At 63.5% G+C, this 55947-nt stretch carries 55 protein-coding genes (1 of these 55 only partly in view); 48 read left to right on the forward strand and 7 right to left on the reverse strand.

The genetic code is table 11. From position 1 onward, the window contains the following. Positions 1-170 carry the end of a universal stress protein gene (locus ACPEE1_RS04175; RefSeq protein WP_021029012.1) on the forward strand. It extends 316 nt beyond the left edge of the window, so 170 of the gene's 486 nt are visible here — the last part of the coding sequence; its start codon lies off the left edge, out of view; its stop codon occupies positions 168-170. Between the two features lie 80 nt (positions 171-250). Here the strand turns inward: ACPEE1_RS04175 and ACPEE1_RS04180 are convergent, their stop codons facing one another. Beyond that, positions 251-784 (reverse strand): MarR family winged helix-turn-helix transcriptional regulator, encoded by a 534-nt coding sequence (locus ACPEE1_RS04180; RefSeq protein WP_423935311.1) that lies wholly within the window; start codon positions 782-784, stop codon positions 251-253. A gap of 116 nt (positions 785-900) precedes the next feature. On the opposite strand from ACPEE1_RS04180, the gene ACPEE1_RS04185 reads away from it, so the two are divergent. The 13 genes from ACPEE1_RS04185 to ACPEE1_RS04245 are packed head-to-tail and all read left to right on the forward strand — an operon-like array spanning position 901 to position 14171. Continuing rightward, entirely contained in the window at positions 901-3228 is a 2328-nt protein-coding gene (locus tag ACPEE1_RS04185) for a bifunctional salicylyl-CoA 5-hydroxylase/oxidoreductase (protein WP_423935313.1), read from the forward strand. Between the two features lie 12 nt (positions 3229-3240). Further along, complete coding sequence (locus ACPEE1_RS04190) at positions 3241-4014, forward strand: SDR family NAD(P)-dependent oxidoreductase (protein ID WP_116926329.1); 774 nt, start codon at positions 3241-3243, stop codon at positions 4012-4014. Between the two features lie 23 nt (positions 4015-4037). Further along, positions 4038-4892, forward strand: coding sequence for an enoyl-CoA hydratase family protein (locus ACPEE1_RS04195; RefSeq protein ID WP_116926401.1), 855 nt, complete (start codon positions 4038-4040; stop codon positions 4890-4892). Between the two features lies 1 nt (position 4893). Continuing rightward, positions 4894-6069: an acyl-CoA dehydrogenase family protein gene (locus tag ACPEE1_RS04200; protein WP_182343722.1), complete on the forward strand. Its 1176-nt coding sequence runs from the start codon at positions 4894-4896 to the stop codon at positions 6067-6069. Between the two features lie 59 nt (positions 6070-6128). Further along, entirely contained in the window at positions 6129-7760 is a 1632-nt protein-coding gene (locus ACPEE1_RS04205) for a benzoate-CoA ligase family protein (RefSeq protein ID WP_423935316.1), read from the forward strand. 44 nt (positions 7761-7804) lie between these two features. Beyond that, positions 7805-8989: an ABC transporter substrate-binding protein gene (locus tag ACPEE1_RS04210; RefSeq protein ID WP_116926332.1), complete on the forward strand. Its 1185-nt coding sequence runs from the start codon at positions 7805-7807 to the stop codon at positions 8987-8989. Positions 8990-8992: 3 nt separating this feature from the next. Continuing rightward, positions 8993-9913, forward strand: a complete 921-nt coding sequence (locus tag ACPEE1_RS04215; RefSeq protein ID WP_182343717.1) for a branched-chain amino acid ABC transporter permease — start codon at positions 8993-8995, stop codon at positions 9911-9913. Next, positions 9906-10916: a branched-chain amino acid ABC transporter permease gene (locus tag ACPEE1_RS04220; protein WP_182343715.1), complete on the forward strand. Its 1011-nt coding sequence runs from the start codon at positions 9906-9908 to the stop codon at positions 10914-10916. Before ACPEE1_RS04215 ends, ACPEE1_RS04220 begins: the two co-directional genes overlap by 8 nt. Positions 10917-10927: 11 nt before the next feature. Next, entirely contained in the window at positions 10928-11692 is a 765-nt protein-coding gene (locus tag ACPEE1_RS04225) for an ABC transporter ATP-binding protein (protein ID WP_116926402.1), read from the forward strand. Continuing rightward, complete coding sequence (locus tag ACPEE1_RS04230) at positions 11692-12402, forward strand: ABC transporter ATP-binding protein (protein WP_182343713.1); 711 nt, start codon at positions 11692-11694, stop codon at positions 12400-12402. Before ACPEE1_RS04225 ends, ACPEE1_RS04230 begins: the two co-directional genes overlap by 1 nt. A 1-nt stretch (position 12403) precedes the next feature. Continuing rightward, positions 12404-12859: an acyl-CoA thioesterase gene (locus ACPEE1_RS04235; RefSeq protein WP_423935320.1), complete on the forward strand. Its 456-nt coding sequence runs from the start codon at positions 12404-12406 to the stop codon at positions 12857-12859. A 27-nt stretch (positions 12860-12886) separates the two neighbouring features. Beyond that, positions 12887-13285: a RidA family protein gene (locus ACPEE1_RS04240; protein ID WP_116926337.1), complete on the forward strand. Its 399-nt coding sequence runs from the start codon at positions 12887-12889 to the stop codon at positions 13283-13285. Between the two features lie 7 nt (positions 13286-13292). Continuing rightward, positions 13293-14171, forward strand: a complete 879-nt coding sequence (locus ACPEE1_RS04245) for an alpha/beta hydrolase (protein ID WP_182345881.1) — start codon at positions 13293-13295, stop codon at positions 14169-14171. 183 nt (positions 14172-14354) lie between these two features. On the opposite strand, the gene ACPEE1_RS04250 is transcribed toward ACPEE1_RS04245, so the two are convergent. From ACPEE1_RS04250 to ACPEE1_RS04260, 3 genes are read right to left on the reverse strand one after another with little or no spacing between them, the layout of a single operon-like run. Continuing rightward, a complete protein-coding gene (locus ACPEE1_RS04250) occupies positions 14355-15545 on the reverse strand; it encodes a phospholipase A (protein ID WP_116926338.1) in 1191 nt (396 codons plus the stop codon). A gap of 59 nt (positions 15546-15604) precedes the next feature. Beyond that, positions 15605-16033 carry a hypothetical protein gene (locus ACPEE1_RS04255; RefSeq protein ID WP_182343709.1) on the reverse strand — a complete coding sequence of 143 codons (429 nt, stop codon included), beginning with the start codon at positions 16031-16033 and terminating at the stop codon, positions 15605-15607. A gap of 6 nt (positions 16034-16039) precedes the next feature. Beyond that, complete coding sequence (locus ACPEE1_RS04260; protein WP_116926340.1) at positions 16040-18118, reverse strand: ATP-dependent helicase; 2079 nt, start codon at positions 18116-18118, stop codon at positions 16040-16042. A 272-nt stretch (positions 18119-18390) separates the two neighbouring features. Between ACPEE1_RS04260 and ACPEE1_RS04265 the strand changes: the two genes are divergently transcribed. The 5 genes from ACPEE1_RS04265 to ACPEE1_RS04285 all read left to right on the forward strand — a co-directional run bounded on the left by ACPEE1_RS04265 (position 18391) and on the right by ACPEE1_RS04285 (position 21634). Continuing rightward, a complete protein-coding gene (locus tag ACPEE1_RS04265) occupies positions 18391-19095 on the forward strand; it encodes a hypothetical protein (RefSeq protein WP_116926341.1) in 705 nt (234 codons plus the stop codon). After that, entirely contained in the window at positions 19092-19658 is a 567-nt protein-coding gene (locus ACPEE1_RS04270) for a GTP-binding protein (protein WP_232539456.1), read from the forward strand. Before ACPEE1_RS04265 ends, ACPEE1_RS04270 begins: the two co-directional genes overlap by 4 nt. Beyond that, the gene (locus tag ACPEE1_RS04275) at positions 19655-20053 is read left to right on the forward strand and encodes a roadblock/LC7 domain-containing protein (RefSeq protein ID WP_021028992.1); all 399 of its coding nucleotides are present in this window, start codon (positions 19655-19657) and stop codon (positions 20051-20053) included. The genes ACPEE1_RS04270 and ACPEE1_RS04275 overlap by 4 nt, the downstream gene beginning before the upstream one ends. A 109-nt stretch (positions 20054-20162) precedes the next feature. Then, positions 20163-20522 carry a hypothetical protein gene (locus ACPEE1_RS04280; protein ID WP_021028991.1) on the forward strand — a complete coding sequence of 120 codons (360 nt, stop codon included), beginning with the start codon at positions 20163-20165 and terminating at the stop codon, positions 20520-20522. Between the two features lie 161 nt (positions 20523-20683). Next, positions 20684-21634: an AEC family transporter gene (locus tag ACPEE1_RS04285; protein WP_116926343.1), complete on the forward strand. Its 951-nt coding sequence runs from the start codon at positions 20684-20686 to the stop codon at positions 21632-21634. Here the strand turns inward: ACPEE1_RS04285 and priA are convergent. Both priA and ACPEE1_RS04295 read right to left on the reverse strand, forming a co-directional pair. After that, positions 21631-23739 carry a replication restart helicase PriA gene (gene priA / locus ACPEE1_RS04290; protein ID WP_182345880.1) on the reverse strand — a complete coding sequence of 703 codons (2109 nt, stop codon included), beginning with the start codon at positions 23737-23739 and terminating at the stop codon, positions 21631-21633. The genes ACPEE1_RS04285 and priA overlap by 4 nt on opposite strands. A 312-nt stretch (positions 23740-24051) precedes the next feature. Continuing rightward, positions 24052-24525, reverse strand: coding sequence for a hypothetical protein (locus ACPEE1_RS04295; protein WP_133248160.1), 474 nt, complete (start codon positions 24523-24525; stop codon positions 24052-24054). Here ACPEE1_RS04295 and ACPEE1_RS04300 point away from each other — a divergent pair. From ACPEE1_RS04300 to ACPEE1_RS04325, 6 genes are all read left to right on the forward strand, one after another. After that, positions 24524-25351: a lysophospholipid acyltransferase family protein gene (locus ACPEE1_RS04300; protein ID WP_116926344.1), complete on the forward strand. Its 828-nt coding sequence runs from the start codon at positions 24524-24526 to the stop codon at positions 25349-25351. The two genes, ACPEE1_RS04295 and ACPEE1_RS04300, sit on opposite strands and share 2 nt — an antisense overlap. A gap of 73 nt (positions 25352-25424) precedes the next feature. After that, the gene (locus ACPEE1_RS04305) at positions 25425-26450 is read left to right on the forward strand and encodes a M48 family metallopeptidase (protein WP_423935326.1); all 1026 of its coding nucleotides are present in this window, start codon (positions 25425-25427) and stop codon (positions 26448-26450) included. Between the two features lie 39 nt (positions 26451-26489). After that, positions 26490-26921, forward strand: coding sequence for a rhodanese-like domain-containing protein (locus ACPEE1_RS04310; RefSeq protein ID WP_182343707.1), 432 nt, complete (start codon positions 26490-26492; stop codon positions 26919-26921). A gap of 100 nt (positions 26922-27021) precedes the next feature. Then, a complete protein-coding gene (locus ACPEE1_RS04315; protein WP_232539454.1) occupies positions 27022-27849 on the forward strand; it encodes an ABC transporter permease in 828 nt (275 codons plus the stop codon). Further along, entirely contained in the window at positions 27839-29224 is a 1386-nt protein-coding gene (locus ACPEE1_RS04320) for an ABC transporter ATP-binding protein (RefSeq protein WP_182343705.1), read from the forward strand. The genes ACPEE1_RS04315 and ACPEE1_RS04320 overlap by 11 nt, the downstream gene beginning before the upstream one ends. Positions 29225-29229: 5 nt before the next feature. Next, positions 29230-32079, forward strand: coding sequence for a class I SAM-dependent methyltransferase (locus tag ACPEE1_RS04325; RefSeq protein ID WP_423935329.1), 2850 nt, complete (start codon positions 29230-29232; stop codon positions 32077-32079). 73 nt (positions 32080-32152) lie between these two features. On the opposite strand, the gene lysM is transcribed toward ACPEE1_RS04325, so the two are convergent. Then, positions 32153-32617 (reverse strand): peptidoglycan-binding protein LysM, encoded by a 465-nt coding sequence (gene lysM / locus ACPEE1_RS04330; protein WP_116926348.1) that lies wholly within the window; start codon positions 32615-32617, stop codon positions 32153-32155. A gap of 176 nt (positions 32618-32793) precedes the next feature. Here lysM and ACPEE1_RS04335 point away from each other — a divergent pair, with 176 nt between their 5' ends. From ACPEE1_RS04335 to ACPEE1_RS04445, 23 genes are all read left to right on the forward strand, one after another. After that, positions 32794-33567 (forward strand): type III pantothenate kinase, encoded by a 774-nt coding sequence (locus ACPEE1_RS04335; RefSeq protein WP_116926407.1) that lies wholly within the window; start codon positions 32794-32796, stop codon positions 33565-33567. A 117-nt stretch (positions 33568-33684) separates the two neighbouring features. Beyond that, positions 33685-34740 carry a dTDP-glucose 4,6-dehydratase gene (rfbB, locus tag ACPEE1_RS04340; protein WP_260718247.1) on the forward strand — a complete coding sequence of 352 codons (1056 nt, stop codon included), beginning with the start codon at positions 33685-33687 and terminating at the stop codon, positions 34738-34740. Between the two features lie 58 nt (positions 34741-34798). Continuing rightward, positions 34799-35692: a dTDP-4-dehydrorhamnose reductase gene (rfbD, locus tag ACPEE1_RS04345; protein ID WP_182343701.1), complete on the forward strand. Its 894-nt coding sequence runs from the start codon at positions 34799-34801 to the stop codon at positions 35690-35692. Positions 35693-35694: 2 nt separating this feature from the next. After that, on the forward strand, positions 35695-36585 hold the full coding sequence (rfbA, locus tag ACPEE1_RS04350) for a glucose-1-phosphate thymidylyltransferase RfbA (protein WP_182343699.1): 891 nt from the start codon (positions 35695-35697) through the stop codon (positions 36583-36585). Positions 36586-36589: 4 nt separating this feature from the next. Beyond that, on the forward strand, positions 36590-37138 hold the full coding sequence (gene rfbC, locus ACPEE1_RS04355) for a dTDP-4-dehydrorhamnose 3,5-epimerase (protein WP_116926352.1): 549 nt from the start codon (positions 36590-36592) through the stop codon (positions 37136-37138). A 109-nt stretch (positions 37139-37247) separates the two neighbouring features. After that, entirely contained in the window at positions 37248-38984 is a 1737-nt protein-coding gene (gspE, locus tag ACPEE1_RS04360) for a type II secretion system ATPase GspE (protein ID WP_182343697.1), read from the forward strand. Beyond that, on the forward strand, positions 38977-40251 hold the full coding sequence (locus ACPEE1_RS04365; protein ID WP_116926354.1) for a type II secretion system F family protein: 1275 nt from the start codon (positions 38977-38979) through the stop codon (positions 40249-40251). The genes gspE and ACPEE1_RS04365 overlap by 8 nt, the downstream gene beginning before the upstream one ends. Before the next feature lie 27 nt (positions 40252-40278). Then, a complete protein-coding gene (gene gspG / locus ACPEE1_RS04370; RefSeq protein ID WP_021028973.1) occupies positions 40279-40710 on the forward strand; it encodes a type II secretion system major pseudopilin GspG in 432 nt (143 codons plus the stop codon). Positions 40711-40792: 82 nt separating this feature from the next. Further along, positions 40793-41248, forward strand: a complete 456-nt coding sequence (locus tag ACPEE1_RS04375; protein WP_116926355.1) for a GspH/FimT family pseudopilin — start codon at positions 40793-40795, stop codon at positions 41246-41248. Further along, positions 41245-41685 carry a type IV pilus modification PilV family protein gene (locus ACPEE1_RS04380; protein WP_021028971.1) on the forward strand — a complete coding sequence of 147 codons (441 nt, stop codon included), beginning with the start codon at positions 41245-41247 and terminating at the stop codon, positions 41683-41685. The genes ACPEE1_RS04375 and ACPEE1_RS04380 overlap by 4 nt, the downstream gene beginning before the upstream one ends. Continuing rightward, complete coding sequence (locus ACPEE1_RS04385) at positions 41682-42404, forward strand: prepilin-type N-terminal cleavage/methylation domain-containing protein (RefSeq protein WP_182343695.1); 723 nt, start codon at positions 41682-41684, stop codon at positions 42402-42404. The genes ACPEE1_RS04380 and ACPEE1_RS04385 overlap by 4 nt, the downstream gene beginning before the upstream one ends. Then, positions 42401-43273 carry a general secretion pathway protein GspK gene (locus ACPEE1_RS04390; RefSeq protein WP_423935334.1) on the forward strand — a complete coding sequence of 291 codons (873 nt, stop codon included), beginning with the start codon at positions 42401-42403 and terminating at the stop codon, positions 43271-43273. The genes ACPEE1_RS04385 and ACPEE1_RS04390 overlap by 4 nt, the downstream gene beginning before the upstream one ends. An 18-nt stretch (positions 43274-43291) precedes the next feature. Then, positions 43292-44653 (forward strand): PilN domain-containing protein, encoded by a 1362-nt coding sequence (locus tag ACPEE1_RS04395; protein ID WP_423935336.1) that lies wholly within the window; start codon positions 43292-43294, stop codon positions 44651-44653. Further along, positions 44650-45216, forward strand: coding sequence for a type II secretion system protein GspM (gspM, locus tag ACPEE1_RS04400; protein ID WP_116926358.1), 567 nt, complete (start codon positions 44650-44652; stop codon positions 45214-45216). Before ACPEE1_RS04395 ends, gspM begins: the two co-directional genes overlap by 4 nt. Next, on the forward strand, positions 45213-45854 hold the full coding sequence (locus ACPEE1_RS04405) for a hypothetical protein (RefSeq protein ID WP_423935338.1): 642 nt from the start codon (positions 45213-45215) through the stop codon (positions 45852-45854). The genes gspM and ACPEE1_RS04405 overlap by 4 nt, the downstream gene beginning before the upstream one ends. Before the next feature lie 43 nt (positions 45855-45897). Next, a complete protein-coding gene (gspD, locus tag ACPEE1_RS04410) occupies positions 45898-48345 on the forward strand; it encodes a type II secretion system secretin GspD (protein ID WP_423935342.1) in 2448 nt (815 codons plus the stop codon). Further along, the gene (locus tag ACPEE1_RS04415; RefSeq protein WP_133248161.1) at positions 48345-48788 is read left to right on the forward strand and encodes a hypothetical protein; all 444 of its coding nucleotides are present in this window, start codon (positions 48345-48347) and stop codon (positions 48786-48788) included. The genes gspD and ACPEE1_RS04415 overlap by 1 nt, the downstream gene beginning before the upstream one ends. Positions 48789-48966: 178 nt before the next feature. After that, a complete protein-coding gene (locus ACPEE1_RS04420; protein ID WP_423935344.1) occupies positions 48967-50481 on the forward strand; it encodes a cell surface protein in 1515 nt (504 codons plus the stop codon). Between the two features lie 178 nt (positions 50482-50659). Next, entirely contained in the window at positions 50660-51541 is an 882-nt protein-coding gene (locus tag ACPEE1_RS04425; RefSeq protein WP_165841201.1) for a peptidylprolyl isomerase, read from the forward strand. Positions 51542-51630: 89 nt separating this feature from the next. Beyond that, the gene (locus ACPEE1_RS04430) at positions 51631-52431 is read left to right on the forward strand and encodes an ABC transporter permease (RefSeq protein ID WP_182343687.1); all 801 of its coding nucleotides are present in this window, start codon (positions 51631-51633) and stop codon (positions 52429-52431) included. An 11-nt stretch (positions 52432-52442) separates the two neighbouring features. After that, positions 52443-53750, forward strand: coding sequence for an ABC transporter ATP-binding protein (locus tag ACPEE1_RS04435; protein WP_423935347.1), 1308 nt, complete (start codon positions 52443-52445; stop codon positions 53748-53750). Between the two features lie 86 nt (positions 53751-53836). After that, a complete protein-coding gene (locus tag ACPEE1_RS04440; RefSeq protein WP_116926364.1) occupies positions 53837-54733 on the forward strand; it encodes a class I SAM-dependent methyltransferase in 897 nt (298 codons plus the stop codon). Between the two features lie 14 nt (positions 54734-54747). After that, positions 54748-55614: a class I SAM-dependent methyltransferase gene (locus ACPEE1_RS04445; protein ID WP_182345874.1), complete on the forward strand. Its 867-nt coding sequence runs from the start codon at positions 54748-54750 to the stop codon at positions 55612-55614. The last annotated feature ends 333 nt before the right edge of the window (positions 55615-55947 follow it).

The following is a 55947-nucleotide window of genomic DNA, read 5'->3' on the forward strand; positions in this document are numbered from 1 at the left end:
TCGTGCTCGGTGCCACCGGCGAGAGCATGCTGGGCAGCATTCTTATCGGCTCGGTCTCGCGCGAGGTGGCGCGCCACAGCAAGGTGCCGACCACCATCGTCAAGATGCCCGAGGTGCTGGAGGCCGATGAGGCAGATGGCGACCTCAGCCAGGCTGATACCGCGATGTAATTCCCCAAGAGGGCCAGAGACTTCTGAGAGCCTGCCGGACCAGCGCGTCCGCAGGCTCTTTGTCATTTTTGGGGCGGTACTCAGTCGGCAACCGGCTCCACCCGCTGGCCCACAATCTGCCGCAGCACGCCCAGCTGCTCATACAGCTCACGCGCGGCATCTGCGCCCAGCGGTGCGAGCAAATGCTCCAGCCACTGCTCATGCGCCTTGGCCATGGCGCTGAACTGCTTTTTGCCGCTGCGCGTCAGGCGCACCGTCATCGACCGCCGGTCCTCGTCATCGGCCACCCGCTCCACCCAGCCTTCTGCCACCAGCTGGTCCGTCAGACCGGTGATATTGCCACCGGTGACCATCAGGTACTCGGACAGCGTCTTCATGCGCAAACCCTTGGGGAAGCGGCTGAGCTGGGCCAGGTAGTCAAAGCGCGGCAAGGTGGTGGCGAACTGGGTGCGCAGCTTGCTGCGAATCACCTGTTCGATCTGCGTGCTGCAGGTCATCAGCCGCAGCCACAGGCGCACGGCCTGGTGTTCGTCATGGGCGAGGCCGGCCTCGCGGCCAGCCATGCCGCCACCGGTATCGGAGGGGGAGTTGCAGAGGGTTTGCATGTCAGCCATGGCGCCCATGGTGCAGTACCGCAGGGGGCTCCAGTGATAGGGTATGTGCGTATTTTAGTGAATTATTTATGCATCAATAATTTAGTTATAAAGTATTTTTCAGGATGGTCCTGGCCATGAAAATTGTCTGCATCGGCGGCGGCCCCGCCGGCTTGTATTTCGCGCTGCTGATGAAGCAGATGGACCCCGCGCATGACGTGACCGTGGTCGAGCGCAACAAGCCCTATGACACCTTTGGCTGGGGCGTGGTGTTCTCTGACGCGACGATGGACAACATGCGCGAATGGGACCCGGCGACGGCTGCGCAGATCGAAGCGGCCTTCAACCACTGGGACGATATCGAGTTGCTGTTCAAGGGGCGCAAGATCCGCTCGGGCGGCCATGGATTTGTCGGCATCGGCCGCAAGCATTTGCTCAACATTCTGCAGGCACGTTGCGAGCAGCTGGGTGTCCAGCTCGTGTTCGAGACCGATGTGCAGTCCGACGAGGACTATGCCGATGCCGACCTCATCATCGCCAGCGATGGCGTGAACTCGCGCATCCGCAGCAAATATGCCGAGGTCTTCAAGCCCGATATCGTCACCCGCCCCAACCGCTTTATCTGGCTGGGTACCAACAAGGTCTACGAGGCCTTTACCTTTGACTTTGTGCGCACCGAGCACGGCTGGTTCCAGGCCCATATCTACCAGTTCGACGACAAGACCTCGACCTTCATCGTCGAGACCACCGAAGAGACCTGGAAGGCCTGCGGCCTGGACACGGCCGACCAGGCGCAGTCGATTGCCTTTTGCGAGGAGCTGTTTGCCGACAACCTGCAAGGCGCGCGGCTGATCACCAATGCGCGCCATCTGCGCGGCTCGGCCTGGATCAATTTTCAGCGCGTGGTCTGCGACCAGTGGTGGCTGCAAAACGCCAAGGGCAGCCATGTGGTGCTGATGGGCGACGCAGTGCACACAGCGCATTTCGCAATTGGCTCGGGCACCAAGCTGGCCATTGAGGATGCGATCGAGCTGGCGCGGCAGTTCCAGCAGCTGGGCGATGGCAAGGCGCAGATCCCGGCGGTGCTGCAGGCCTACCAGGCGCTGCGCCGGGTGGAGACCTTGCGCATCCAGAATGCCGCCTGGAACGCGATGGAGTGGTTCGAGGTCTGCGGCAAGCGCTACTGCGACCAGCTCGAACCCGAGCAGTTCATGTACTCGATGCTGACACGTAGCCAGCGCATCAGCCATGAGAACCTGCGCCTGCGCGATGCCGCCTGGCTGGGCGGCTATGAGGCCTGGCTGGCCGCGCAAAACGGGGTGGAGGTGCAGGGCAAGGCGCCGCCGCCGATGTTCCTGCCCTATACCCTGCGCGGCCTGACCTTGAAGAACCGCATCGTCGTCTCGCCGATGGCGCAGTACTCGGCGGTGGATGGCGTGCCCGGCGACTACCACCTGGTGCACCTGGGCGCGCGGGCCATGGGTGGCGCCGGTCTGGTGTTTGCCGAGATGGCCTGCGTCAGCCCAGAAGGCCGCATCACCCCCGGCTGCCCCGGCACCTACAGCCAGGCACAAAAGCAGGCCTGGCAGCGCATCAGCGACTGGATCCACACCCACAGCGATGCCAAGTTTGCGATGCAGATCGGCCATGCCGGAGCGAAAGCCTCCACCCGCCTGGCCTGGGAGGGCACGGACCTGCCGCTCGCCGAGGGCAACTGGCCCATCATCTCGGCCTCGCCCCAGCAGTACCTGGAAGGCGTGAGCCAGATCTCGCAGGCGATGAGCCTGGCCCAGATGGACGAGGTCAAGCAGCAGTTTGTACACGCCGCCCAGATGGCTGCCGAGGTGGGTGCCGATTGGCTGGAGCTGCACTGCGCCCATGGCTATCTGCTGTCCAGTTTTATTTCGCCGTTGACCAACCAGCGGAGTGATGCCTATGGCGGCAGCCTGGAAAACCGCCTGCGCTACCCGCTGGAGGTGTTCCGGGCCGTGCGCGCCGTCTGGCCGCAGGAGCGGCCGATGTCGGTGCGCATCTCCGCCCATGACTGGGTGCCCGGCGGCATCACGCCGGATGACGCGGTAGAGATTGCCAAGGCCTTCAAGGCCGCAGGCGCGGACCTGATCGACTGCTCGTCCGGTCAGGTCAGCAAGCAGGAGAAGCCGGTCTATGGCCGCATGTTCCAGACCCCGTTTGCCGACCGCATCCGCCAGGAGGCGGGTATTGCGACGATGGCCGTGGGCGCGATCAGCGAGGCCGACCATGCGAACTCCATCATTGCCGCCGGCCGTGCCGATCTCTGTGCTGTCGCCCGCCCCCACCTGGCCAACCCGGCCTGGACCCTGACCGAGGCGGCCAAGATTGGCTACACCGCCATTGCCTGGCCCAAGCCTTACTTTGCCGGCAAGCGCCAGATGGAGAGCCTGTTCGAGCGCGAGAAGGCCCAGCAAGCGGCCGCCGGCCATTGAGGAGCGCTGCCGATGTCAAGCAAGAGCTTTGAAGGACAGCATGCACTGGTAACCGGCGCCGGCCAGGGCATTGGCGAGGCGATTGCGCGCCAGCTGCTGGCGCAGGGCGCCCGGGTGACGGTGCTGGGCCGCCGGCCCGAGCCGCTGCAACAACTGGTGGATGCCCACCCAGGCCAGTGCCAGCGGGTGTTGGCCGATGTGGCGCAAGGGCCTGAAGTGGTCGCAGCCTTTGCGCAGGCTGTCGCCGCCTTTGGCGATATCCAGATCCTGGTGAACAACGCCGGCCAGGCGCAGAGCGCGCCCTTTATGAAGACCGATGCCCAGCTGTGGTCGCAGATGCTGGCGGTGAACCTGACCGGCACGATGCTGTGCATGCAGCAGGTGCTGCCGGCGATGCAGGCGGCAGGCTATGGCCGCATCGTCAATGTGGCCAGCACCGCAGGCCTGACCGGCTACGCCTATGTATCGGCCTATGTGGCGGCCAAGCATGGTGTGGTGGGCCTGACCCGCGCGCTGGCGCTGGAAGTGGCAAGCCGGGGCATCACCGTGAATGCGGTGTGCCCGGGTTACACCGAAACCGACCTGGTCAAGACCAGCATCGACCGGGTGGTGGCCAAGACCGGCCGCAGCCCCGAGCAGGCCATGGCCGAATTTGTGCGCGACAACCCCCAGGGCCGCCTGGTGCAGCCCCAGGAGGTGGCCGATGCCGTCGTCTGGCTCTGCGGCAAGGGCGCTGGCGCGATGACCGGCCAGGCCATTGCGGTGGCTGGCGGCGAAGTGATGTGAACCCCGAATTTGTGGAGACAGGCATGAGCGAATACACCATTGACCCCGCGCTGGTGGCGGGCAACCACCAGCAGCTGGCCGGCTACCAGGCCCGGCATTTTCTGTGGCAGGTCCATGCCGGCGTGGCAACGATTACGCTCAACCGGCCCGAGCGCAAGAATCCGCTGACCTTTGATTCCTATGCCGAGCTGCGCGACCTGTTCCACCGGCTGAAGTGGGCGCAGGATGTCAAGGCCGTGGTGCTGGTGGGCGCGGGCGGCAATTTCTGCTCCGGCGGCGATGTGCATGAAATCATCGGCCCGCTGGTGGCCCTCAAGGCCCCCGAGCTGCTGATGTTCACCCGCATGACCGGCGAGCTGATCAAGGCCATGCGGGCCTGCCCGCAGCCCATCATTGCGGCGGTCGATGGCATCTGTGCCGGCGCCGGCGCCATCATGGCGATGGCCTCGGACATACGCCTGGGCACGGCGCGCAGCAAGACGGCGTTCCTGTTCAACCGCGTGGGCCTGGCCGGCTGCGACATGGGCGCCTGCGCCTTTTTGCCGCGCATCATCGGCCAGGGCCGGGCCAGCGAGCTGCTCTATACCGGCCGCAGCCTGGGCGGCGAAGAGGGCGAGCGCTGGGGCTTTTTCAACCGCCTGGCCGAGCCCGAAGCGCTGCTGGCGCAGGCCCAGCAGATGGCGGCTGACCTGGCCGCCGGCCCGAGCTTTGCCAATGGCATCACCAAGACCCAGCTGCACCAGGAATGGGCGATGACCATCGACCAGGCCATTGAGGCCGAGGCGCAGGCGCAGGCCATCTGCATGCTGACCGAAGACTTCAAGCGCGCCTACGAGGCCTTTGTGGCCAAGCAAAAGCCGCAATTCCAGGGGAACTGACATGGCTGACACCCGTTACCTGCAGTGGCCGTTTTTTGAGCCTCGCCACGCGCAGCTGGCGCAGACGCTCGATGCCTGGGCCGCCGAGCATGTCGCTCATGTGCACAGCAGCGACACCGACGGCGATTGCCGCGCGTTGGTCAAGGCGCTGGGCCAGGCGGGCTGGCTGCGCCATGCGGTGGCGGGCGAGGCGCATGGCGGCGTAGCCGCGCAAATCGACACCCGCGCCATCTGCCTGGTCCGCGAAACCCTGGCACGCCACAACGGCCTGGCCGACTTTGCGTTTGCGATGCAGGGGCTGGGCTCGGGCGCGATCAGCCTGGCGGGCACGGAGGCGCAGAAGGCGCGCTACTTGGGCCGGGTGGCCCGGGGCGAGGCCATTGCGGCCTTTGCGCTGTCCGAGCCCGATGCCGGCTCGGACGTCGCGGCCATGGCCTGCGCGGCCCGCCTGGACGGTGACCACTATGTCATCGACGGCGAAAAAACCTGGATCTCGAACGGTGGCATTGCCGACTTTTATGTGGTGTTTGTGCGCAGCGGCGAGGCGCCGGGGGCGCGCGGTATCTCGGCGCTGATCGTGGATGCGGATACGCCTGGCCTGGAGATTGCCGAGCGCATCGATGTGATCGCGCCGCACCCGCTGGCGCGGCTGCGCTTTAGCGGCTGCCGCGTGCCGGCGAGCCAGCGCATGGGCGCGGCCGGTGAGGGTTTCAAGCTGGCGATGCGCACCCTGGATGTGTTCCGCACCTCGGTGGCCGCCGCCGCGCTGGGCTTTGCGCGCCGCGCGATGGACGAGGCCTTGCAGCGCGCCACCAGCCGCCGCATGTTCCAGGGCGTGCTGGCCGATTTTCAGCTCACCCAGGCCAAGCTCGCGCAGATGGCCACCCAGATCGACAGCGCCGCGCTGCTGACCTACCGCGCCGCCTGGCAGCGTGACCAGGGCCAGAGCGTGACCAGCGAGGCGGCGATGGCCAAGATGACCGCCACCGAGAACGCCCAGCAGGTGATCGATGCAGCGCTGCAGATGTGGGGCGGGCTGGGTGTTGTCAGCGGCCAGCCGGTCGAGCGCCTGTACCGCGAGATCCGCGCGCTGCGCATTTACGAAGGAGCGACCGAGGTGCAGCAGCTCATCATCGCCCGCGAGCTGCTCAAACAAGTGGCGCCCGCTGCGCCTTGAGCTCTGCCTAGCACCTGGATTCCGGTTCCGGTTTCTCCTTTCAGTCTGGAGTTTGCGAGATGTCTGCCACGCCCTATACCGCGCATACCGACCGCTTTGCGGCCACGCATTTGCCGCCGCCCGAGTTGCAGCCCGACTACCTGTTCGAGCTGCCCGAGCTGCAGTTCCCCGAGCGCCTCAACTGCGCCGCCGAGCTGCTGGACCGCCATGTGGCCGAGGGCCGGGGCGAGCGCCTGTGCCTGCAGGCCCAGGGCGTGCGCTGGACCTATGCCGACTTGCAGGCCCAGGCCAACCGCATCGCCAATGTGTTGACCGCGCAGATGGGCCTGGTGCCCGGCAACCGCGTGCTGCTGTGCGCGCCCAACAACCCGATGATGGTGGCGAGCTGGTTTGCGGTGGTCAAGGCCGGCGGCATTGCGGTGGCTGCGATGCCGCTGCTGCGCGCCAAGGAGCTGGGCACCATCATCGAGATTGCCCAGGTCAGCCATGCGCTGTGCGATGCGGCGCAGCTGGCCGAGGTGCAGGCGGCGCAGGCGGCCAACCCGCGCTTGCAGGCGGTGCGGTACTTCAATGGCAGTGGCCTGCCGGCAGCGCAGGCGCTGGAGCCGCTGATGGCCCAGGCCTCGCCGCATTTCGACGCCGTCCAGACCGCCGCCACCGACACCTGCCTGCTGGGCTTTACCTCGGGCACCACGGGCGTGCCCAAGGCCACGATGCATTTCCACCGCGATGTCATGGCGGTCTGTGCCTGCTGGCCGCGCCATGTGCTGCGGGCTGCGCCCGATGATGTGTTTATCGGCAGCCCGCCACTGGCCTTTACCTTTGGCCTGGGTGGGCAGGTGCTGTTCCCGATGGCGATTGGTGCGTCGATGGCGCTGCTGGAAAAAGCAGGGCCCGCACAGCTGGTCGATGGCATCGCGCAGTTTGGCGCGACCGTGGTGTTCACCGCGCCCACCTCGTACCGCGTGATGGCCCAGCAGGGCGAGCGGCTGCGCCAGACGCGGCTGCGCAAATGCGTATCGGCCGGCGAGGCCTTGAATGCCTCGACCCGCGCGCTGTGGAAAGAGGCGACCGGCATCGAGATCATCGACGGCATTGGCTCGACCGAGATGCTGCACATCTTCATCTCGCACCGCGAGGATGAGGCGCGTCCCGGCGCCACCGGACGGGCGGTGCCCGGCTACCACGCCAAGGTGGTTGATGATCAGGGCCAGGAAGTGCCGGCCGGCACGGTGGGCAAGCTGGCGGTGCAGGGCCCTACCGGCTGCCGTTATTTGAACGACAGCCGCCAGACCCAGTATGTGCACGCAGGCTGGAACCTGACGGGTGACGCCTATGTGATGGATGCGGACGGCTATTTTCATTACCAGGCCCGCACCGATGACATGATCATCTCCTCGGGCTACAACATCGCCGCGCCGGAGGTCGAAGACGCCTTGCTCGCGCATGCGGCGGTGGCCGAATGCGCGGTGATCGGGCTGCCCGACAGCGAGCGCGGCCAGATCGTCAAGGCCTTTGTGGTGCTGCGCCCGGGCTTTGCGGCGGACGCGGACATGGCCAAGACCTTGCAGGATTTTGTCAAAAGCACGGTGGCGCCCTACAAATACCCACGGGCCGTGGAGTTTGTCGCGCAGCTGCCGCGCACGGCTACGGGAAAACTACAACGGTTTCGGCTGCACAGCCCGGCATAGTAGCGGCTCGGCGAATTTTTACGTACTTCAACCAGGGAACCAGCATGAAGCCTCATCTCTTGCATCGCAGTCTTGTCAGTCTGTCCATCGCGCTGCTGTGCGCCAGCAGCGCCAGTGCCGCCGACCAGGTCAAGGTGGGGTTGCTCAGCACCTTGTCGGGCCCCGGCGCCGGTTTGGGCACCGATATCCGCGACGGCTTCCAGCTGGCCGTCAAGCACATGAACGGCAAGATCGGCAACCTGCCCGCTGAGGTGGTGGTGGTCGATGACCAGCAAAACCCCGAGGTGGCCAAGCAGACGGCCGAGCGCCTGCTCAAGCGTGACAAGGTGGATTTCATGACCGGCACCGTGTTCTCCAACGTGATGCTGGCCGTGGGCCCGGCCGCGTTCCAGAACAAGACCTTTTTCATCAGCCCCAATGCCGGCCCCTCGCAGTACGCGGGCGCCCAGTGCAACCCGTATTTCTTCAATGTCTCGCAGCAAAACGATGCGCTGCATGAGGCAGCGGGCCAGACCATGCAGGACAAGGGTTTCAAGCGCGTGGCGCTGATCGCGCCCAACTACCCCGCAGGCAAGGACTCGATCGCCGGCTTCAAGCGCTTCTACAAGGGCGAGATCGGCATGGAGACCTATACCTCGCTGAGCCAGCTGGACTATGGCGCCGAGATCTCCAAGATGCGTGCGGCCCAGGTCGATGGCGTCTACATCTTTCTGCCCGGTGGCCTGGGCGTGAACTTCATCAAGCAGTTTGTCGGTGCCGGCCTGTCCAAGGACATCACCTTGTATGCCCCGGGCTTCTCGGCCGATGAGGACGTGATCCGCGCGGTGGGTGACTCGATGCTGGGCACCTTCAACACCTCGCAGTGGGCGCATGACCTGGACAATGCCGCGAACAAGAAATTCGTCGCCGACTTCCAGAAGGAGTTTGGCCGCAACCCCTCGCTCTACGCCTCGCACGGCTATGACGCCGCCCGCCTGATGGACGCGGCGGTGCGCGATGTCAAGGGCAAGCTCGATGACAAGGCGGCCTTGCGCAAGGCCATCGAGGCGGCCAGGTTCGAGTCGGTGCGCGGCAGCTTCAAGTTCAACAGCAACCATTTCCCGGTGCAGGACTATTACCTGCGCGTGGTGAGCAAGGATGCGCAGGGCAAGCTGACCAACCGCACGGTGGGCACGGTGTTCAAGAACCACCAGGATGCCTACGTCAAAGACTGCAAGATGCCCTCCTGATCGATGAACACCATCTTGATTCTTGAGCAGACGCTCAACGGTCTGCAGTTCGGCCTGATGCTGTTCCTGCTGGCCGCCGGCCTCACGCTCGTGTTCGGCATCATGGACATGATCAACCTGGCCCATGGCTCGCTCTACATGATCGGCGCCTACCTGGTGGCCAGCCTCAGCCAGGCGACCGGTTCGTTCTGGCTGGGCCTGGGCCTGGGGGTGCTGGCCACCGTGGTGGTGGGCGTGCTGCTGGAATACACGATCCTGCGCCGCCTCTACCACCGCGACCACCTCTCGCAGGTGATGGGCACCTTTGCCATCTTGCTGATGAGCAACGAGATCGTGCGCATCATCTGGGGCGCGCAGCCGCTGATGCTCAACCCGCCCGCCGCGCTGGCCGGGCCGGTGACCTTGATGGATGGTTTCTCCTACCCGGCCTACCGGCTGCTGATCATCGGTGTGGGCCTGGCCGTGGCGCTACTGCTGTGGCTCCTGGTGACCCGCACGCGCTTTGGCATGCAGGTGCGCGCGGGCGCGGCCAACCGCGAGATGGCGACTGCCATGGGCGCCAATGTGCGCCGGCTGTTTACCCTGGTGTTTGCGCTGGGCGCTGCGCTGTGTGCGGTGGCGGGCGGCATGCTGGGCCCCCTGCTGGCGGTGCAGGTGGGAATGGGCGAGAGCATTCTGATCCTCGCCTTTGTGGTGATCGTCATTGGCGGCATTGGCTCGATCCGGGGCGCGCTGATGGGCGCCTTGCTGGTGGGGCTGGTCGATACCGCCGGCCGCACCCTCGTGCCCTTGTTGTTTGACAAGGCCATGGGGCCCGAGGTAGCAGCCAACGCTGGCCCTGCCGTGGCCTCGGTGCTGATCTATGTGCTGATGGCTGCCGTGCTTTTCACCAAACCCCAAGGTCTGTTCCCCGCCCATGACTGACACATCCGCCCCCCAACCCGCCGCTGCGCAGGCGATACGGGCCACGCAGCCCAGCGTCTTCGACCACCGGCTGCAGCCCCGGCTGGTGCTGCCTTTGCTCGCGCTGCTGATTGCCTTTCCGCTGATCGCCCAGGCGACGGGTGAGGATTTCTACATCGGCGTGGCCAGCCGTGTGCTGGTGTTTGGCCTGGCCGCTGCCAGCCTCAACTTCATCCTCGGTTTTGGCGGCATGGTGAGCTTTGGCCATGCGGCCTTTGTCGGCCTGGGTGCCTACACCGTGGGCCTGCTGATGCAGCAGGGCATTACCTCGGCCTGGCTGGCCTGGCCGCTGGCCATGCTGATGGGCGCGGCCTTCTCGCTGCTGGTGGGCGCGATCAGTCTGCGCACCCAGGGCGTGTACTTCATCATGATCACCTTGGCCTTTGCGCAGATGCTGTACTACCTGATCATGTCGTTCAAATCGCTGGGCGGTGATGACGGGCTGTCGCTGCCCAGCCGCTCGGATATCGGGCTGGGTCTGGATCTGGGCCAGGATGCGACCTTCTACTATGTGGTGCTGGCGCTGGTCAGCACCAGCCTGCTGCTGATGGCGCGCGTGCTCAATGCGCGCTTTGGCCATGTGCTGCAGGCCATCAAGGAGAACGAGACCCGCATGCAGGCCATCGGCTTTCCGGTCTACCGCTACAAGCTCGTGGCCTTCACGTTGGCCGGAGCCTTTGCTGGCCTGGCCGGCGCGATGCTGGCCAACCAGGGCAGCTTTGTCGGCCCCGGCATGCTGCAGTGGACCCAGTCGGGCATCCTGCTGATCATGGTCATCCTCGGCGGTGTCGGCCATCTGTATGGGGGCCTCTTGGGCGCGGCGGTGTTCCTGCTGCTCGAAGAAGTGCTGGCCGCCTATACGGTGCACTGGCAGCTGGGCCTGGGCGCCGTGCTGCTGATCGTGGTGCTGGTGGCACCCAATGGTTTGCTGAGCCTGCGGCGCGGCATGTGGAGCAAGCGATGAGCACGGCCAAGATGCCAACCCCTTTGTTGCAGGTGCAGAACTTGGTCAAGCGCTTTGGTGGCCTCACCGCCACCGACCATGCCAGCTTTGCGGTGCAGGCCGGCCAGATCCATGCCTTGATCGGGCCGAACGGCGCGGGCAAGACGACCTTGATCCACCAGCTGTCGGGCGCGCTGGCATCCGATGCGGGCCAGATCCTGTTTGCCGGTGAGGCCATGGAGCGCAAGCCCATGCCCGCGCGGGTGCAGGCCGGCCTGGTGCGCTCCTACCAGATCACCAGCATCTTCAAGCGCCTGACGGTGCTGGAGAACATTGCACTGGGCGTGCAGGCACGCGATGGATCGAGCTGGCGCTTTTGGCGCCCGGCACGCAGCGAAAGCGCACGCTATGCGCAGGCGGCCGAGGTGGCCGAGCGCGTAGGCCTGGCCGCCCAGTTGCAGCAAACGGCGGGCCTGCTGGCGCACGGTGAGCAGCGCCAGCTGGAGGTGGCACTGGCGCTGGCCACGCGGCCGCGCATGCTGCTGCTCGATGAGCCGATGGCGGGCATGGGCCCGGACGAATCCGAGCGCATGGTGCAGCTGCTGCTGCAGCTGCGCCAGGACACGACGATCCTGCTCGTCGAGCACGACATGGACGCGGTCTTCCGGCTGGCCGACCGCATCTCGACGCTGGTATTTGGCAAGGTGATTGCGACGGGCACGCCCGATGAGATTCGGCGCAACCCGGATGTGCGGCGTGCCTACCTGGGCGATGAAGCTGCAGAGGAGGCCGCCTGATGAGCAATTTGCTGGAAGTGGATGCACTGGAGACCTGCTACGGCAGCAGCCAGGTGCTGTTTGGCATGCATCTGCGCATGGCGGCGGGCGAGGTCGCGACCTTGCTGGGGCGCAATGGCATGGGCAAGACCACGACGGTGCGCAGCCTCCTGGGCATGACACCGGCATCGGCGGGCAGCGTGCGGTTTCGGGGTGAGCGCATCGAGCACCTGCCCGCCGACCGCATTGCGCGCATGGGCATGGCCGTGGTGCCCGAGGGCCGGCAGATCTTTGCCAACCTGACGGTGCAGGAAAACCTGCAGGCCTTTGCGGCCAACCGCAATGCCTCGGAGAACCCCTGGTCGCTCGACCGTGTCTACCAGCTGTTCCCGCGCCTGGCCGAGCGCGCCGGCAACCCCGGCAACCGGCTCTCGGGCGGCGAGCAGCAGATGCTGGCCATTGGCCGGGCGCTGATGACCAACCCGCATCTGCTGATTCTGGACGAGGCCACCGAGGGCCTGGCGCCGCTGATCCGCGAGGAGATCTGGCAATGCCTGGCGGCCTTGCGCGCGCAGGGCCAGGCGATTTTGGTGATCGACAAATACGTCAAGCGGCTGATGGCGCTGGCCGACCAGCACACGCTGATCGAGCGCGGCCAGGTGGTATGGCAGGGCAGCTCGGCGCAGCTGGAGGCGCAGCCCGCGCTGTGGCAGCGCTATATCGGGGTCTGACATGGCAGCCTTGACCTGGCCCGAGACCGGCCCCGTTTTTCGCGTGGCCACCGGCATCCGTTTTGCGCAGTGCGACCCGGCCGGCATTGTGTTTTATCCGCAGTACCTGGTGCTGTTCCAGTCGCTGGTGGAGGACTGGTTCAACCAGGCGCTGCACTACCCCTATGCCCAGATGCTGGGGCCCGAACGCACGGGTCTGCCGATCGTGCACCTGGCCTGCGACTTTCGGGCGATTGCCCGCATGGGCGATGAGGTGCAGCTGGAGCTGGCCGTGCTGCGGCTGGGCAGCCGCTCGCTGCAGCTGGCGCTGCGCTGTGTGGGTGACGACGGCCAGGTGCGAGCACTGGCCCACCAGGCGCTGGTGTTCACCAGCCTGGACAGCCATGAAGCCATTCGCATACCGGCCGCCATCCACCGCCGCATGGCGGCCTGGCTGGCCGGTGAGCGCTTTCAATAATGCTTGGTTTTTAGAAGGAATCGTCTCATGCAAGTACTACTTCCCCAGGGCTGGCCCCGGCCCAAGGGCTATGCCAATGGCGTCATGGTCAGCGGCCGGCAGATTTTTGTCGCCGGCATGATCGGCTGGGATGCGCAAGGGGTGTTCCACACCGATGAACTGGCCGGCCAGGTGCGCCAGGCGCTGCAGAACATTGTGGCGGTGCTCGAAGAGGGCGGCGCCCGGCCCGAGCATATCGTGCGCATGACCTGGTACATCACCGACAAAGAGGCCTATATGGCCCAGCAGGCGGAGATCGGCAAGGCCTACCGCGAGCTGATCGGCAGCTTCAACGCGGCGATGACGGCGGTGCAGGTCGTGGCCTTGATCGAGGACCGCGCCAAGGTGGAGATCGAGGTCACCGCCGTGGTGCCCGATGCCGGCTGACCCGGCCATGGCTGGTCCCCGGCTTTTCAAGCTGTACCGCGATTTTGAATCGCAGTCGCAGATTGATGCGCAGTACGACCCGCTGCGCCCGGTGGCCGACCCGGCCGCCGCGCGCCAGCATTTTGCCGAGCGCAGTGCCCAGGCGCGTAGGGGGCTGCGCTGCGTTCTGGATGTGCCGTTTGGCCCGACTCTGGCCGAGACCCTGGACATCTACCCGGCCGCAGGCGGCGCGGCAGCGCCCGTGTTTGTCTATCTGCATGGCGGCTACTGGCGGGCCAATACCTCCAAGGAGTTCAGCTGCGTCGCCTTCGGCCCGCAGGCGCTGGGCTTTTGCACCGTGGTGGTGAACTATGCCTTGTGCCCGCAGGTGAGCATCGACGAAATCGTGCGCCAGTGCCGCGCCAGCCTGGCCTGGGTACTGCGCCATATCGAGGCCTATGGCGGCGACCCGGCGCGGGTGGTGGTGGGCGGGCATTCTGCCGGTGGCCAACTGGGCGCGATGTGCCTGCAAACGCCCTGGGAGCGCGACTATGGCCTGCCCGATGACCCGCTGCGCGGCGCGCTGCTGATCAGCGGCCTCTACGATATCACGCCGCTGCGCTACAGTTACCTGCAGCCGCTGATCCAGCTCGATGACGGGCTGGTTGCGCGCAACTCACCCGCGTTTGCGGCCAGACGCTGCGCCACCCCCATGCACCTGGTCTGGGGCGGGCGCGAACAAAGCGAGTTTGAGCGCCAGTCGCTGCTGATGCACAGCGCCTGGCAGGCGGCGGGCAATGTGGCCGAGCAGGCGGCGCTGCCCGGCTGCGACCATTTCTCGGTGCTCCATGGGCTGGAGGATCCGCAGTCGGATCTGTGCCAGCGCCTGCTGCGGCTTTCTGCCTGAAGATCCTATTGGGAAACGGGAAACGTCTGCTGAGCAGACGTCCCGTAGAAGCCGCGAGCACGACCCAGCAAACCGAAGGTTTGCGTTTGAGACGAGGCGTCAAGCCGCAGACAGTACGGTAGTACGGCAAGGCTTGGCGCGGCCGGCCAGGCAACGACGTTTCAAGGGTTGTGGTCGTGGCGCTCAAAAGTCCAGCAGGCTGAAGCCCAGCGAGAACACCGTCCGCTTGTAGTTGTAGTCGATCAGGCTGTCACCATAGCCGTGGAAGAGCTGGGCATGCAGGCGCAGGTTGCTCTTGCCGCCCATCCAGCCATCACCCAAGGTGTGCATCCATTCGACGCGGCCCGAGCCCTTGCCATGGCCGTTGAGCGAGCCGCGTGCGGTCACGCCCATCCAGTTGCGCTGGTTGACGTTCCAGCCCAGTTTCAGCTCGCTGCGGCCGATGTAGTTCTGGATATTGGGGTTGTTGTCGTCTTCCGCGCTCTCGTTGATGCGGTGCCAGATCTTGGCCTGCAGCTGCCAGCGGTTGTCCAGCTCAAACCCGGTCATCAGGTAGGTACGGTTCCAGCTGCGCGAGAGCGGGTCGCTCTGGCCGTTGGACTGGTGCTCCAGGCCAATGCCGCTGTAGCGCCAGCGCCAGCCAAAGGGCAGCTGGGCGGTGGTCGGGTAGACATAGAAGATCTCGGGCTGGTGGTCGGTCGTGCGGAAGGGGCGCGAGAGGTCCGAGTTGAACACCTGCCAGTAGGACAGGCCGGTGTAGCCGATCCACAGCGAATCACGCAGCTTGCCATTCGGATCGGTCAGCAGGTTTTGCGCCAGCTTGGTGCGCACCGACAGCTGGATGCGCATTTCCTGCCGCTGGTAGTCGGTCTCGGTCGTTGCTGCATTGACGGGGTTGAGCGAGGTCGGCTGGCGGTTGACCTTGTCGCCAACAGCCACCGACACCGACAGGGGGCGGTAGCCACGGAAACTGAAGGTGCCGCAGTCGGTGCCCGCTTCCAGCTCCCAGAAGCGGGACATCTCGGTGTAGCCGTCATTGCGGCAGCCACCGATGGGGGCCGGTACATCGGCGGCGGCCAGTGCGCCCGCCGGTGGGGTCAGGCCCACCATCGCGTTGGCCGAGGCGGCAGGCGCGGCGGCCACTGGCTGCGCCTGTTGGCTGACCAGGGGCTGCTGCGACTGCTGCTGGGCCCACTGGTCAAAACAGGCCAGGCGGGCGGTGCCGTCGCTGAGCGCTGTGCATTGCTGCCACACCGTGGCCGCCGAGCCGCTGGCAGCGGCGGGCGTTTGCGCGAAGCTGCCCAGCGGCAGACCGGCCATCAGCAGGCTCGCCGCCAGCGGGGCTGGCGAGCGCAGAAATTTCGAAGTTGTCATGGTCGAGAAGGGAGTTAGGGGCGTGGCGGTGACGGCTGCGCCGATGCCCATTATTGCGGCTATTGCGGGGTTTTCGATGGCTTGCGCATGACGAAGGCGTGGCTGTTGTCGTTCGCATCCAACCATTCGCCCCGGATTTCTCGGCCACAGCTGCCGTCGACCACCTCGCCCAGCCAGGTGCCCGAGACTTTTTTGCCATCGGTCGACTCCTCCATCGTCAGCTTGCCCTTGTCCACATCACCGACGACGATGGCGCTGCTGCCGGGCCGCTGGATCTGGCCCTTGACGGTGCCGTTCCATTCGGGGTGGGGGGCCAGCTGCAGGGTGACGGGCCCGGGCAGGCCGGGCAGCTCGGCCTGCCAGTGGCCCAGCAGCTCGGGCTGCTCCATCTGCAGCGCGCTGGGGCAGGCAGGGCGGGGGGCGGGGGTGCTGGTGCAGGCGCTGGCCAGTGCAGCGCACAAGGCGGTCAGGATCAGGGTCTTGGTCATGGATAGTCAGAGGGGATCAGGGCTGGCGGCGGCGGTGCTCTGGGCCTTGCGCGCGAACTCTTCGCGCAGCTGGCGCAGTTTTTCGCGCGGGTCTTCGCGGGCGGTGCTGCTGTCCAGGCCCATCTCGGCAATAAAGCGGCTGGGCAGGGCCGAGACCAGCTCACGGCCCTTCTTGCGCCGCTTGGTCCAGCTGACGGCCAGCGAGCGCTGGGCCCGCGTGATGCCCACGTACATCAGGCGGCGCTCTTCCTGCAGGCGCTGCGCGGTGTCGTCGCTGACCTTTTGCTGGCGCCCGTCATCGTCGTCGAGCTTGAAAGGTAGCAGCCCTTCGTTGACGCCGATCAGCATCACATGCGGCCACTCCAGGCCCTTGCTGGCATGCAAGGTGGACAGGATCACCATGTCCTGCTCCTTTTCGCGCTCGCTGATGGTCGAGAGCAGGGCGATGGTCTGCGAGACTTCGAGCAGGCTCTTGGACTCGCTCACCGTCGTCGTGTCGGCCGCTGTCGTGGTCTGGCCGCCGGCGCGCTGGGCCATCCAGTCGCAGAACTCCAGCACATTGGTCCAGCGGGCGGCGGCGACCTTCTCGCTGTCTTCGGCGTCATACAAATGCTGCTCGTAGCCGATCTCCTTGAGCCAGTCGAGCAGGAAGGCCAGCGATTCTTCGGCACCGCGCGTCTGGCGGGCGCGGTATTCCAGGTCGTTGATATAGCGGCCAAATTCCAGCAGGCTTTCGCGGCCCTTCGCAGGCATCGCGTCTTCGAGCATGGCGTTGAACAGCGCACCAAACATGCTGCAGCGGTGGGCCTTGGAGAATTCACCCAGGCGGCCCAGGGTGGTGTGGCCGATGCCGCGCTTGGGGTTGGTGATGGCGCGCAGAAAGGCCGGGTCGTCATCGTTGTTGATCCACAGCCGGAACCAGGCGCAGAGGTCGCGGATTTCGGCGCGGTCAAAAAAGCTGGTGCCGCCCGATACCTTGTAGGGCACATTGGCCTTGCGCAGCGCCTTCTCGAAAGGCTTGGCCTGGTGGTTGGCGCGGTAGAGGATGGCGAAGTTCTTCCAGTCCGGCGGCGGGTTGGCCGCTGCGCGCAGGCTCAGGATGCGGGCGACGGCGCGCTCGGCTTCGTGCTCTTCGGAGTCGCAATCGACGATGCGCACCGGCTCGCCCTCGCCCAGCTCGGAAAACAAGGTCTTGGGAAACAGCTTGGGGTTGGGCTGGATCACATTGTTGGCCGCGCGCAGGATGGCGCTGGTCGAGCGGTAGTTCTGCTCGAGCTTGATCACCTTGAGCTGGGGGTAGTCGACCGGCAGCTTCTTGAGGTTGTCCAAGGTGGCGCCGCGCCAGCCATAGATGCTTTGGTCGTCATCGCCCACGGCGGTCAAATGGCCGCGCTCGCCCACCAGCAGCTTGAGCAGCTCGTACTGGGTGGCATTGGTGTCCTGGTATTCGTCGACCAGCACATGGCCCAGGTTGGCCTGCCACTTGGCACGGACCTCCGGGTGGTCGCGCAGCAGGCGCAGCGGCATGCCGATCAGGTCGTCAAAGTCCACGCTCTGGTAGGCGGTCAGCCGCTCGTCGTAGCGCTGCATCAGCACGGCAATGGCGCGCTCGTTGTCATCGGCGGCCTGGGCCAGCGCCTCCTTGTAGTCGAGGCCCATGTTTTTCCACTTGCTGATGGTCCACTGCCACTGGCGGGCGGTGGCCACATCGGCAGTGCCGCCAGCCGCATCCCTGAGGATGCCGACCACATCGTCGCTGTCCAGAATGCTGAACTGGGGCTTGAGCCCGAGCACATGGCCATCTTCGCGCACCATCTTCACGCCCAGCGCATGGAAGGTGCAAACCAGCACATCCTTGGCCTGGCGGCCGATGAGGCTCTTGGCGCGCTCGCGCATTTCGGAGGCAGCCTTGTTGGTGAAGGTGATGGCCGCAATCTTGCGCGGCGCCATGCCGGTCTCGATCAGGCGGGCAATCTTGTGGGTGATCACCCGGGTCTTGCCCGATCCGGCACCGGCCAGCACCAGGCAAGGTCCCTGGGTGTAGTGCACAGCTTGTAATTGGGCGAGATTGAGACCAGCGGCCATGGTGGCGAAAGAACCTTTGCAGATCAGGAAGGAGAGCGCAGAAGAATAGCCGCAACGGCAGCCATCTGCAGATTCAGGACTTTGGCTTTTACATGTTTGCTTACACAAAAAACCACAGAATCTTTGAAATTGTCAATGAATGTAGAGCAGATGGTAAAACCCCCGAATAAACACTTGCGTCTGGCAGGCAAGCTTTTAGAATGCCGATAGCATTGCTGCGGCTAAGTGGCAAACCCTATTAATTAAGCCAATAAGAGTGTGAAATTATCGCCATGCAGACCGCCGGTATTTCCGCAGAATTGCTGACCCCCAGCAGCCGCAACCGCTTTGCGCCGCTGTATGGCGTGGCCTCACGCAAATCGGTGCTTCCCTGGAAAGAGGTACCGCGTGACCGCGCTCAGCTGATTGTGCTGGACCAGGGCATGGCTGATGCCATCTCGTCGCTGGGCAAGGCACCCTGCGTGGTCTGCATCGGGCAGGTGAAGACCGCCATGCTCGACGGGGCAAGCTGGGTCGGTCGCCTGGAGGCAGACTACACCTTGAGCGACCTGATCGACATGTTCGACCGCGCAGCGGTCTTTCTGCTCGACTGGGATGCGCGCAACAAGGTCATCCGCCATGAATCGGAGCGGGCTGCTGCACAGCCTGCGCAAGCTGCGCGCCAGGAGTTCCGCTACCAGCTCAAGTCCTGGGTGTCGGTGGGCGCGCCCTTCAATACCGGCCCCTGCATCCGCGCGCTGGCGCTGCTTTCGCGCGAACCGGTCTCCATCGCCCAGCTGTGCCTGCACAGCGGGCTGGACAACACGCTGGCCCGTGGTCTCCTGGTCGAGCTGGGCCGCCGCGGCGTGCTGCGCGGCGTGGCCATGCCTGTCATTTCCGCTGCTTCTTCCCCCTCCCACCATCGCGAGCCGCTACACTCCAAAGGTTTGCTCAGCCGTTTGGGCCGATGGATACGAGGGGGAGGTAAGCCGGGATGAATCAAGAATCAGGCGGAGTCGGGCCGCACAAGATGCCGCGCATTGCGCTGTGCGGGCCCATGGGCATTGGCAAGACCACCGCCGTGCGTTCGCTGTGCGGTGCGCTGATGTCCAGCTCCGATGTCCGCAACCTCGATCTGGCGGCCCACAGCAAGGAACTCACCACGGTCGGCACCGAGTTTGGCGAGATCGATCTGGGCGGCGGTGAGGTGGTGCAGATCTGCGGCTGCCCGGGCCAGGAGCGTTTCAGCTTTGTGCGCCAGTGGGTGCTGTCGGTATCGATGGGGGTGTTCATCATGACCGATGTGAACAGTCCGACCAGCCTGGCCGAGACCAACCATATCCTCGACGAGATCGGGCAACTCCCCCAGCCACCTGTGACGCTGGTGCTGAGCGCACGCCCGGCCACAACACAACAAATTGAAACATTCGCCCAAGGCGTGTATTCTGCTGGCCATGGGGTGATTCCCGTTCTGGAAGCGGACCCGCGCGACCGTGGGCAGCTGCTGGATGCGATGAGCGTACTTGTTTCCATGCTGTCTCTGCAAAGCGAGAATTCATGACTGCATCACAACCTCTGATCCCTGCCCAAGTCGTCAAGGCAGGCCAGCAGGCGCTTGATAAGCTTATTGGTCCTGTTGATGGCGTGCGTGTGGCACTGCTGAGCACGCCCGATGGATTTGAAATTGCGTCCTTGCGCACGAACAGCGAGCTGCAGCTCAACCGCCTGTCGGCCATGGCCGGCTCCCTGATGGCGATGGCACGTGCGGTGGGGCGAGAGATCAACCACACCGGTTGCAAGCGCCTGACGTTCGAGACCGAGAGCGGCGTGGTCGTGTTCCAGTCGGTCACCTCGGAGTTCCCCTGCATTCTGTGCATGGTGCTCGATACCAATGCGATCCTGGGCCGCGTGCTGTGGGCAGCGGCCGAAGTGGGCGCGGAGATGAACAAAGTCTGATGGCAAGTCTGGCTGCGGCCGGCATCTTGTTGTGGGAGAGCTGCGTATGCGCCGCACTGGCCGCATGGCGCAGCAACGATAAACCGCCAGTGTGTGAAGGGGGAGTGAGATGGCTTCGGTTCAAGACACGTTGACGCAACTTTTGACGGTGGAGGGCGCCATGTGCGCCGCGCTGGTGGACAGTGGCAGCGGCATGCTTCTGGGCAGTGCCGGATCGGGCCTGGACCTGGAGCTGGCAGCCGCTGGCAACACCGAGGTCGTGCGGGCCAAGCTCAAGACCATGAAGTCGCTGGGTCTGCAAGATTCCATCGATGACATTCTGATCACCCTGGGCTCGCAGTACCACATCATCCGCCCGGTGGCGCTCAAGGAAGGCCTGTTCCTGTACCTGGTGCTGGACAAGCAGCGCAGCAACCTGGCGCTGGCCCGGCGCAAATGCGCGGAAGTCGAGAAACTGGTGACGATCTGAGATTTTCAGGTCGTTGTAGGCACTGATCCGGGTTTCGGCCAGATCCCTGCCTTGCAAGACCGGCCATGCGCATGGCCGGTCTTTTCTTTTATGGGCCGCGCCAACCAGTGCCGGTCCCTCGCGCTACATCTGCGCTGGCGCATTCTGGGCACAATCGAGCCGTGCTGTCCGTCTTCCAAGTCACCTTTCCGTTTTTTGCGCTGGTTCTGTGCGGCTTTGTGGCCACGCGGCGCGGCATTTTTCCGCTGCCCGCGATTGCGGGCGTGAATGCCTTTGTGCTGTATTTCGCACTGCCTTGCATGCTGTACAAAGCGGGCTCATCGCTGCCCTTTGCGCAGTTGATGAACCTGCCCATCTTGCTGCTCTATGTGCTGTGCCAGCTGTTGCTGGTCGCGGGCTGCGTGGCGGCCTCGCGCCTGCGCGGCATGGACTGGAACAACAGCGCTTTTGGCGCGCTGGTGACCGCTTTTCCCAATACCGGGTTCATGGGCTTGCCGCTGCTGGTTGCGCTGCTGGGTCAAGCCGCGGCCGGCCCGGCCATTGTCACCATGCTGGTCGACATGGTGTTCACCACGTCGCTGTGCCTGGCGCTGTCGCGCATGGATGGGGCCGCAGGCAATGCACGTGCGGCGCTGCTCAAGGCGCTCAAAGGCGTGCTCACCAACCCCATGCCCTGGGCCATCTTGCTGGGCGCGCTGGCCTCGTTCATGGAGTGGACGCTGCCCCAGCCGCTGGACCAGACCGCCGGCCTGCTGGGCAGCGCTGCCACGCCGGTGGCGCTGTTTGCTGTGGGCGCCGTGCTGGCCCGCTCCAAGATGGTGGAGGCGGAATATGCTGCCCCCGCCAGCTATGTGCCGCTGGCGCTGGTCAAGCTTTTTGTGCATCCGCTCTTGGTGCTGGGCCTGGGCCATGCCGCCATGGCTGCGGGCCTGCCGGTCCAGCCGTTTGCGCTGCTGGTCGTTGCGCTGGTGGCTGCGCTGCCCAGTGCCAGCAATGTTACCTTGCTGGCCGGGCGCTATGGCGCCCACAATGGCCGCATTGCGCACATCATCCTGGTCAGCACGGCGCTGGCCTTTGTCAGCTTTTCGGCGGCGGTGACCTGGTTGGTCTAGATAGCTTGGGGGTCCACATCGACCAGCCAGCGCACCAGGCCCTTGTGCTCCGGATGCGCGCGCAACCAGTGCAGGCAAGGCTGCCAGGCGCGCAGAAACTGCTGCAAGGCCTTGCGTGAGGGGCTCTCGATCAGCATCTGGGCGCGCTCCACATTGGCCACGCGCTGCATGGACAGCGGAATCGGCGGGTAGACAAAGACTTCGCTGCCGTCCAGCAGCTGCTGGCTGTGGGCGAGCTCGGAGGCGGCGCGCAAAAAGGCCTGGGCCTCTTGCTGGGACCTTGCATCGGCGCGGATGATGGCCTGGTGGGCAAAGGGCGGCATGGCCGCATCGCGCCGCTCCTTGAGCTGCTGGGCGGCAAAGCCGCTGTAGTCCCACTGGCGCAGGGCCTGGTAGACGGCATGCTCGGGCTGCTGGGTCTGCAGCCACATCTCGACGGCGCTGCCCTGGGCGGCCACGTAAGCCGCATCGCGTCCGGCGCGGCCAGCCGCCTGCAGCAGCAGCGAGAACAGGCGTTCGGGCGCGCGGAAGTCGCTGGACATCAGCGCATCATCGGGCTGCACGGCGGCCACCAGGGTCACACGCCGAAAATCATGGCCCTTGGCGACCATCTGTGTGCCCACCAGCACATCGACATCGCCGGCATGCATATCGGCCATCTTCTCTTCGAGCGCGCCCTTGGCCTTGGTGGTGTCGGCATCGATGCGGGCAATGCGGGCCGGCTGCCCGTCGGGCCGCTGCACATTGCGCAGCAGGCGCTCGAGCGCCTCTTCCAGCTGCTCGGTGCCCTTGCCCAGCGGCAGGATATCCGGGTTGCCGCAGCTGGGGCAGGCCAGCGGCACCCGCTGGCTGAAGCCGCAGTGGTGGCAGCGCAGTGTGCGGTCTATCTTGTGGAACACCTGGTGCGCGCTGCAGTGCGGGCAATCGCTTTTCCAGCCGCAGTCGCCGCAGAACAGCACCGGCGCAAAGCCGCGCCGGTTCAGCAGCACCAGCGCCTGCTCGCCCCGCTCCACCCGCTGTGTAATCGCCTGCAGCAGCGCGGGCGAGAACAGCGCCTGGCGCGGCTGCTGGCGCATGTCCACCAGGCGCAGCCGCGGCATCTGACCGGCGCCAATGCGGCTGGGCATGGCCAGCCGCAGGTAGCGGCCGCCTGCATCCTCACCCTGGGCCGGCCGGCTGGCCCACCAGCTCTCCAGCGAGGGGGTGGCCGAGCCCAGAATCACCTGGGCCTGCAGGTCATGGCCGCGCCAGATGGCCAGGTCGCGCGCCGAGTAGCGCGCCCCTTCCTGCTGTTTGTAGCTGGCGTCATGCTCCTCATCGACAATCAGCAGCCGCAGGTGCGGCAGCGAGGCAAACACCGACATGCGCGTGCCCAGCACGATGCGTGCCTGGCCGGTATGGGCAGCCAGCCAGCTTTTGAGGCGCTGGGGCGCCGTCATGCCGCTGTGCATGCTGACAACCGCGCTCTCGCCCAGCCGGGCCGAAAAGCGTGCCTGGAAGCGGGCCTCTAACTGCGGCGTCAGGTTGATCTCCGGCACCATCACCAGCACCTGGGCTTGGGGATCGCGCTCCAGCAAGGCCTCGGCCTGGTGCAGGTAGACCTCGGTCTTGCCGCTGCCGGTGCTGCCAAAAAGCAGGAAGGGGCCGGCATTTTTGTCTATTTGTTCGCAAACCTCCATTTGCTCCTGGCTCAAGGCCAGCGCCTGGTCGGCGGCGACATCGCTGTCGATCGCCGTCTTTTTGCGCTTGAGGCGGCGGGTCAGTTGCTCCACCGTGAGGTCGCGCAGCGCGGGTGGCAGCGCAGTAATCGCCATCTCACCCAAGCTGCGCTGGTAGTAACGGGCTGCAAAATGCACCAAACGCAGCCAACTTGCAGGCAATGGCGCAATCGCCTCCAGTACCGCGGTGATCGGTTTGATCTTGGCCGGGTCGCCTGCAAATGCGGTATCCGGGCCCCAGACCACGCCCAGCACCTCGCGTTTGCCCAGCGGCACGCGCACCAGGCTGCCAGCGGGCAGTGCATGGGGGGCTTGGTAGGTCAGCAGTTCACTGGCCGCGCTGATGGCACTGTAGGCGGGCGTGTGGACGGCGATGGACAGAAAAATCAAGGGGAGGGCGGAATGAGACGCGGGAACTTGGAGTGTAGCGACTAGCGTGGCACCGCATGGCCCCGGCCCGGTGGAGGTGCCTGAGCCGCTCAGTATGGTGTTTGTCCTGATTGCAAGCGGGGAAGGCTGCAATCCTGTGAGAAACCAAAGAACTTATACACAAGGCAAATCCTCAGAAAAATCAATACGGGACTTATATTTCTGTGGATAACTTTGTTGAAATATCGGCGCTCTGCGCTGGATCGGAATTACCACACATTGTCAGTTGGCTTGTGGAATTGGCTGACAAAATTTTTTTATTTATATCTTTCATTGAGTTATGTTTTGTGATCTGGCAATGTTGTCGATAGAGCCAGGATATTGTGCTAGAGGGTCTGCTTTCCACATTGTGTGCATAAGTGCTTGCTCCGGTGCCGGGTACCGCGCCGAGCGGGCGCGCAGCCCATCGTCGCTTATCCACATTTTTTCGCCAATTAGCTGAGTTATCCACTGCAATTCTTTGATGTGATTCAGAAATTGGCGTTTTGTGCTGGGCTTATACGGTTGCTGGATGCAGGTTCGTGCACAGGCCGCGGACCGGGGGCCTTGGCTTCCGATATGATTTAGCGCCAACCACGCCTGCGCAGCGCTGTTTTGCATGGCGTGGGTCGAAATTTTTGCAGCAGCCTTCGGCGCACTGTGCGATGCAGCTGCGCTGGTTTGCGGCTCCAGGCTGGGCCCGCTGGCCATCGCCAGCAAGGGGCCAGGCTTGTTGCGTCCTTCTGCCTTTTTTACTTGATCCATGCCACTGCTCCGCTCGATACTGCACACGCTCTTTATGGGCCTGACGGTCATTCCCTATACCCTGACCATCTTGCTGCTGCGGGTCTGCGGTGCCAGCAGCCAGGCCCGCTATGCAGTGGCGCGCCGCTGGCTCAAGCTGTCGGCAGACAGCGCCGGCTGGTTCTGCGGCATCCGGGTTCGCACCCAGGGTATGGAGAATCTGCCAGTGGCCGGCCAGCCCGGCAGTGACAAGGGTGTGGTGCTGCTGTGCAAGCACCAGTCGACCTTCGAGACTTTTCTGATGCCGGCCATCATGCCCACACCGCTGGCCTATGTGTTCAAGAAGGAACTGCTGAAGATTCCTTTCTTTGGCTGGTCCATTGGCAGCCTGGACATGATCCATATCGACCGCAAGGATGGCAGCCGCGCCTTTCACAAGGTGGTGGAGCAGGGCAGGCGCCTGCTGGGCCAGGGCATCTGGGTGATCATGTTCCCCGAGGGCACACGCATTGCACGTGGTGAAAGCGGCGAATACAAGACCGGCGCGACGCGCCTGGCCATCATGACCGGTGCCCAGGTGGTGCCGATTGCGGTGACGTCGGCCAAATGCTGGCCGCGCAAGGCCTTTGTCAAGACGCCCGGCATTGTCGATGTGTCGGTCGGCAAGCCCATCGACAGCAAGGGCCGCAAGCACGACGAGCTGATGGCCGAGGTGGAGTACTGGATCGAGTCCGAAATGCGCCGCCTGGACCCCGAGGCCTATGTGGGCAAGCCTGCGCTGCAGGCGCCCGCTGCGGCCGTGGGTGCAGCATCCGCCGCTGCCGAGCCGGGTACCGCTGCCAAATAAAGGAAAAAGACTGCCGTGTCCGCCGCTGAGCGTGTCTTGTTGACCTACTGCTGCCGCAGAGCGGGGAGCTGCCATGGTTGATGTCCGCCGCCTGGTGCAGATGGCGCTGGATCTGTGGGAGCGCAGCGAGCCGACTGCCGCTGTGCGGCCATCACCACCTGCTCCTGCGGCTGTGGCGGTCGCTGATGCCCAGCCTGTGCTGGCGCCCGCGCCTGCTGCCGCAGCGCCTCCAGCGCCTGTGCCTGTGCCTGTGCCTGTGCCTGTGCCTGTGCCTGTGCCGGTCGCCGCCAGGCCAACAGCCCCTGCCGCCCCCGCAGCGCCGGCCTCCTTGCAGGCCCATCCTGTGGCCAACCGCAGCATTCTGTTGCAGGGCCAGCGGGTGGCCTACTTGCTCCAGCGTGCCAAGCGGCGCAGTATTGGGTTTGTGGTCAGTGAGGACGGCCTGGTGGTGCGCGCGCCGCGCTGGGTGACGCAGCCGGGCATTGACGAGGCGCTGCAGGACAAGGCCGGCTGGATCGTGCGCAAGATCGCCGAGATGCAGCAGCGCCGCGCCAGCAGCCTGAGCGCCAGCATCCGCTGGGAAGATGGCGCGAGCCTGCTTTTTCTGGGCCAGCCGCTGCAGCTGGTGGTCGACAGCGAGCAGCGCGTGGCGCGCTCCGGGGCGGTCTGGCGGGTCGAGGAAGAGGCGCCGGACTCACCCTCGCGCCTCTATCTGGCGCTGCCGCCCAGTGCGGGGCGCACACAGATTCGCGATCTGGTGCAGGCCTGGTTCATCCAGAGCGCGCGCCAGCATTTTTTGGCGCGGCTGGCGCATTTTGCGCCGCTGCTGGGCGTGCACTACACCAGCTTGCGCCTCTCGAGTGCCGAGACGCGCTGGGGCAGTGCCAAGTCCGATGGCTCGATCCGGCTTAACTGGCGGCTGATGCACTATGCGCCGGCCGTGATCGACTATGTGGTGGCCCATGAGCTGGCGCATTTGCGGGTGATGGACCACAGCCCCCGCTTTTGGGATACCGTGGCCGAGGTGGTGCCTGACCACCGCGCACTGCGCCAGCAGCTGAAGGATATGCCGGCCCCGCCCTGGGACCGGGCAGCATAGCGGGGCTGGGTCTACCCGCTATTTTTGGAAGAGGTGTCTATGAGCTTGACCGCAGAACAGCAGACCATTGCGCCTGCCAATGGCTATGCCGGTGATATTGGTGCCCGCCTGGCCTGGCACTGGGTGCAAAACCAGCAGGCCGTGCTGGTTGACGTGCGCACCGATGCCGAACGCGCCTGGGTGGGACAGGTGCCTGGGGCCGTGGCCATTGCCTGGAAGCAATGGCCGGACATGGCGATGAACCCGGATTTTGATGCCCAGCTGCTGGCCCTGGCCCAGCGGGCGCCAGGCGCCAAGATCGTGCTGCTGTGCCGCAGTGGCGTGCGCTCGGTGGCAGCGGCGCAGCGCGCCAGCCAACTGGGGCTGGAAGCCTACAACATCCTGCAGGGCTTTGAGGGCGATGCCAATGCCCAGGGGCAACGCGGCCAACTCGGTGGCTGGCGATACCAGGGTTTGCCCTGGTCCCAGTGACATTTGTAATCGTCGCTGCTTGTAACCAGCTGCCTGGGAGGCAGTCGGAATAGCGCCGAGCCTGTAAACTTGGCCGCCTCATGATGGATGGAGTGACACATTGACTGTCGGTGTAGGCAGCGCGGCCTCTGCGCGCGCATTGGTGGGTAGCGTGCGTGCGCACTGGCCGCTGGTGGTCAAGATGACGCGCCGGGAAGTGAGTGAGCGCTTCAAGGGATCGCTTGGCGGGTGGCTGTGGGCCGTGCTGATACCGCTGTGCATGCTGGTCATCTACACCTTTGTGTTCTCGGTGGTGTTCAAGGCGCGCTGGGGCGAGGGGCCTGAGTCCAAGACCCAGTTTGCGATGGTGCTGTTCGCCGGCTTGATCGTCTACGGGCTTTTCTCGGATGTGCTCAACCGCGCCCCGCACCTGGTGCTGGCCAATGTGAACTACGTCAAGCGCGTGGTGTTTCCGCTGGAGATTTTGGTGGTCGTGGCCGTGTGCTCGGCCTTGTTCCAGGCGCTGGCCAGTCTGGTGGTGCTGCTGGTGGCGCTGCTGGTGCTGAACGGCAAGATTCCGCTCACGGCCGTGCTGCTGCCGCTGGTCTGGGCGCCTTTGGTCTTGCTCAGTGTCGGCGTGGGCTGGTTTTTTGCGTCGCTGGGCGTGTTTGCCCGCGATCTCAAGCAGATCACCGGGGTGATGACGACCATGCTGATGTTTATCTCGCCAATTTTCTTCCCCGTGCATGCGCTGCCTGCGAGCTTTCAGACCGCGATGTGGCTCAATCCGCTGACTTTTTTCATTGAACAGACACGCGCCGTGCTGATCTGGGGCCGCATGCCGGACTGGACCGGCTGGGCTATCAGCATGCTGGCCTGCAGCCTGGTCGCCTGGCTGGGCTTTGCCTGGTTCCAGAAGACGCGCAAGGGATTTGCCGATGTCCTCTGAAGCTATCGCGCTGGACGTGCAGGGCCTGGGCAAGTGCTTCCATATCTATGACGCGCCCGGCGACCGCTTGAAGCAGTTTGTGATGCCCCGCCTCTCGCGCCTCCTGGGACGCGAGCCCAAGCCCTACCACCGCGAGTTCTGGGCGCTGCGCGGGCTGGACCTGCAGGTGGCCAAGGGTGAGACCATTGGCATCATCGGCCGCAATGGCTCGGGCAAGTCCACGTTCTTGCAGATGGTCTGCGGCACCTTGGCGCCCAGTTGCGGCGCGGTCACCACCCATGGCCGGATCGCCGCGCTGCTGGAGCTGGGCGCAGGCTTCAACCCCGAGTTCTCGGGCCGGGACAATGTGGCGATGAATGCGGCGCTGCTCGGGCTGAGCGATGCGCAGATCGCCGAGCGCTTTGACTCGATTGCCGCCTTTGCCGATATTGGCGAGTTCATCGACCAGCCGGTCAAGACCTATTCGAGCGGCATGTATGTGCGGCTGGCCTTTGCGGTGATTGCCCATGTGGACGCCGATATTTTGGTGGTCGATGAGGCGCTGGCCGTAGGCGATGCGGTGTTCACCCAGAAGTGCATGCGCTTTTTGCGCAGCTTCATGGAGCGCGGCACCTTGCTCTTTGTCAGCCACGATACGGCCGCCATCAAGAGCCTGTGCGACCGCGTGGTCTGGATCGACAAGGGCCAGGTGATGCAGATCGGCCCGACCAAGGAGGTCTGCGACCGCTATATGCAGGCATGCTATGAGGCCGAGCAGGGCAGTGGCCCGGCTGCTGCGGCGGCGCCGGCGGCACCCGTCTTCGATGCCGGTCTGCCCTGGCATGACCAGCGGCGCGACTTCTTCCGCGCCGAGCCGCTGCGCAACGATATCGAAGTGTTTCGCTTCAACCCCGAGGCGCCATCGTTTGGCCTGGGTGGCGCGCGCATTACCGGCGCCTGGCTGATGGATACGCAGCAGCACCCCCTGCATTGGGTGGTGGGGGGCGAGCCTGTGGTCTTGCGCATCCAGGCACAGTGCCACCAGCCTCTAGCCTCGCCCATCGTCGGCTTTGTGGTCAAGGACCGCACTGGCCAGGCCGTGTTTGGTGACAACAGCTATTTGAGCTACTTGGGTCAGCCCGTGGCCTGTGCCGGCGGCCAGGTCCTGCAGGCAGAGTTCAGTTTTGACATGCCCCGCATGCCGGTGGGCAATTACGCGATCGACGTCGCACTCGCTGATGGCTCGCAGCACGACCACGTACAGCAGCACTGGATCCAGGATGCGCTGCACTTCAAGTCCGAGTCCACGAACATGGCCACTGGACTGCTGGGCATTCCGATGCGGTCCATCGTGCTGCAGGCTGGCCAGGCGCAACAGGAAACCTCTTCCCCATGAATCGTATGACAGACCTCCCGGGGCAAACGCGCGCCAGCGATGGCTGGTTGCTGCCCGCCGCCTTGATGGAGCCCTACCATCTGACCCATCCCGCGCCCTGGGCGGGGCATATTCCGTTTGCCGCCTGGCTGATGGCGGTGGCACAGCCGCGCAGCCTGGTCGAGTTGGGCGCTTATTCGGGCATCTCCTACCTGGCTTTTTGCCAGGCGATTGCGGAGCAGGGGCTGATGACGCGCACCTACGCGGTCGACACCTGGGAGGGCGATGCCCATGCGGGCGCCTACGGTGAGGGCATTTTGGCCAGCCTGCGCCAGGCCCATGACCCGCACTACACCCAGTTCTCGACCCTGATGCGCATGCGTTTTGACGAGGCCTTGCCCAGTTTTGCCGATGGCAGTGTGGATGTGCTGCATATCGACGGCCTGCACACCTATGAGGCGGTGCGCCATGATTTCGAGACCTGGCTGCCCAAGCTGAGCGAGCGTGGCGTGGTGCTGTTCCACGACAGCAATGTGCACCGCGATGACTTTGGCGTGCACCAGCTCTGGGCGGAGCTGGAGGGGCGCTACCCCAGCCTGCATTTTCCGCACAGCAATGGCCTGGGCGTGTTGCTGGTGGGCGCGCAGCAGCCTGCATTGCTGCGCAGCCTCTGTGATCGCAGTGATGCAGCCTTTCAGCGCGAAGTCTGCCGCGTGTTTGCGGCGCTGGGCGCGCGCCTGGAAGCCAAGGCTGAGATGATGGCGCTGCAGCATGCGCTGGGCGACCAGCGCGAGCAGATACAGTCCTTGGAAGCGGCTGGCCAGCAGCGCCACAGCTGGATCGAAAAGCTCGATGCGGATATCCGCAGCCTGGAGCTGGAGCGCGAGCAGCTGCGGGGCCATCTGGAGGGCACCCAGGCCCAGGCCCAGCAAAGCCAGAATGCGTTGGAGCAGGCACAGGCCCAGGCCCAATGGCTGACGGCTCAGTGGGAGACCCGCCAACAGCAACAAGATATCAAGTTCTTGGCGCTGCAGCAAGAGGCCGCGCAAAAGCAGTGGCAGATCGAGCAGCAGGCCCAGCAGATGCAGGCGCTGGCGCGCAAGCTCTCGCCCATGTGGCAGATCACTGATTTGCTGCGCAAAGGCAAGCGCGTGGTCTTCCGGCTCAAGCAAAATCTGGCGCCCTATGAGCCCGCTGGCCTGCGCCGGCTGCGCCATGCGCTGCGCCGCAAGATGCGCCAGGCCCGGGGCGCGCCGGGGTCGGCGGTAGCCTTGCTGCCTGGCAACAACCGGCACTACGGCATTTTGGCCACGGCGCACACGCAGTTTGTTGCGCATGCGCTGGCCCAGGTGCTGCGCAAGGCCGGCTTTGAAGTGAGCCTGCTGCAGGATGTGCCGGCCGAGGGCTTTGGTCTGGATATGTACATCGTGGTCTGCCCGCAGATGTTCAAACAGCTGCCGCCCGGTGAGAAGCGCATCGTCTTTCAGATGGAGCAAAGCGTCAGCCCGCGTTGGTTCACTGATGACTACCTGGCGATCTTGGAAAACTCGCTGTCCGCCTGGGACTATGCACCAGCCAACCTGGCCTTTTTGGAGACCAAGGGCATCCGCTATCCGCACACCTTCCTGGTGCCCATTGGTGGCGTGGCCGCGTATTCGCAGCTGTTGCAGGACTGCGGCGAGCCTGCATTGTCGCCCGTCGAGCCGAACTGCGATGTGCTGTTCTACGGCGATGTGAATGCGCCGCGGCGCCAGGAGATGCTGCAGGCCTTGCAGCGCCAGTTCTCGGTGCGCATCGAGGGCAACCTGTTTGGCGATGCCTTGCGCCAGGCCGTGCGCCAGGCGCGGGTGGTTGTCAATATCCACTACTACGAAGGCGCCTTGCTTGAGACCACCCGGGTGTACGAATGTCTGAGCCTGGGCACGCCCGTGGTGACCGAGAGCAGTGCCGATATCCACCAGCATGCGGCCTTGCTGGACAACCCCGCGCTGCGGGTAACGCCGGTGGGCGACGCCCAGGCGATGGTGCAGGCCGTGCAGGAGATGCTGGAGCAGCAGGTGCACTCGCCGGCTCAGCTGCAGCAAGGGCTGGCGGATGAGGTGGTGCGCAGCGGCCAGCAGTTTGAATTCATGGTGCTGCGCGCTCTTTATGCGCTGGGCCGCATCGATGCGGCGCAGTGGGAGGCGCTGACGATGCCGCAGCCGCTGCCCGGCCGCTGCATGGTGCTGAGCATGCCTGAGACCGTGCGCCGCCGCGCCCATTTCATCGAGCAGACCTTGCCGGGTCTGCAGTCCGAGGTGGCGGTGTTCGATGGCGTGCGCTACAGCCCCGGCTGGCTGGGCTGCGCGATGAGCTACCAGTACCTGGCGCGCAAGGCCTTGCAGACCGGGGCGACGCAGCTGGAGATCATGGAAGACGATGTCGAGATGCCGCCCGACTATGCCCAGCGCCGCGCCCGCGTCGATAGCTGGCTGGCTGCCCATGACGGTCAGTGGGATATCTTTGCCGGTCTGATCGCCAAGATCCACCCGGGCACCCAGGTGCTGGAGGTGCAGGAGCGGGACGGTGAGACCTTTGTGGTGCTCGACCGCATGACCAGCATGGTGCACAACATCTACGCGCAGCCCGCGCTCGAAGCGCTGGCGCAGTGGAATTCCTCCATCCGCGACCCGCATACCAACACCATCGACAGCTACCTGCAGGGCCGCGCCCAGATGCGGGTGGTCACCACCTTGCCGTTTTTGGTGGCTCACACCACCGACATGGACTCCTCGCTCTGGGGCATCAACAACCACGAGTACCTGGCGGTCATCTACAAGGCCGAGCAGGATCTGCGCCAGCTGGTCGAGCGCTTTCAGCAGGCGCAGGCCCGCTAACCCGCGAGCCTGGACGAAAAAAATCCCGCACCGGCCAGTCCGGTTGCGGGATTTTTTGATGGACGGGGCTGGATTACAGCGCTGGAATGCGCAGCTTCTGGCCGGGGTAGATCTTGTTGGGGTCGCTCAGCATGGGCTTGTTGGCTTCGAAGATCGTCATGTACTTGTTGGCATCGCCATACATCTTCTTGGAGATACCCGACAGCGTGTCACCCGAGACCACGTCGTAGTACTTGGCTTCTGGCTCAGGGTTGGTAACGGTCATCTGGTTGTCGACATCGCTGACGCTCGAGACATTGCCGCAGCACAGCGTGACTTTTTCCTTCGCCGCCTGGGTGGGGGCCACACCGGTCACGGTGACCTTGCCGGCATCAAAGGCGACCTTCACATCAGACACGCCCAGGTTCTGGGTGCCAATGTATTTTTCGATGGCAGCGCCTGCCGTCGCGTTCAGGTCTTGCGGTGCCGTAGCGGCAGCCGCTTCCTTGCCGCCGAACAATTTCTCACCGGCTTCCTTGATAAAGCTGAACAGTCCCATGGTGACTCCTAGAGGGTTGGTTACAGGAACTGTCCAATATATAGGTATTTGCGAACGCGATGAAGTCAGACGGTGCCGCTTGAAAAAAATTCACAGTGGTGCCGGGAAGACGCGGGATCCCGGGGATGTTGCACGGGCAACAAGGCGGGCGAGCAAAAAGGCCGATAATGCCGCCCATGCATTTTCTGGCCATCGACGTAGGGAACACGCGCCTCAAGTGGGCGATGTATGACGCAGCTCAACCGGGCGCCGCCGTGCTGGCCCATGGCGTGGAGTTCTTGGACAACATCGAGCGCCTGGCCGAAGGCAGCTGGGCCGAGCTGCCCGAGCCCCAGCACATGCTCGGCTGTGTGGTGGCCGGCGACGTGGTGCGCCGCCGGGTGCAGACGCAGATGGACATTTGGGACCTGGCGCCTAACTGGGTGGTGTCGTCCAATGCGGAGGCGGGCCTGACCAATGGCTATGACCACCCCAGCCGCCTGGGCACGGACCGCTGGGTGGCGATGGTGGGCGCCTGGCACCATGTGCTGGCCCAGGGGCGCCAGCGCCCGGTGGTGGTGGTCATGGTGGGTACGGCGGTCACTGTCGAAGCCATCGATGCCGATGGCAAGTTTCTGGGCGGTTTGATCTTGCCGGGCCACGGCATCATGCTCAAGGCGCTGGAGTCGGGCACCGCTGGCCTGCATGTGCCGACCGGCGAGGTGCGGCCATTTCCCACCAACACCAGCGATGCACTGACCAGCGGCGGCACCTATGCCATTGCCGGTGCGGTCGAGCGCATGGTGCAGCATGTGATGGCCCACTGCGGCCAGGAGCCCGCCTGCGTGATGACAGGCGGCGCCGGCTGGAAGATGATGCCCAGCATGACGCGGCCCTTTGAGCTGGTCGAAAACCTGATTTTTGACGGCCTGCTGCATATTGCCCACAGCCGCTTTGGCGCCAAGGGCTGACGCAGACCTGCGCCACATGCGCTTACAGACATAGCCCTCTATTGCCAGCGGGCTGCTGGTGCAGCAGAAGGGCAATGCGATAATGGACGGTTATTTGTTGAACTACCTGTACTGACCATGATTCTCGTCACCGGAGGCGCCGGCTTTATCGGCTCGAATTTTGTGTTGGACTGGCTGGCGGGTTCGGATGAACCGGTGGTCAATCTCGACAAGTTGACCTACGCGGGCAATCTGCACAACCTAGAAAGCCTGCAGGGCGACAGCCGCCACCATTTTGTGCACGGCGATATCGGCGACCGCGCGCTGCTCGACCGCCTGCTGGCCGAGCACCAGCCGCGCGCCATCGTGCACTTTGCCGCCGAAAGCCATGTGGACCGCTCGATCCACGGCCCCGAGGATTTCATCCAGACCAATGTGGTGGGTACCCTGCGCCTGCTGGAGGCCGCCCGTGCCTACTGGAGTGGCCTGGAAGGCGAGCGCAAGACCGGTTTCCGCTTTCTGCACGTATCGACCGATGAGGTCTACGGCAGCCTGGAAAAGGACGACCCGGCCTTCACAGAAACCCATAACTTCGAGCCCAACAGCCCCTACAGCGCAAGCAAGGCGGCCAGCGACCATCTGGTGCGTGCCTGGTTCCACACCTATGGCTTGCCGGTGCTGACCACCAACTGCTCGAACAACTACGGCCCCTACCACTTCCCCGAGAAGCTGATCCCTTTGATGATCGTCAACGCGCTGGCGGGCAAGAACCTGCCCGTGTATGGCGACGGCATGCAGATCCGCGACTGGCTCTATGTCAAGGACCACTGCAGCGCCATCCGCCGCGTGCTGGAGGCGGGCCGTCTGGGCGAGACCTACAACGTGGGCGGCTGGAACGAGATGCCCAATATCGAGATCGTCCAGCATGTCTGCCGCCTGCTTGACGCCCAGCGCCCGCGTGCCGATGGCCAGTCTTACGCCGAGCAGATCATCTATGTAAAGGACCGCCCCGGCCATGACCGCCGCTATGCGATCGATGCGCGCAAGCTGGAGAAGGAACTGGGCTGGAAGCCGGCTGAAACCTTTGACAGCGGCATCCGCAAGACCGTGCAGTGGTACCTGGACCACCAGGATTGGGTGGCCCAGGTGCAGTCGGGTGACTACAAGGACTGGGTCAGCAAGCAGTACGCCTGATGGCGGTTGTGGGCGGGCCAGGCATCTGTATGCCGGGACCGCCTGACAGGACGATGCGATGAAAATACTGTTGTTGGGCAAGAATGGCCAGGTCGGATGGGAGCTGCAGCGCAGCCTGCTGCCGCTGGGCGAGGTGATTGCGCTGGACCGCGCCAGCACCCCGCTGTGCGGCGACCTGCTGCGCCCCGAGGCACTGGCCGAAACCGTGCGTGCGCTGGCCCCCGATGTGATCGTCAATGCCGCTGCCTACACCGCAGTGGACAAGGCCGAGAGTGAGCCCGAGGCTGCGCGCACCATCAATGCCCAGGCCGTGGGCGTGCTGGCGCGCGAGGCCCAGGCGCTGGGCGCCTGGCTGGTGCACTACAGCACCGACTATGTCTTCGATGGCGGCGGCGACCTGCCCTGGCGCGAGGACCAGGCCACCGGCCCGCTGTCGGTCTACGGGCAGACCAAGCTCGAAGGCGAGCAGCAGATTGCGGCCAGCGGTGCCAATCATTTGATTTTTCGCACCAGCTGGGTCTATGCCGCGCGGGGCGGCAACTTCGCCAAGACCATGCTGCGCCTGGCGCAGGAGCGCGACAAGCTGGCCGTCATCGACGACCAGTGGGGTGCGCCCACCGGTGCTGACCTGATCGCCGATGTGACCGCGCATGCGCTGCGCACCGCCATGGCATCGGGTGACGGCCTGAGCGGCATCTACCACTTGGTGGCCGGTGGCGAAACCACCTGGAACCGCTATGCCCGCTTTGTGCTGGAGACGGCGCGCAAGATCAACCCGGCGCTGAATCTGACCGCGCAGGAGGTGCAGGCGGTCGACACCTCGGCCTTCCCAACACCGGCGCGCCGCCCCCACAATTCCCGTTTGAACACCCACAAATTGCAGCAGCGCTTTGTGCTGGATTTGCCTGACTGGCAGACCGGCGTGCAGCGCATGCTGCAGGAGATTCTCTGAACATGACAGTGCAAGCACGCAAAGGCATCATCTTGGCGGGCGGCTCCGGCACCCGCCTGCACCCGGCCACCCTGGCGGTCAGCAAGCAGCTGCTGCCGGTGTACGACAAGCCGATGATCTATTACCCACTGACCACCTTGATGCTGGCGGGGATCAAGGAGATCCTGATCATCAGCACGCCGCAGGACACGCCGCGCTTTGAGCAGCTGCTGGGCGATGGCAGCCAGTGGGGCATTCACCTGGAATACGCGGTGCAACCCAGCCCCGATGGGCTGGCGCAGGCCTTTTTGATTGGTGAGAGCTTCCTGGCCGGTGCGCCGAGCGCGCTGGTGCTGGGCGACAACATCTTCTACGGCCATGATTTCCACAAGCTGCTGGCCAGCGCGATGCAGCGCGACGCGGGCGCCAGTGTCTTTGCCTACCATGTGACCGACCCCGAGCGCTATGGCGTGGCCGACTTTGACAAGCAGGGCAAGGTGCTGTCGCTGGAAGAAAAGCCGGCCAAGCCCAAGAGCAACTATGCGGTGACCGGCCTGTATTTCTACGACAGCCAGGTGGTGGATCTGGCCAAGAGCCTCCAGCCCTCACCACGCGGCGAGCTGGAGATCACCGATTTGAACCGCCTCTACCTGGAGCAGGGCCAGCTGAGCGTTGAGATCATGGGCCGGGGCTATGCCTGGCTCGATACCGGCACGCATGACAGTCTCTTGGATGCGGGCCAGTTCATCGCCACGCTGGAAAGCCGCCAGGGCCTGAAGATTGCCTGCCCGGAAGAGATTGCCTGGCGCAGCGGCTATATCGGCGACGCGCAACTGGCCGCGCTGGCCAAGCCGTTGTCCAAGAACGGTTACGGCCAGTACCTGCAGCGCCTGCTGCACGAGCCCAAGGAGTAAAGGCATGCAAGCCATCGACACGGCGCTGCCCGACGTCAAGATCATCGAGCCCAAGGTGTTTGGCGACACGCGCGGCTTTTTCTTTGAAAGCTTCAACCAGAAGGCCTTTGATGCGGCGGTGGGCCAGCACTATGACTTTGTGCAGGACAACCACAGCAAGAGCAGCCGCGGTGTGCTGCGCGGCCTGCACTACCAGCTGGAACAGGCCCAGGGCAAGCTGGTGCGGGTGGTGCAGGGCCGGGTGCTGGATGTGGCCGTTGACATCCGCAAAAGCTCACCCAGCTTTGGCCAATGGGTGGCCGTCGAGCTGAGCGAGGACAACCAACGCCAGCTGTGGGTGCCGCCGGGCTTTGCCCATGGCTTTGTGGTGTTCAGCGAGACGGCAGAGTTCCTCTACAAAACAACGGACTACTACGCGCCGGCCCACGAGCGCTGCATTATCTGGAATGATGCGCAATTGTCGATCGACTGGCAGTTGAACGGTCTGGAGCCGCAGCTGTCGTCCAAGGATCAGCAGGGCAAGGCCTTTGCCGAGGCCGATGTTTTTGCCTGAGTTTGCTTTTCCTACCAAATGTCTCCCATGCCTGGCGCCTACACTGGGTGCCCTATAGGCTAAGGGGATAGATACCACGCCTGCCATAGGCATTTGAGACCATAAACGCATGAGCACCAGCACCATTGACGATTTCAGCGATGCAGCCCTGGCCACACAGCCCGGGCGCCGCCCTTTGCTGGGCGAGATGCTGGTGCAGGCGGGCAAGCTGTCGCCACGCGATCTGGAGCGTGCGCTGCAGGCGCAGCAGGAGATGGGCAGCCTCATCGGCCAGGTGCTGGTGCAGCTGGGCCTGGTCTCCGAGCTGGACCTGATGCACACGCTGGCAACCCAGCTGCAGATTCCTTTCACCTTGGGCACCGATTTCCCCGCCGAGGCGATCAGCGTGCCGGGCCTGATGCCCGAGTTCCAGCATTCGCAGCATGTCTTCCCCTTGCAGTTGCAGGATGGCGTGCTGGATGTGGCGATGGCCTCGCCCCAGGACCCGTTCGTCATCAAGGCGCTGCAGATGTCGACCGGGCTACAGATTCGCCCGCACCTGGCGCTGCAGGCCGATATTGAAAAGGCGCTGCAGGAGCCCGAGCCCGAAGCCGAAGAGGACGACGGCGATGACATGTTTGGCGATGGCTCCGATGTGGGCGACTTTGTCGAGCATCTGAAGGACCTGGCGAGCGAGGCACCCGTGATTCGCCTGGTCAACAGCATCATCGGCAAGGTGACCGATCTGCGCGCCTCCGATATCCACCTGGAGCCTTTTGACGACGGCCTGCATGTGCGCTACCGGGTCGATGGTGTGATCCACCCCGGTGAGCTCGTGCCGCCGCGCCTGTCGGCCGCTGTCGGCTCGCGCGTCAAGCTGATGGCGCATCTGGATATTGCCGAGCGCCGCCTGCCGCAGGACGGCCGCATCAAGACCCGCGTCAAGGGCCGCGAGCTCGACCTGCGTGTCTCCACCGTGCCCACCGTGCATGGCGAGAGCATCGTGATGCGGGTGCTGGACCGCGCCAGCGTGCGGCTGCAGCTCGAAACCATGGGCTTTGCCAAGGACACGCTGTCCAAGTTCAACGACCTGCTGGGCCGCCCGCACGGCATTTTGCTGGTGACCGGGCCGACCGGCTCGGGCAAGACCACCACCTTGTATGCGGCGCTGTCCAAGATCGATGCGCTCGAGAACAAGATCATCACCGTGGAAGACCCGGTCGAGTACCAGCTCGAAGGGATCAACCAGATCCAGGTGCATGCCCAGATCAACCTGACCTTTGCCAATGCGCTGCGCTCCATCCTGCGCCAGGATCCGGACATCATCATGATCGGTGAAATGCGTGATGGCGAAACCGCGCAGATCGCGGTGCAGTCGGCGCTGACGGGTCACTTGGTGCTGTCGACCTTGCACACCAACACCGCCGCCGGTGCCATCACCCGTATGCAGGACATGGGGGTGGAGAGCTACCTGATCACCTCCTCGGTCAATGGGGTGCTGGCCCAGCGCCTGGTGCGTACCTTGTGCGGCAATTGCAAAGAGGCCTACGAGCCGGGCGAAGAGGTGCGCAAGCGCTCCGGCCTGGCGCGCTTCAGCGAAGTAGGCCAAGTGATTTACCGCGCCGTGGGCTGCAATGCATGCCGCCAGACCGGCTACAAGGGCCGTACCGGCATCCACGAGCTGTTTGTGCTCGACGAGCCGATGCGCAATGCGATCAATGCGGGCAAGGACTCGAACGAGCTGTTCAACCTGGCGGCCAAATCCGGCATGCTGAGCCTGCACGAGGACGGCCTGCGCAAGGTGGCCGCCGGCATGACCACGTTGGACGAAGTCGCCCGCGTCACCCAGGACCAGATCGATGGCTGATTTTGCCTGGCACGCGATCAATTCCGCGGGCGAGCAGGTTCGCGGCACTTTCCAAGCGCCCAATGCCGCTGCGGTGCAAAAGCACCTGCGCGCGCAAAAGCTCACGCCGGTGCGCATTGTCGATGCGGTGGACGCTGCCGCGCTGATGCCAGCGGGCGCCAAGGCCGCAGGGGCCAAGCCGGCGGCAGCCAGTGCGATTGGCAAGGCCAAGGCGCCCAAGTCGCAAAAGGGCCCGGCCAAGGCCGCCGATGTGCTGGCGATGACCTCGGAGCTGTCGATCATGCTCAAGGCCGGCCTGGCGCTGGATAACGCGCTGCGCGTGCTGATCGACATGGCCTTCAAGGACAGCATGCGCGAGCTGCTGACCGGCGTGCTCGAAGCAGTCAAGGGCGGGGTGCCGCTGTCCAAGGCGCTGATGGTGCACCAGGAGCTGTTTGGCGATTTCTACATCAACATGGTGCGCTCTGGCGAGGCCAGTGGCCAGATGTCGGCCGTGCTGCAGCGCCTGGTGGAACACCTAGAACGCCAGCGTGCGCTCAAGGAAAGCGTGGTCTCGGCCACCATCTACCCGATGATCCTCGTGGCCGTGGCCATTCTGTCGCTGATCGCGATGCTGGGCTTTGTGGTGCCGCAGTTCGAGAAGCTGTTCACCGACATGGGCGATGCACTGCCCACGCCCACCAAGATCGTGATGACCATCGGCCAGGTGTTCCGCAAGAACGGTTGGGTGGTGTTACTGGGTGGTGCCGCTGTGGTCTATGTGATGCGCAGCTGGCTGCGTTCGCCCAAGGGCCGGTTGTGGTGGCAGGGCGTGTTGCTGCGCATGCCGATTTTGGGGCGCCTGGCGCTCAAGTATCAGCTGACCTTGTATTCGCGCTCGCTGGGCACCTTGCTGGGCAATGGTGTGCCCTTGCTCACCGCACTGCATATCGCGACCGATACGGTCAGCAACCGCCTGATCCAGGCCGAGCTGGCCAAGATACCGCCCATTGTCAAAGAGGGCGGCAAGATGGTGCAGGCGATGAACACGACTACGGTGTTCGAGCCGCTGGCTGTGAACCTGGTGCGCGTCGGTGAAGAGACCGGCCGCCTGGGCTCGATGATGCTGGAGCTGTCGAATATTTTGAACCGTGAGGTGGAAACCGGCATCAAACGCGCCCTGACCATGATCGAGCCAGTGCTGATCCTGGTGCTGGGCATCATGATTGCTTCCATCATTGTGTCTATCTTGATGGGCATTCTGTCCGTCAACGATCTGGCTGCTTAATTTTTAATACTGCAAGGAGAGCCCGCCATGAAGGCCTTTTTCACCCAAAAGACGCCACGCAAAAGCCGTGGTTTTACGCTGATCGAACTGCTGGTGGTGCTGGCCATCCTGACGCTGCTGGCTGGCCTGGTGGGCCCCAAGGTGCTGAGCCAATTGGGCGGCGCCAAATCCAAGACCGCCGGCGTGCAGATTGCCGACTTGCAAAAGGCGCTGGATATTTTCAAGCTCGATACCGGCCGCTACCCGACCACCGAAGAAGGTCTGGACGCGCTGGCCAAGCAGCCGGGCAATGTGCGCGGCTGGAACGGCCCTTATCTGTCGGGTGGCGTGCCCAATGACCCTTGGAACAACCCCTACCGTTACAGCTACAACGGCGGCCGGGTAGACATCCTGTCGCTGGGCGCTGATGGCCAGCCCGGGGGCGAAGGCGAAGCCGCCGACGTGCGCAACGCCCAGTAAACCGGCATCTGCCACTTTTCCGGTCTGACCAGGAATCCCCGTGCCGACTGCCTTGCCATGGCTGCGCCGACACCCACGCGTTATGCAGCGCCCAGCAGCCCATCAAGGCTTTACCTTGATCGAGTTGATGGTGGTGTTCGCCATCATGGCCCTGGTGGTGGCGATGGCGCCGGTCGCCTATGACCGGCTGAAAGACGGGGTGCAGTACCGCGACACCGTGCGCACGATGATCAGTCAGCTGCGCTCGGCCCGGTATACCGCCGTCTCGCAAGGCGAGCCGGTGCGCTTTACCGTGGACCTGCAGACGAGGCACTATGGCTATGCGGGCGCGGAAAAGGAGATTCCCGAGACCGTCGATCTGCGCACCACGGTCGCAGACCGCGAGTTTGTGCCCAACAGCTCGGCCTCGATTGTGTTTCTGGCCTCGGGGGGCTCCACTGGCGGCAGCGTGGAGATTCTGCGCAAAAACGGCGCCGGCACGCGTTTGCGGGTGGACTGGCTCTCGGGCCGCGTCACGCAGGAGCCCTTGTTCCAATGAGGGCGCTGTCGTCTCTGTCCCTGCGGCCCCGCCAGCAGCAAGGCATGACCTTGCTGGAGATTTTGGTGGCGCTGTCCATCATGGCAATCTCGCTGGGCATGATCTACCGCGCCACGGGCAGCAATGCGCGCAGCGTCGGCGATCTCGACCGCTACCAGTACGCGGTGCAACTGGCGCAGTCCATCATGGACTCGCGCGACTCGGTCTACGAAAGCGGCTGGAACGAATCGGGCCAGAGCAATGGCTACCAGTGGAGCGTGCAAAGCGCGCCATTCAAGACCGGCGTGGACGAGAGCCCGAACATCCCCGTGTTGCACGAGGTCCACATCAGCGTGCACTGGGCCGAGGGCGAGCGCGCGCGTGTATTTGAGCTCACGACCTTGCGTGCGCAGCGCCGGCCGCCCGACCCGGCCGAGAATGTGGTGCCACCAGGATGAGCCGCATTCCCCCGTATTTCTTTGCGCGCCGCTTGCATGGCCTGCGCCGTCCAGCCTCTGGCTTCACGCTGGTGGAGATGCTGGTGGCCATGTCCTTGCTGTCACTGATCGTGCTGGGCTTGGCTGGCGCCATGGGCACCATGGGCCGGACGGAGACCAGCATCGACAACCGGCTCGAGCGCATGGACGAGTCGCGCGCCAGCACCGATTTTTTGCGCGCCGTACTGGGCCGCATCTCCGCCAAACGGGTGCAGGGGCTGCAGCAGCAAGGCATGCTCAGTGCCACGCCCTCGGCGTTTTTCTTTGAAGGCGCAGGCCAGTCGATGACCTGGGTGGGAGTGATGCCGGCACGTTACGGCGTCGGTGGCCGCTACCATTTCCGGCTGGCGATGGGCAGCTACGACGGCGCGCCTGCCGTCATTCTGAGCTACCTGCCCTGGATCGACCAGCAGACCCTGCCCGACTGGGGCGGAGCGCAGACCTATCCGCTGCTGCAGCATGCAACAGGCCTGTCTTTCCAGTACCTGGATGGGGCCATTGACCCGCCGCAATGGGGTAGCGACTGGGGCGCGGTGGACCGGCTGCCGCAGGCGGTGCAGGTGGTGATGTCCACCGAATCCATGGTGCTGGCACCGGTGGTGGTGCAGTTGCGCGTGATGCCCGCGGGGGATCCTCGAGGTGGTGGTGGCGGCGCGAGCCTGGGAGGCTCGAACGGATGATGCGCTTGCAGGTACAACGCCGCACGGCCACAGCACCCTCCCAGCAGGGGATGGCCTTGATCGCCGTGCTTTGGCTGGTTGCGGCATTGAGCCTGATGGTCACGGGCGTCAGTGGTGTGGTGCGCCAGGAAGCCAAGATGGTGGGTATTGCCAAGGACAAGGTGACCGCGCAGGCGGTGGGCGATGCGGCTGTGGTCATGGTGCTGCAGCAGCTGTCGGCCGACCGCACGATCTTGCAGGAGACCACCGAAACCTCGGTCAACTACCAGGGCGCGCAGGTGGCGGTCAGTGTGATGCCGCTCAATGGCCTGATCAATATCAATGGCGCATCGCTGCCGCTGTTGACGGCCCTGATGAGCGTCGGTGGCGGACTGCCCGAATCTGCAGCCCAGGAACTCGCCGTGGCGGTGCTCGATCGCCGCGAGCGCGCGTCGCTCGATGGCCGCCGCCCTGAGCGTTTTGAGGCGATAGAAGACCTGATGCAGGTGCCCGGAATCGATTACGACCTCTATGCTAGACTCGCGCCCTTGATCACCGCGTCCACCACCGGCTCGGGAGGTGCCACGGTCAATCCGCTGGCAGCGCCTCCCCAGGTGCTGCGGGTGCTGGCCAATGGGGACGAGGGTATTGCCGCCCGCATTGCCGCATCGCGCGGATCCGGCCAGACCGGTCTGGATACGACGGGCCTGGACGCCAACCTGGCGCGACCCGGCGGGGCGCAACGCCGTTACCGGATAACCGCCCAGGTACCGATGGCCGATGGCCGTATTTTTCTCGTAGATCGCAGTGTGTACTTTGGGGCCAGAACGCGCGACGGCCTGCCCTGGTACACGTTTGAGGCGCGCCAGATGCTGCAGCCAGCATCCTGATCGAAGCAAAGAACCCTTATGGCAATTTCAACTGAATCGCGCTTTTTTGGGCTGGATCTGAACCAGCTCAAGGCCGATGTTTTAAAGACATGGCGCAGGGCGCCGCAGTGGCCGCCGCTGTCATGGTTGCGGCCCGAGCAGATGCTGCGCCTGGTGCCTGCCGAAGGCGCTCCCACCGTGGTATGGGAGAGCGGCCAGCCAGTGGCCAAGCCCGGGCGGGAGCCTGCGTTTTGGGCGGTGGAGCTGCCCGAGCACATGGTGCTGCGCAAGACGGTGGCGCTGCCAGCCTTGGATCCCCAGGATTGCGCCAGCGCTGCCGAGCTGGAAGTGCAGGCGATCAGCCCCTTTGCCGCAGACGACCTGCTCTGGGGTTACACCGAGCTGAGCCGCAGCAGCAAGGCGGTCAAATTGCTGGTGGTGCTGGCCTCCAGAACCCAGACCGAGCCCTATCTGCAGGCCCGGGTTGCGGAGCAGTTGCACCTGCAAACGCTCAAGGGGCAGACCAAGGCCGAATCCTTGGAGCAGCCCGAGGTATGGGTGTTTGCTCCGGAGCGCAACCCGGTGGTGTTCCAGGGCTTTGGTGAACACGCCCGTTACGCCTGGGGCCGCAAGCGGCTGTGGTGGAATGTGAGTGGCGTTGCGCTCGCCTTGCTGCTGCTCGCTGCGATTGCAGGCACCCCTACGGCGCAGCTGCGCCTGCGCGCGATCGAGGCAACCCATGCCTATGAGGGCATGGCCGCCAAGACCGCCGATGTGGTGGCCAAACGCGAATCGCTGATCCAGAGTGCCGACAAGGTCGCCGGGCTGTCGGAGTTGCTGGCTGAGCGAATTGATGGGGTCCAGGTGCTCAGCATGCTGACCAAGGTGCTGCCCGATGATACGGCGCTGCAATCGGCCCGCATCCAGGGCAGCAAGGTGACGATCTCTGGCTTGACCGAGAATGCCTCGGCCTTGATGCAGAAGCTGAGCAACCAGGATGGCGTCAAGGACGTGCGCGCGCCCAGCGCTGCCACGCGCATGGGTGGCGGTAATAAAGAGAGCTTCACCATCGAGTTGGGGCTGGATGCCAAGGTCTTTGGTCCCAAGACGGTGCTGGAAGCGGAGGCTGAGGCCAAGCAAGAGCCTGTGCAGCCCGCTGCTGCTGCGCCAGCTGCAGAGGGCGGGTCGCCTGCAGCGCCAGCACCCACGTCACCGGCTGCGACCGCCCCAGGCGCGCCTGCTGCCTCTCCCGGTACGGATACCAGGGTGCAGCCTAAGGCCAGTGTCGGCGGCGGCAAGTCTGGCCCGACCCTGGGGGGTACCAAGTCGGGCCCCAGTCTGGGGGGAAGCAAACCTTCGTCTCCCCCTCCTGCTGCCGAGCAAGGAGGGAAAAATCCATGATCGCGAACCGTCCAAATCGTAAAGAGCTGCTGATTCTAGTGGCCACCGCATTGCTGGTGCTGCTGCCCTTGGTGGCGCTGGGCAGCTATGTCGTCAGCAAGCATCTGTGGGCGCAGGCGCGCCTGTCGGAGTTCGAGCCCCGTTATGCACGGCTGCGAGGTCTTGACCTGCAGCGTGAGGAAATTGACCAGTCGCTCGAGCGCGCCTTGCAGATCCGCGCTGACTATATTTACCCAGGCAGCCAGGATGTGGCCCAGACCGGCAATGCGGTGCAGCAGAAGGTGCGCAGCCTGTTGACCACGGCAGGGTTGACGGTGGTCAGCAGCCAGGTGCTGCCTGCCAAGGAAGAAAAGGGCTTTGACCGTATCCCCTTGTCGGTGCGGGCCGAAGGGGATCTGCTGGCCGTGGACAGTGCACTGGCGGTATTGAACGAGCAGTTGCCGGTGATGCTGCTGGCCGATGTGGAAGTCAGAAACCAGGGGACCCTGCAGGTGATGAATGAGAAGCTGGCGCCGCGGCTGACTCTCCAGATGACCTTGAGCGTTTTGAGGGAGCGTCCATGAAGCGCCATACAAGTGCCATTTTGGTAGCGGCCAATATTGTGTTGGTGTTGGTGCTGGCCTGGATGTGGTTCTCACCCAGTGGCGGGATCAAGAATGTCCACTGGACGGTACCCAGAGGACAAAAGGCCAATCTCGATGGTGTCATCCCTCGTCTGGGCAAGGCTCAGCCGATGGACCATAGCCAGTTTCTGGCCATGTTGGATCGCCCCCTGTTTTCTTTAAGCCGGCGGCCCCCGCCACCACCCCCTGTGGCGGCCGCCGAGGCGCCTCCTCCTCCGCCTGATTACCTGGCCGATGCCGTGCTCAGTGGCGTCTACATCGGCGAGGATGGCAAGAGCGGCGGCATCATCATCAAGTTCCAGGGTAAGGACAAGTCGCTGCCGCTGCGTGGCACGCTGGACGGTTGGACCTTGAGCTCGGTCGCTGATAACCGGGTGTATTTCACCCGCGATGGCGTGACCAAGGAAATTGCCTTGCAAAAGGGCAAGCTGCAGCAGGGCTATACGCCTGCCGCCGAGCCCGCTGTGCCGCAAAGAGGGATGCCCGCGCAGATCGGGCAGCCGCCCACTGGCGCCGATTCCCCAACACCCCGTCGCCGTGCGAGCATCGGCGGCACTTCCGCTGCCCAGCGCCCTTGAGCGCGGCAATCCCTATATATAGATAGATCCTAGGGTTAGAACCATGAAGTCTCCCGTATTTTTCAAGACTGCACTGATGGTCGCACTGGGCCAGATGGGCATGCTGCTGCCGCTCCATGCGCAAACCGCTGCGCCGCAGCCGTCTGCCCCGCCTGCAGCACAAGCAGGTGCTCAGCTGCCGGTACTGCAAGCGCCCAATATCATGATCAGCCCCAAGAAGGGCGGCGATGATGAGGAGGAGTCGACCGAGCCGCGCGTGATGCGTGGCACGGACAAACTGCTCAATATCGACAAGTCCGCTCCCGTTGCCGCCGGCGCACCCGTCAGCTTCCGCTTTGAGGAAGCACCAGTGGCCGAGGTGGTTCGCACCGTACTGGGCGATATCCTCAAGATCGACTATGTGATGCATCCGCCGCTGCAGGGCACGGTGACCTTGACGACCCCGAAGCCGATCGACCCGGACAAGGCAGTCTTCCTACTGGAAGCGGCACTGCAGGCCAACGGCCTGGCGATGGTGCGCGATGCCCGCGGCACCTACCAGGTGGGCAAGCCCGAAGTACTGCGCAGCCTGGTGGGCAATGTGCGCATGGCCGGCGCTCCCGGCAGCATGGCGCCCGGCTATGGCGTGATCGTGGTGCCGCTGCAGTACATTGGCGCCACGGAGATGTCCAATATCCTCAAGCCCATCATCCCGGCAGAGGCCCTCATCAAGGTGGACACCGTGCGCAATGTGCTGATCATGCAAGGCACGCGGACCCAGTCCGAAGGCTGGATGGAGATGGTCAAGACCTTTGATGTGGACCTGCTCAAGGGAATGTCGGTGGGCATCTATCCGCTCAAGCACGCCTCGATTGAAGAAGTCAGTGCGGCGCTGCAAATGGTAAATGGCGGCGGTGGCCAGGCTGTCCAGGGACAAGGTTCAGGCGGTACTGCTGGCATTGCGGGTGGCCCTACGAGCGCTGCCGCCGCACGCCGCCCCGGCCAGGCGACTGGCGCCGCTGCCAGTGGGGGAGGCAATAACCAGCTGAGCGGCAATGCGGCCGCCGCTGCCGCACTGCTGACCTCGCTGGGCGACTCCAACCCGCTGTTTGGTGCGCTGCGCGTGCTGCCCATTCCGCGCCTCAATGCGCTGATGGTGATCACGCCGCGTGCCTCCTATCTGGACGAAGCCGAACGCTGGATTCGTCGCCTGGATGTGCCAGGTTACGGCGGCAGCGAGCCCGAGCTCTATGTCTACCGCGTGCAAAACGGCAATGCCAAATACCTGGCGCAGGTGCTCAATGGCATCTTTGGTGGCCAGCAGGGTGCTAGCGGCAATATGACTTCTGGGGTTGCGCCAGGTCTGAACGGCATCAATAACAATAACAATAACCGTATCGGCGGGTTCAACAACTTTGGCAGCACCTCCGGTTTTTCTTCTGGATTCGGCAATAGCGGCAATGCCAACCGATTTGGCAATACCGGAAACGCCCAGCAACAAGGCGGTACACCGACCATCACGGCCACCGCGATTGGCGATATCCGTGTAGTGGCCGATGAATTCAACAACACCATCCTGGTCTGGGCCACCGGCTCGCAGTTCCGCAAGATTGAGGCATCGCTCAAGCGCTTGGATGTGGCGCCTATCCAGGTGTTGATTGAGGCCAGCATCATTGAGGTGTCGCTCAATGACAACTTGCAATATGGTGTGGAGTGGTTGTTCCGCAATAGCGGCCTTGGCGGCAGCGGCCGCAACTATTCCGGGATTGGCAATTTGGGCGGCTTGTCGGCAACCGGCGCCAGTGCCAACAATGGCGCGGTGGCTGGGACCTTCACCTATTCGCTGTTCAGTGGTGACAACATTGCCGCACGTTTGAGCGCTATTGCAGGCCAGACACAGGTGAAGATGCTGTCCAGCCCGTCGGTGATGGTGATGGACAACCACCCTGCAACCATCTCGGTTGGTGAGCAGGTCCCTGTCAAGGTCAGCAGCTACATCACCACCAACAGCTACTTGTCGGACAACTACCAGCTCAAGGATACGGGGGTGATCCTGAATGTCACGCCTTCGGTCAATTCCGGCAATATGGTCAGTTTGCTGATCGACCAGTCGGTCATCGATACCGCCGGCCTCGACACCGCGTCGCAACAGACCAAGTTCTCCAACCGCCAACTGACCAGCAAGCTGGCGGTGCGTTCTGGTGAGTCGATCGTCATGGGCGGCTTGATCAAAGACCAGAATGAAGATATCAACTCGGGCATTCCTTTGTTGAAGGACATTCCTATCATCGGCAAAGCCTTCAGCTCCACCACCAGAAACTCCAGGCGCACGGAACTTCTGCTAGTGATGACGCCTCGTGTGGTACGTACCGATGTGGATGTCCGTGAGGTCAGCGAAGAGCTGCGTGACCGCCTGCGTGGCTTGAACGACGACGACCTGTTGATACGTGCCAACAATGCTCCCGCCCCTGCATCCCGTGTTGCCCCTGTGCAGCCTGCGCAGGCACAGTAATGAACTCTGTTGTAAAGATATTGAAAATGACCTCTAACGTGATGATTCAGTCTGCGAAAGTTTTGTTTGCAATCGGAGCCGCCGCGGCCGTAGTGGGCTGTGCGAGCTTGCAGCCTGCAACGCCTGAAGAGGTTGTCGCCAAAAACGCGTTGGCTTTTACCAACGCCCGGATCCAAGGGGACCATGCGGCCGCCTATGCCTATACCAATGCGGCATACCAAAAGGCGCGCACGCTGGAGCAATACAAGAAGGCCTTTCCCGGCACTTTTGCGCAATCCGCCGAGATCCATGATGTCAAGTGCGACGCGGAAAAGTGCGATGTGGGTGTCAATTTGAAGGTCAAACCGCCGCTGATCGGGAAAAATCTGGGTACCATTGATATGTATTCGAAGCAAACTTGGTTGCTCGAAGACGGTCAGTGGCGACTCTATCTGGAGCCCTGAGCCCATTGCCAAGCTCAGTGGGCCGCCTGGAATGCGATGATTGTTGTAAATACTCAACAGGCACTGCAAAAAAACAGGGCGCTTGCTTTGCAAACCGCGGAAGCGCTATGCTATTATTTCTTAGCGTAAACAATCGTGGTAGTTGCGCTGACTAACTTTTTTTAACTGGAGTGTGTTTATGAAGAAAAATGTTCTGGCTCTGAGCATTGCTGCCATGATTGGCGGTTTTGCTGGTGCTGCTTCCGCTCAAACTTTCACTGCCCCTACGGCAACCAAGTTCGAGCAGTCCGAAGGCGGCGTGGGTCACATTTTGGTGGTTCCTTACTTCACCACGCAAAATGACAACATGTCCGTGTTCCACGTTGTGAACACCGATACCACCAACGGCAAGGCTCTGAAGGTTCGTTTCCGTGGCGCTGCCAACTCTGACGATATCTTGGACTTTACCGTGTTCCTGTCGCCTTACGACGTGTGGACCGGTTCGGTGCAAGCTGATGCCAATGGTTCGTACTTCATGACGGCTGACAACAGCTGCACGTACCCCAACATCCACGGTCAAAAGGTCAGCTTCGTGCAAGACCGTCTGGCCAATGGCTGGACCGCCGAAAAGCGTGTGAACAACACGAAGGAAGGCTACGTCGAAATCCTGAACATGGCTGACGTGAAGCCAGGTTCCGATCTGTTCAAGACCATCAAGCACGCTGCCAACGGCGCGCCTGCTTGCGCTGACTCGGTGCTGGAGCGTACCCTGGCGATCAACCCAACGACCGAATCGGCCGCTGCAACCCTGGGTTACGACACGCCTACCGGCCAACTGACCGGCGACTGGTACATCCTGAACGTGGCCCAAACCACCACGTTCTCCGGTGCTGCTACCGCTATCAAGGCTGTGGACGACGCAGGTGCAAACGCTCGCGGCAAGTTCGTGGCATTCCCACAGGACAACCAGTCCACCGGCCTGAACAACGATCTGTACACTGCTGATCCATTGTTCAAGACCACTGGTGCTGTGTTTGCTGACAACAGCCCAGCAGTCAACTTGGTTGCTGCTGTGAACTATGACTTCCCAGATCTGTCTACCCCTTACCTGACCTCCACCGCAACGCCTGAACAGCAAGCTTCGCTGCTGACCCAAGCAGTGGCTAACACCGGTGTGTCTAACCAGTTCGCTACCGATACCCTGATCCAAGCGAAGACTGACTGGGTTCTGTCCATGCCTACCCGTCGTTACAGCGTTGGTGCAAACTACGCTGCTACGGACGCTAAGCAATACCGCGTGTTCAATCCACTGGTTGTGACCGCTGGCGGCGCCCGATTCTTCGATGCTGGCTCCACCACTGTTGATACCGATGGCAACATCTGCGTGACCACCACCAGCAACACCTTCTACGACCGTGAAGAATCTTCCGTGCGTAACGGCGCTGTGATCTCTCCCGGCACTGCCAAGATCATTTCGCTGTGCGGTGAAGTGAACGTGTTGGCATTCAAGGACACCGGCACTTCCGTGCTGGGCGCTACGGTGGCTCGTCAGACCGCTGCTGTGACCTACGAAAACGGTTGGGGCCAAGTGAACTACACCCGTCCGCTGCCAGTGGTGGGTTCCTCGTTCATCAAGCTGACCAACTCCGGTGGCGCAGCTAACGGCTTCAGCGGTACCTACGGTATCACCTGGCCACACCGTTTCTCCAAGTAATTCACGCTTTGGCCGTAAGGCCTTAGTTTGAAGTACTGAGAGAATCAGTCAAAGGGCAGAGAGCAATCTCTGCCCTTTTTACATTTTTGGAATATTTGTCCCATCCAGAGCACAGCGAGATTCAGCTTGATTTGTTATGCTGCTTCTTTTGCCAGTAGGACTGTGAATGCGTAACCGTATGTTTTTTGCCCCTGTGGGCATCGTGTTGAGTGTGTTGGCCATGACGGCCTCGGCGGCCTCCAGCGACAGCCCTGTGCTGGTATCGGGCGTGCCCGGCGCTGAGGTGAAGGTGGTTGACATCCAGGCGGAAGCACAGCGCTTGCCAGCAGAGATGCGTGATTCATTTTTGGCCAACAAGGACGGCGTGCAGCAGATGGTGCATGCTCTCTTTGTGCGCCGTGCCATGGCAGCCCATGCGCGTTCTGTGGGTGTGGCAGATGACCCCCAGGTGGCCGCCGCCGCGCGCATTGCTGCGGACAAGGTGATCTCGGATGCCTATCTGGCCAAATTCAATGCCCAACACGCGCCTGATCCGAAGTTGATCGAGGCGCAGATCAAGGCGCACTACGCTGCTAACAAGGACAGCATGGCGACGCCTGAAGAGGTGCATCTGGCACATATCCTGGTCAAGGGCAAGACGGATGCCGCCAAGCAAAAGGCAGAGAAGCTGCTGGCTGAAGCGAAGGCTGGTGCAGATTTTGCGCAGCTGGCCAAGGACAACTCTGAAGACCCTGGCAGCGCTGCACGTGGCGGTGATCTGGGGTTCATCGCCCGCGGCCGGATGGTGCCCGAGTTTGAGAAGGCCGGCTTTGCGCTGAGCAAGCCCGGCGAGTTCGCTCCTGTGGTGGAGAGCCAATTTGGCTACCATGTGATCAAGTTCATCGAGCGCAAGCCCGCGGTGCAGAAGACCTTTGAAGAAGCGCGCCCAGAACTGGAGAAGCAATTCACGCAAAAGGCCTTGCAGGCTGCGCGCGAGGCTGAAGTCGAGAAGGTCACCAGCAAGGCCAAGTTTGATGAAAAAGCCTTGGAAGCGTTCTTGGCGCAATATAAGGCAAAATAATCGCTAGTCACTGCCGATGGGGCAAGGAGGAGGCTGAAATGGCCTTCTCCTTTTTTCATGGGCGCTTTGTCTTTCAATATCGAACTTTGATGCGCACCTTTCTGCACAGTATCCAAGAGGTCTGGAACGCCCGCGCGCTGATCGGCGTGATGACACGCCGCGAGGTGGCGGCACGCCATGCCGGCACCGCGCTGGGCGTCATCTGGCCCTATCTGCAGCCGCTGCTGTCCGTGGCGGCCTACTACCTGGTGTTCGACATCGTGTTCGCGATGCGGCTGGGAGAGGGTGCATCCAGCCATGCGGTTGGCACCTTCCTGATTGTGGGTGCGCTGCCCTGGATGGCGTTTTGCGATGCGGTCTCGCGGGGCATGGGCAGCTTGCTGGAGGCAGGCTCCATCCTGCAGAAGAACCCGCTGCCACCGGTGCTGTTCCCGGTGCGCTCGGTGCTGGCCAGCTCCTGGATCTTCGGGCCGCTGATGCTGCTGCTGGCGCTGTGCTATATCCCCGTGCACCATCTGCAGTGGGGGGTGCTTGCCTTGCTGCCGCTGATGGCGATGCAGCTGCTGATGACCTTGCTGCTGTCCTATGCGCTGGCGATCTTTGCCGCCGCCCTGCGCGACACCGTGCAGCTGGTGGGTTTTGCATTGTCGGTGGGTATCTACCTGACCCCCATCCTGTTTCCGATTACGATGTTTCCGCAGGGCTGGCGCTGGCTGCTGTGGCTTAACCCGATGGCGTCCTATGTGATGGGCTACCAGTCGGCACTGTTGCAAGGCCAGTGGCCGGAAATGCAGGTCTGGGTGGTGAGCGCGGTGTGGATTGCACTGCTTGCCGTGGTGGTGAATGTGCTGGTGCGGCGCAGCCGTGACCAGCTGGTGGACTGGCTATGACGGGCGTGCAGATGGCAAAGACGCAAGAGGCTCCTGCGGTGCTGGTGGTCAAGAATCTGGGCAAGGAATACAAGCTCTACGACTCACCGCGCCAGCGCGTCAAGGCGCTGCTGACGGGTCGGGCCATGCACCGCAGCCACTGGGCGCTGCGCGATGTCAGCTTCAGTCTGGGGCGCGGCCAGTGCATTGGCGTGGTGGGCGACAACGGCGCGGGCAAAAGCTCGCTGCTCAAGCTGCTGGCCGGCACCATGCAGCCGTCTACAGGTTCCATTGAGCGCTCGGGCCGCATCACCGCCATTCTGGAGTTGGGCGCTGGCTTTCATCCCGATTTCAGCGGCCGCGACAACCTGTATTTTGCCGGCAGCCTGATTGGCATCGGCCAGGAGGAGATGCGCAAGCTCGAACCCGAGATCATTGCATTCTCGGAGCTGCAGGATGCGATCGACCGGCCCGTCAAAACCTATTCCTCCGGCATGAATGTGCGCCTGGCCTTTGCGCTTGTCACTGCCGTGCAGCCCGATGTGCTGATCGTCGATGAGGCGCTGGCCGTGGGTGACCAGAGCTTTCAGAAAAAATGCATCGAGCGCATTCTGGACTTTCGCCAAAAGGGCTGCACCATCCTCTTTTGCTCGCACAGCCCCTACCATATTCGCCATCTCTGCGATGCCGCACTGTGGCTGGAGCAGGGCCAGGTGCAGATGTTTGGCGAGACCGAAGCGGTGCTGGCTGCCTACGATGTTCGCACCCGCCAAAAGCGGGAGGAAAAGGACCAGTTGCAGTGGGGCGATGATGTGGCAGCTGCGGTGCCGGATGCGCTGGCCGATGTGGCCGCCGCAGCCGTCGCTACAGAGCCCATCGACCCGCTGGATACGCCATATGCGGTACAGCCGCCATCGCAGCCCAAGTCCGAAGAGGCAGGCAACGCCTGCATTCTGTCGGTCGATATTGCGAACCTGGGCCCGGGCGATCCCCCGGTGCTGCAAGGGCAGGACCTGGTCGTCACGATCAAGGCGCGCGGCAATGGCGCCGAGCAGCCCAATATTGGCTTCATGATCGAGCAGAACAAGGGCGTAGGCATTGCCTGCCTGGCGACGCATGAGGAAGACGCTGTGCCCGTGCAGTTGGCCGATGGCAGCTGGCAATCGGTGCTGAGCTTTCCGGATCTGCCCTTGCACAGCGGTGACTATGTGGTCAGCGCCTTTTTGTTCGATGGCTCGGGCCTGGCGGTCTACGACCAATGGTTCCAATACACCGTCTTCCGCTTTATCTACCCCAAGCCTCTGCCTGGACTGGTACGATTGCCCCACCACTGGGGCTGAGGCTGCGTGCAACTGCGCGTGCGGCTTGAACCCCAGCCAACGAGAGCGCCAGCATCCGCGCTGGCGCGCTCATCGCCCCCAGATTTATGACCACGAATTCTCCTTCTGCGACCAGTCAGGGCCAGCAGCTGCTGGCCGATGCACAGCTGATGCTGGCACATGGCAATTTTGAAGCGGCCTCGGGCCTGCTGCTGCGCGCCCGTGCCGAAAAAGACACGATGCTGGCAGCGCATGCGCTGATCGAGCAGCACGGGCTGACCGGCTCATTCCGCAACATCTTCGGCCTGGACTGCACGATTTCCTCGGCCGATGATATTTTTGGCTTCTTTGCCGGCCACGCCAGCAGCAGCAACCCGCTGCGCGATTACCTGGCCGATGGCTGGCGTACCTTGGCCGAGCTGATGACGGTGATGGAGCGGGTCGGCCAGCCGTTGGTGCAGAGCCAGCATTTTCTGGAGTTTGCCAGCGGCCATGGCCGCTTTACCCGCCATCTGGCCCATCTGCTGGGGCCGGACAAGGTGACGGTGTCGGATGTAGTGCCCGATGCGGTGGACTTCGCGCAGCGCACCTTTGGCGTGCAGGGCTTTGTCTCGGCCAGCGTCCCTGAGCAGTTGGTGGCGCCGCGCCAGTACGACACGGTCTTTGTGCTGTCGCTGTTCAGCCACCTGCCGCGCAGCACCTGGGGCCGCTGGCTGCAGGTGTTGTACAGCGTGGTGGCGCCGGGAGGCATTCTGGTGTTCAGCACGCACGGTATCAAGGCGGCGCGGTTTGACAGCGTGCCGCTCGACGACGAGGGATTTTTCTTTGCGCCGTCGAGCGAGTCAAACGCGATCGACCCGAACGAGTACGGCACGGCCTTTACGACCGAAGCCTTTGTGCGCGCCCGCATTGCCGAGACCGTGGGCGCCGACAAGCTCGAGTATTTCTCGCCCGTGCAGTTCTGGAACCACCAGGATGTGTACGTGCTGCGAAAGCCATCATGAACCGCGGAAGCCGTATGCGCCGCCTGGCGCAATTGCGTGAAAAGCGGTTGGGCTTGCCTGACTTTGACGACAGCCGAATTACCGACGAGTGGTTCCGCTCCCACTTCCACTACGCATCCGATGTGGTGGCACAGTGGCTCAGCCCGGTGATGGATCTGAGTGCGGCCCGCCTGCTGCAGTTTGGCTGCGGCGATGGCATCACCGATCTGGCCTTGGTGCTGCGCCATGGCGCGGGCGCCATCCACGGCATCGATGTACGCCAGGAATACGCCAAGCTGCCCCGCATTGCGCAGGATCAACTGGGCATGCAACGCATTCCGGCGGCGCTGAGTTTTCAGACCATCACGCCCAGCGCGCCGCTGGCGGGCCAGGCGCCGCTCTACGACGGCATCATGAGCTGGTCGACCTTTGAGCATGTGCAGCGCGACCAGCTGCTGCCCATCTTGAAAGACCTGCTGGCCTGCCTCAAGCCGGGCGGGCATTTCTTCTTGCAGATCGAGCCGCTGTTCTACTCGGCCTTTGGCTCACACCTGCGCCGCTATGACGATGTGGCTTGGCACCACTTGCTGGTGGACGAAGATGCGCTCTGGAAGGTCATTGAAGCCTACGACGGCGAACTCAGCCCCGATGAGGTGGACTTTGGCTTTGCCGATTTTGGGCCGGAGGGCTACAAGCGCTTTGTGTTCAAGGAATACCAGGAGCTCAACCGCCTGACCGCCGATGAACTGGTAGCGCTGGCCCAGGAGGCGGGCTTTACGGTGGCGCGCGAGGAGCGCCGCCACTATGAACCGGGGCCCGTGCCCGAGGCCTTGCTGGCGCAGTACCCGCGTGAGGTGTTGACCAACAACGAGATCTTTTTGCTGCTGCAGCGCCCCGCTTGATCGCCAGCCTGCCGCCCACTAGGTGTAGATTTGCCATACGTTGTTTACGCCAAGTCTAGATACGTGGGCATCCCCCATACCCAGACCGGTCCCGTTGAACAAGCTATTGAAACATCACACCTAGAGCGGGTTAGAACTGATCTGTTGCCTAGCCAATGCAACCGCTGCGCTATGCGTGCAATCTAGCAGCATCTCGTGACAATTCCACAAGGTTTTGTAAGGTTCGAGTAGGTATTATCTAATAGCATTAATCTATGTAAAGACGACTTTTCATTCGCTCATGGAGGGATAGCTATGAGAAATTTAGTAGCGCTTACAGCACTATTTAGTGCA

The organism is Comamonas sp. 23 (genome assembly GCF_049601575.1).
Taxonomy (GTDB): Bacteria; Pseudomonadota; Gammaproteobacteria; order Burkholderiales; family Burkholderiaceae_C; genus Comamonas; species Comamonas squillarum.

Coding starts and splice junctions, on each gene's coding strand:
- ACPEE1_RS04225 (WP_116926402.1), top strand. CDS start 10,928: ATGCCAACCCCTTTGTTGCAGGTGCAGAACTTGGTCAAGCGCTTTGGT.
- ACPEE1_RS04230 (WP_182343713.1), top strand. CDS start 11,692: ATGAGCAATTTGCTGGAAGTGGATGCACTGGAGACCTGCTACGGCAGC.
- ACPEE1_RS04320 (WP_182343705.1), top strand. CDS start 27,839: ATGTCCTCTGAAGCTATCGCGCTGGACGTGCAGGGCCTGGGCAAGTGC.
- ACPEE1_RS04365 (WP_116926354.1), top strand. CDS start 38,977: ATGGCTGATTTTGCCTGGCACGCGATCAATTCCGCGGGCGAGCAGGTT.
- ACPEE1_RS04375 (WP_116926355.1), top strand. CDS start 40,793: ATGCAGCGCCCAGCAGCCCATCAAGGCTTTACCTTGATCGAGTTGATG.
- ACPEE1_RS04415 (WP_133248161.1), top strand. CDS start 48,345: ATGAACTCTGTTGTAAAGATATTGAAAATGACCTCTAACGTGATGATT.
- ACPEE1_RS04395 (WP_423935336.1), top strand. CDS start 43,292: ATGGCAATTTCAACTGAATCGCGCTTTTTTGGGCTGGATCTGAACCAG.
- ACPEE1_RS04300 (WP_116926344.1), top strand. CDS start 24,524: ATGCCACTGCTCCGCTCGATACTGCACACGCTCTTTATGGGCCTGACG.
- ACPEE1_RS04245 (WP_182345881.1), top strand. CDS start 13,293: ATGGCTGGTCCCCGGCTTTTCAAGCTGTACCGCGATTTTGAATCGCAG.
- ACPEE1_RS04215 (WP_182343717.1), top strand. CDS start 8,993: ATGAACACCATCTTGATTCTTGAGCAGACGCTCAACGGTCTGCAGTTC.
- rfbA (WP_182343699.1), top strand. CDS start 35,695: ATGACAGTGCAAGCACGCAAAGGCATCATCTTGGCGGGCGGCTCCGGC.
- ACPEE1_RS04440 (WP_116926364.1), top strand. CDS start 53,837: ATGACCACGAATTCTCCTTCTGCGACCAGTCAGGGCCAGCAGCTGCTG.
- ACPEE1_RS04180 (WP_423935311.1), bottom strand. CDS start 784: ATGGCTGACATGCAAACCCTCTGCAACTCCCCCTCCGATACCGGTGGC.
- ACPEE1_RS04240 (WP_116926337.1), top strand. CDS start 12,887: ATGCAAGTACTACTTCCCCAGGGCTGGCCCCGGCCCAAGGGCTATGCC.
- ACPEE1_RS04390 (WP_423935334.1), top strand. CDS start 42,401: ATGATGCGCTTGCAGGTACAACGCCGCACGGCCACAGCACCCTCCCAG.
- ACPEE1_RS04195 (WP_116926401.1), top strand. CDS start 4,038: ATGAGCGAATACACCATTGACCCCGCGCTGGTGGCGGGCAACCACCAG.
- ACPEE1_RS04280 (WP_021028991.1), top strand. CDS start 20,163: ATGGCTTCGGTTCAAGACACGTTGACGCAACTTTTGACGGTGGAGGGC.
- ACPEE1_RS04200 (WP_182343722.1), top strand. CDS start 4,894: ATGGCTGACACCCGTTACCTGCAGTGGCCGTTTTTTGAGCCTCGCCAC.
- ACPEE1_RS04425 (WP_165841201.1), top strand. CDS start 50,660: ATGTTTTTTGCCCCTGTGGGCATCGTGTTGAGTGTGTTGGCCATGACG.
- ACPEE1_RS04295 (WP_133248160.1), bottom strand. CDS start 24,525: ATGGATCAAGTAAAAAAGGCAGAAGGACGCAACAAGCCTGGCCCCTTG.
- ACPEE1_RS04275 (WP_021028992.1), top strand. CDS start 19,655: ATGACTGCATCACAACCTCTGATCCCTGCCCAAGTCGTCAAGGCAGGC.
- ACPEE1_RS04305 (WP_423935326.1), top strand. CDS start 25,425: ATGGTTGATGTCCGCCGCCTGGTGCAGATGGCGCTGGATCTGTGGGAG.
- ACPEE1_RS04430 (WP_182343687.1), top strand. CDS start 51,631: ATGCGCACCTTTCTGCACAGTATCCAAGAGGTCTGGAACGCCCGCGCG.
- ACPEE1_RS04235 (WP_423935320.1), top strand. CDS start 12,404: ATGGCAGCCTTGACCTGGCCCGAGACCGGCCCCGTTTTTCGCGTGGCC.
- ACPEE1_RS04270 (WP_232539456.1), top strand. CDS start 19,092: ATGAATCAAGAATCAGGCGGAGTCGGGCCGCACAAGATGCCGCGCATT.
- ACPEE1_RS04185 (WP_423935313.1), top strand. CDS start 901: ATGAAAATTGTCTGCATCGGCGGCGGCCCCGCCGGCTTGTATTTCGCG.
- ACPEE1_RS04220 (WP_182343715.1), top strand. CDS start 9,906: ATGACTGACACATCCGCCCCCCAACCCGCCGCTGCGCAGGCGATACGG.
- rfbB (WP_260718247.1), top strand. CDS start 33,685: ATGATTCTCGTCACCGGAGGCGCCGGCTTTATCGGCTCGAATTTTGTG.
- ACPEE1_RS04380 (WP_021028971.1), top strand. CDS start 41,245: ATGAGGGCGCTGTCGTCTCTGTCCCTGCGGCCCCGCCAGCAGCAAGGC.
- ACPEE1_RS04190 (WP_116926329.1), top strand. CDS start 3,241: ATGTCAAGCAAGAGCTTTGAAGGACAGCATGCACTGGTAACCGGCGCC.
- ACPEE1_RS04205 (WP_423935316.1), top strand. CDS start 6,129: ATGTCTGCCACGCCCTATACCGCGCATACCGACCGCTTTGCGGCCACG.
- ACPEE1_RS04250 (WP_116926338.1), bottom strand. CDS start 15,545: ATGACAACTTCGAAATTTCTGCGCTCGCCAGCCCCGCTGGCGGCGAGC.
- ACPEE1_RS04405 (WP_423935338.1), top strand. CDS start 45,213: ATGAAGCGCCATACAAGTGCCATTTTGGTAGCGGCCAATATTGTGTTG.
- ACPEE1_RS04420 (WP_423935344.1), top strand. CDS start 48,967: ATGAAGAAAAATGTTCTGGCTCTGAGCATTGCTGCCATGATTGGCGGT.
- gspE (WP_182343697.1), top strand. CDS start 37,248: ATGAGCACCAGCACCATTGACGATTTCAGCGATGCAGCCCTGGCCACA.
- ACPEE1_RS04325 (WP_423935329.1), top strand. CDS start 29,230: ATGACAGACCTCCCGGGGCAAACGCGCGCCAGCGATGGCTGGTTGCTG.
- lysM (WP_116926348.1), bottom strand. CDS start 32,617: ATGGGACTGTTCAGCTTTATCAAGGAAGCCGGTGAGAAATTGTTCGGC.
- ACPEE1_RS04435 (WP_423935347.1), top strand. CDS start 52,443: ATGGCAAAGACGCAAGAGGCTCCTGCGGTGCTGGTGGTCAAGAATCTG.
- rfbD (WP_182343701.1), top strand. CDS start 34,799: ATGAAAATACTGTTGTTGGGCAAGAATGGCCAGGTCGGATGGGAGCTG.
- ACPEE1_RS04385 (WP_182343695.1), top strand. CDS start 41,682: ATGAGCCGCATTCCCCCGTATTTCTTTGCGCGCCGCTTGCATGGCCTG.
- ACPEE1_RS04255 (WP_182343709.1), bottom strand. CDS start 16,033: ATGACCAAGACCCTGATCCTGACCGCCTTGTGCGCTGCACTGGCCAGC.
- rfbC (WP_116926352.1), top strand. CDS start 36,590: ATGCAAGCCATCGACACGGCGCTGCCCGACGTCAAGATCATCGAGCCC.
- gspM (WP_116926358.1), top strand. CDS start 44,650: ATGATCGCGAACCGTCCAAATCGTAAAGAGCTGCTGATTCTAGTGGCC.
- ACPEE1_RS04210 (WP_116926332.1), top strand. CDS start 7,805: ATGAAGCCTCATCTCTTGCATCGCAGTCTTGTCAGTCTGTCCATCGCG.
- ACPEE1_RS04260 (WP_116926340.1), bottom strand. CDS start 18,118: ATGGCCGCTGGTCTCAATCTCGCCCAATTACAAGCTGTGCACTACACC.
- ACPEE1_RS04310 (WP_182343707.1), top strand. CDS start 26,490: ATGAGCTTGACCGCAGAACAGCAGACCATTGCGCCTGCCAATGGCTAT.
- ACPEE1_RS04265 (WP_116926341.1), top strand. CDS start 18,391: ATGCAGACCGCCGGTATTTCCGCAGAATTGCTGACCCCCAGCAGCCGC.
- gspD (WP_423935342.1), top strand. CDS start 45,898: ATGAAGTCTCCCGTATTTTTCAAGACTGCACTGATGGTCGCACTGGGC.
- ACPEE1_RS04335 (WP_116926407.1), top strand. CDS start 32,794: ATGCATTTTCTGGCCATCGACGTAGGGAACACGCGCCTCAAGTGGGCG.
- gspG (WP_021028973.1), top strand. CDS start 40,279: ATGAAGGCCTTTTTCACCCAAAAGACGCCACGCAAAAGCCGTGGTTTT.
- ACPEE1_RS04445 (WP_182345874.1), top strand. CDS start 54,748: ATGCGCCGCCTGGCGCAATTGCGTGAAAAGCGGTTGGGCTTGCCTGAC.